The 57,671-nt window shown below is 40.4% G+C and carries 52 protein-coding genes and 3 tRNA genes (1 of these 55 running past the window's edge); 14 read left to right on the top strand and 41 right to left on the bottom strand.

What is annotated here, in order from left to right; genetic code table 11:
• From KO534_RS04945 to KO534_RS04930, 4 genes are all read left to right on the top strand, one after another.
• Positions 1 to 687, top strand: partial view of an ABC transporter permease gene (locus tag KO534_RS04945; RefSeq protein WP_215927949.1) — the 3' portion only. It extends 630 nt beyond the left edge of the window; only the last 687 of its 1,317 coding nucleotides appear in the window; its start codon lies beyond the left edge, outside the window; the stop codon is at positions 685 to 687.
• A gap of 11 nt (positions 688 to 698) precedes the next feature.
• Positions 699 to 1,946: an ABC transporter permease gene (locus KO534_RS04940; RefSeq protein WP_215927947.1), complete on the top strand. Its 1,248-nt coding sequence runs from the start codon at positions 699 to 701 to the stop codon at positions 1,944 to 1,946.
• 287 nt (positions 1,947 to 2,233) lie between these two features.
• The gene (locus KO534_RS04935; RefSeq protein WP_215927945.1) at positions 2,234 to 2,485 is read left to right on the top strand and encodes a DUF2746 domain-containing protein; all 252 of its coding nucleotides are present in this window, start codon (positions 2,234 to 2,236) and stop codon (positions 2,483 to 2,485) included.
• A gap of 148 nt (positions 2,486 to 2,633) precedes the next feature.
• Positions 2,634 to 4,436 carry a cation:proton antiporter gene (locus KO534_RS04930; protein ID WP_215927943.1) on the top strand — a complete coding sequence of 601 codons (1,803 nt, stop codon included), beginning with the start codon at positions 2,634 to 2,636 and terminating at the stop codon, positions 4,434 to 4,436.
• 97 nt (positions 4,437 to 4,533) lie between these two features.
• On the opposite strand, the gene KO534_RS04925 is transcribed toward KO534_RS04930, so the two are convergent.
• From KO534_RS04925 to topA, 4 genes are all read right to left on the bottom strand, one after another.
• Positions 4,534 to 4,839 (bottom strand): hypothetical protein, encoded by a 306-nt coding sequence (locus KO534_RS04925; protein WP_215927941.1) that lies wholly within the window; start codon positions 4,837 to 4,839, stop codon positions 4,534 to 4,536.
• 108 nt (positions 4,840 to 4,947) lie between these two features.
• Entirely contained in the window at positions 4,948 to 6,024 is a 1,077-nt protein-coding gene (locus tag KO534_RS04920) for a helix-turn-helix transcriptional regulator (RefSeq protein ID WP_215927939.1), read from the bottom strand.
• Between the two features lie 313 nt (positions 6,025 to 6,337).
• A complete protein-coding gene (locus KO534_RS04915) occupies positions 6,338 to 6,907 on the bottom strand; it encodes a DUF2058 domain-containing protein (RefSeq protein ID WP_215927936.1) in 570 nt (189 codons plus the stop codon).
• Between the two features lie 75 nt (positions 6,908 to 6,982).
• Complete coding sequence (gene topA / locus KO534_RS04910; protein WP_215927934.1) at positions 6,983 to 9,625, bottom strand: type I DNA topoisomerase; 2,643 nt, start codon at positions 9,623 to 9,625, stop codon at positions 6,983 to 6,985.
• 311 nt (positions 9,626 to 9,936) lie between these two features.
• Here topA and astB point away from each other — a divergent pair, with 311 nt between their 5' ends.
• Positions 9,937 to 11,277: an N-succinylarginine dihydrolase gene (gene astB, locus KO534_RS04905; RefSeq protein ID WP_215927932.1), complete on the top strand. Its 1,341-nt coding sequence runs from the start codon at positions 9,937 to 9,939 to the stop codon at positions 11,275 to 11,277.
• A gap of 57 nt (positions 11,278 to 11,334) precedes the next feature.
• On the opposite strand, the gene KO534_RS04900 is transcribed toward astB, so the two are convergent.
• Positions 11,335 to 13,638 carry an Ig-like domain-containing protein gene (locus KO534_RS04900; protein ID WP_215927930.1) on the bottom strand — a complete coding sequence of 768 codons (2,304 nt, stop codon included), beginning with the start codon at positions 13,636 to 13,638 and terminating at the stop codon, positions 11,335 to 11,337.
• A 163-nt stretch (positions 13,639 to 13,801) separates the two neighbouring features.
• Here KO534_RS04900 and KO534_RS04895 point away from each other — a divergent pair, with 163 nt between their 5' ends.
• Complete coding sequence (locus KO534_RS04895; protein WP_215927928.1) at positions 13,802 to 15,175, top strand: dicarboxylate/amino acid:cation symporter; 1,374 nt, start codon at positions 13,802 to 13,804, stop codon at positions 15,173 to 15,175.
• Between the two features lie 7 nt (positions 15,176 to 15,182).
• Here KO534_RS04895 and KO534_RS04890 read toward each other — a convergent pair whose 3' ends face one another.
• From KO534_RS04890 to KO534_RS04830, 13 genes are all read right to left on the bottom strand, one after another.
• Positions 15,183 to 15,674 (bottom strand): YcgN family cysteine cluster protein, encoded by a 492-nt coding sequence (locus tag KO534_RS04890; RefSeq protein WP_215927918.1) that lies wholly within the window; start codon positions 15,672 to 15,674, stop codon positions 15,183 to 15,185.
• A 30-nt stretch (positions 15,675 to 15,704) separates the two neighbouring features.
• A complete protein-coding gene (locus tag KO534_RS23370; protein ID WP_252731961.1) occupies positions 15,705 to 16,091 on the bottom strand; it encodes a hypothetical protein in 387 nt (128 codons plus the stop codon).
• A 3-nt stretch (positions 16,092 to 16,094) separates the two neighbouring features.
• The gene (locus KO534_RS04880) at positions 16,095 to 16,760 is read right to left on the bottom strand and encodes a fumarylacetoacetate hydrolase family protein (protein WP_215927915.1); all 666 of its coding nucleotides are present in this window, start codon (positions 16,758 to 16,760) and stop codon (positions 16,095 to 16,097) included.
• 4 nt (positions 16,761 to 16,764) lie between these two features.
• Positions 16,765 to 17,742, bottom strand: a complete 978-nt coding sequence (locus tag KO534_RS04875; RefSeq protein ID WP_215927913.1) for a lytic murein transglycosylase — start codon at positions 17,740 to 17,742, stop codon at positions 16,765 to 16,767.
• A gap of 1 nt (position 17,743) precedes the next feature.
• Positions 17,744 to 18,019, bottom strand: a complete 276-nt coding sequence (locus KO534_RS04870; protein ID WP_215927910.1) for a YcgL domain-containing protein — start codon at positions 18,017 to 18,019, stop codon at positions 17,744 to 17,746.
• On the bottom strand, positions 18,019 to 19,185 hold the full coding sequence (rnd, locus tag KO534_RS04865) for a ribonuclease D (RefSeq protein WP_215927908.1): 1,167 nt from the start codon (positions 19,183 to 19,185) through the stop codon (positions 18,019 to 18,021). The genes KO534_RS04870 and rnd overlap by 1 nt, the downstream gene beginning before the upstream one ends.
• Before the next feature lie 85 nt (positions 19,186 to 19,270).
• Positions 19,271 to 20,926, bottom strand: coding sequence for a long-chain-fatty-acid--CoA ligase FadD (gene fadD, locus KO534_RS04860; protein WP_215927906.1), 1,656 nt, complete (start codon positions 20,924 to 20,926; stop codon positions 19,271 to 19,273).
• A 140-nt stretch (positions 20,927 to 21,066) separates the two neighbouring features.
• Positions 21,067 to 21,912: an alpha/beta fold hydrolase gene (locus KO534_RS04855; RefSeq protein ID WP_215927904.1), complete on the bottom strand. Its 846-nt coding sequence runs from the start codon at positions 21,910 to 21,912 to the stop codon at positions 21,067 to 21,069.
• Between the two features lie 130 nt (positions 21,913 to 22,042).
• Complete coding sequence (locus tag KO534_RS04850) at positions 22,043 to 22,588, bottom strand: Slp family lipoprotein (RefSeq protein WP_215927902.1); 546 nt, start codon at positions 22,586 to 22,588, stop codon at positions 22,043 to 22,045.
• Between the two features lie 42 nt (positions 22,589 to 22,630).
• Positions 22,631 to 23,257 (bottom strand): Slp family lipoprotein, encoded by a 627-nt coding sequence (locus KO534_RS04845; RefSeq protein WP_215927899.1) that lies wholly within the window; start codon positions 23,255 to 23,257, stop codon positions 22,631 to 22,633.
• Between the two features lie 98 nt (positions 23,258 to 23,355).
• Positions 23,356 to 23,658: a hypothetical protein gene (locus tag KO534_RS04840; protein WP_215927897.1), complete on the bottom strand. Its 303-nt coding sequence runs from the start codon at positions 23,656 to 23,658 to the stop codon at positions 23,356 to 23,358.
• A gap of 119 nt (positions 23,659 to 23,777) precedes the next feature.
• Positions 23,778 to 24,470 (bottom strand): tRNA (adenosine(37)-N6)-threonylcarbamoyltransferase complex dimerization subunit type 1 TsaB, encoded by a 693-nt coding sequence (gene tsaB, locus KO534_RS04835; RefSeq protein ID WP_215927895.1) that lies wholly within the window; start codon positions 24,468 to 24,470, stop codon positions 23,778 to 23,780.
• Positions 24,467 to 26,410 carry an ATP-dependent DNA helicase gene (locus KO534_RS04830; protein WP_215927892.1) on the bottom strand — a complete coding sequence of 648 codons (1,944 nt, stop codon included), beginning with the start codon at positions 26,408 to 26,410 and terminating at the stop codon, positions 24,467 to 24,469. Before KO534_RS04830 ends, tsaB begins: the two co-directional genes overlap by 4 nt.
• A gap of 159 nt (positions 26,411 to 26,569) precedes the next feature.
• On the opposite strand from KO534_RS04830, the gene efpL reads away from it, so the two are divergent.
• The gene (gene efpL, locus KO534_RS04825) at positions 26,570 to 27,142 is read left to right on the top strand and encodes an elongation factor P-like protein EfpL (protein ID WP_215927890.1); all 573 of its coding nucleotides are present in this window, start codon (positions 26,570 to 26,572) and stop codon (positions 27,140 to 27,142) included.
• Between the two features lie 102 nt (positions 27,143 to 27,244).
• Here efpL and KO534_RS04820 read toward each other — a convergent pair whose 3' ends face one another.
• From KO534_RS04820 to KO534_RS04805, 4 genes are read right to left on the bottom strand one after another with little or no spacing between them, the layout of a single operon-like run.
• Entirely contained in the window at positions 27,245 to 29,524 is a 2,280-nt protein-coding gene (locus KO534_RS04820; protein ID WP_215927888.1) for an FdhF/YdeP family oxidoreductase, read from the bottom strand.
• A gap of 6 nt (positions 29,525 to 29,530) precedes the next feature.
• On the bottom strand, positions 29,531 to 30,766 hold the full coding sequence (locus tag KO534_RS04815; RefSeq protein WP_215927876.1) for a lipoprotein-releasing ABC transporter permease subunit: 1,236 nt from the start codon (positions 30,764 to 30,766) through the stop codon (positions 29,531 to 29,533).
• Complete coding sequence (gene lolD / locus KO534_RS04810; RefSeq protein WP_215927874.1) at positions 30,766 to 31,470, bottom strand: lipoprotein-releasing ABC transporter ATP-binding protein LolD; 705 nt, start codon at positions 31,468 to 31,470, stop codon at positions 30,766 to 30,768. The genes KO534_RS04815 and lolD overlap by 1 nt, the downstream gene beginning before the upstream one ends.
• A gap of 15 nt (positions 31,471 to 31,485) precedes the next feature.
• A complete protein-coding gene (locus KO534_RS04805) occupies positions 31,486 to 32,559 on the bottom strand; it encodes a CNNM domain-containing protein (RefSeq protein WP_215927871.1) in 1,074 nt (357 codons plus the stop codon).
• Between the two features lie 415 nt (positions 32,560 to 32,974).
• Between KO534_RS04805 and KO534_RS04800 the strand changes: the two genes are divergently transcribed.
• Together KO534_RS04800 and KO534_RS04795 are read left to right on the top strand one after the other, a co-directional pair.
• Entirely contained in the window at positions 32,975 to 33,625 is a 651-nt protein-coding gene (locus tag KO534_RS04800) for a hypothetical protein (protein WP_215927862.1), read from the top strand.
• Between the two features lie 120 nt (positions 33,626 to 33,745).
• Entirely contained in the window at positions 33,746 to 34,330 is a 585-nt protein-coding gene (locus KO534_RS04795) for a hypothetical protein (protein ID WP_215927860.1), read from the top strand.
• A 238-nt stretch (positions 34,331 to 34,568) separates the two neighbouring features.
• Here KO534_RS04795 and KO534_RS04790 read toward each other — a convergent pair whose 3' ends face one another.
• The 7 genes from KO534_RS04790 to dnaQ all read right to left on the bottom strand — a co-directional run bounded on the left by KO534_RS04790 (position 34,569) and on the right by dnaQ (position 39,468).
• Positions 34,569 to 35,780 carry a sensor histidine kinase gene (locus tag KO534_RS04790; protein ID WP_215927858.1) on the bottom strand — a complete coding sequence of 404 codons (1,212 nt, stop codon included), beginning with the start codon at positions 35,778 to 35,780 and terminating at the stop codon, positions 34,569 to 34,571.
• On the bottom strand, positions 35,773 to 36,462 hold the full coding sequence (locus tag KO534_RS04785; protein WP_215927855.1) for a response regulator transcription factor: 690 nt from the start codon (positions 36,460 to 36,462) through the stop codon (positions 35,773 to 35,775). The genes KO534_RS04790 and KO534_RS04785 overlap by 8 nt, the downstream gene beginning before the upstream one ends.
• Before the next feature lie 268 nt (positions 36,463 to 36,730).
• A tRNA-Asp gene (locus tag KO534_RS04780) sits at positions 36,731 to 36,807 on the bottom strand.
• A gap of 26 nt (positions 36,808 to 36,833) precedes the next feature.
• Positions 36,834 to 36,910: transfer RNA gene (locus KO534_RS04775), tRNA-Asp, on the bottom strand.
• Between the two features lie 64 nt (positions 36,911 to 36,974).
• Positions 36,975 to 37,051, bottom strand: a tRNA-Asp gene (locus KO534_RS04770).
• A gap of 175 nt (positions 37,052 to 37,226) precedes the next feature.
• Entirely contained in the window at positions 37,227 to 38,723 is a 1,497-nt protein-coding gene (locus KO534_RS04765) for a TIGR03503 family protein (protein WP_215927852.1), read from the bottom strand.
• Positions 38,724 to 38,760: 37 nt separating this feature from the next.
• Positions 38,761 to 39,468, bottom strand: coding sequence for a DNA polymerase III subunit epsilon (gene dnaQ / locus KO534_RS04760; RefSeq protein ID WP_215927850.1), 708 nt, complete (start codon positions 39,466 to 39,468; stop codon positions 38,761 to 38,763).
• A gap of 88 nt (positions 39,469 to 39,556) precedes the next feature.
• Between dnaQ and rnhA the strand changes: the two genes are divergently transcribed.
• Positions 39,557 to 40,018, top strand: a complete 462-nt coding sequence (gene rnhA / locus KO534_RS04755; RefSeq protein WP_215927848.1) for a ribonuclease HI — start codon at positions 39,557 to 39,559, stop codon at positions 40,016 to 40,018.
• 49 nt (positions 40,019 to 40,067) lie between these two features.
• Here rnhA and KO534_RS04750 read toward each other — a convergent pair whose 3' ends face one another.
• Positions 40,068 to 40,421 carry a VOC family protein gene (locus KO534_RS04750; RefSeq protein WP_215927835.1) on the bottom strand — a complete coding sequence of 118 codons (354 nt, stop codon included), beginning with the start codon at positions 40,419 to 40,421 and terminating at the stop codon, positions 40,068 to 40,070.
• Positions 40,422 to 40,506: 85 nt separating this feature from the next.
• Between KO534_RS04750 and KO534_RS04745 the strand changes: the two genes are divergently transcribed.
• Entirely contained in the window at positions 40,507 to 40,926 is a 420-nt protein-coding gene (locus KO534_RS04745) for a DoxX family protein (RefSeq protein ID WP_215927832.1), read from the top strand.
• A 103-nt stretch (positions 40,927 to 41,029) separates the two neighbouring features.
• On the opposite strand, the gene KO534_RS04740 is transcribed toward KO534_RS04745, so the two are convergent.
• The 10 genes from KO534_RS04740 to KO534_RS04695 all read right to left on the bottom strand — a co-directional run bounded on the left by KO534_RS04740 (position 41,030) and on the right by KO534_RS04695 (position 52,543).
• Positions 41,030 to 42,244: an alginate export family protein gene (locus KO534_RS04740; protein WP_215927830.1), complete on the bottom strand. Its 1,215-nt coding sequence runs from the start codon at positions 42,242 to 42,244 to the stop codon at positions 41,030 to 41,032.
• 130 nt (positions 42,245 to 42,374) lie between these two features.
• A complete protein-coding gene (locus tag KO534_RS04735; RefSeq protein ID WP_215927828.1) occupies positions 42,375 to 43,232 on the bottom strand; it encodes an ABC transporter ATP-binding protein in 858 nt (285 codons plus the stop codon).
• 41 nt (positions 43,233 to 43,273) lie between these two features.
• On the bottom strand, positions 43,274 to 44,263 hold the full coding sequence (locus KO534_RS04730) for an ABC transporter permease (protein ID WP_215927826.1): 990 nt from the start codon (positions 44,261 to 44,263) through the stop codon (positions 43,274 to 43,276).
• A gap of 53 nt (positions 44,264 to 44,316) precedes the next feature.
• Entirely contained in the window at positions 44,317 to 45,657 is a 1,341-nt protein-coding gene (locus KO534_RS04725) for a CmpA/NrtA family ABC transporter substrate-binding protein (RefSeq protein ID WP_436836574.1), read from the bottom strand.
• Positions 45,658 to 46,140: 483 nt separating this feature from the next.
• Entirely contained in the window at positions 46,141 to 47,859 is a 1,719-nt protein-coding gene (locus KO534_RS04720) for a bifunctional protein-serine/threonine kinase/phosphatase (RefSeq protein ID WP_215927822.1), read from the bottom strand.
• Between the two features lie 34 nt (positions 47,860 to 47,893).
• Positions 47,894 to 49,360 carry a NarK family nitrate/nitrite MFS transporter gene (locus tag KO534_RS04715; protein WP_215927819.1) on the bottom strand — a complete coding sequence of 489 codons (1,467 nt, stop codon included), beginning with the start codon at positions 49,358 to 49,360 and terminating at the stop codon, positions 47,894 to 47,896.
• Positions 49,361 to 49,661: 301 nt separating this feature from the next.
• Positions 49,662 to 50,771, bottom strand: a complete 1,110-nt coding sequence (locus KO534_RS04710; protein ID WP_215927817.1) for a CmpA/NrtA family ABC transporter substrate-binding protein — start codon at positions 50,769 to 50,771, stop codon at positions 49,662 to 49,664.
• 17 nt (positions 50,772 to 50,788) lie between these two features.
• Positions 50,789 to 51,406: an ANTAR domain-containing response regulator gene (locus KO534_RS04705; RefSeq protein ID WP_252731959.1), complete on the bottom strand. Its 618-nt coding sequence runs from the start codon at positions 51,404 to 51,406 to the stop codon at positions 50,789 to 50,791.
• A gap of 160 nt (positions 51,407 to 51,566) precedes the next feature.
• Positions 51,567 to 52,121 carry a DUF6942 family protein gene (locus KO534_RS04700; protein WP_215927808.1) on the bottom strand — a complete coding sequence of 185 codons (555 nt, stop codon included), beginning with the start codon at positions 52,119 to 52,121 and terminating at the stop codon, positions 51,567 to 51,569.
• Positions 52,122 to 52,135: 14 nt separating this feature from the next.
• Complete coding sequence (locus KO534_RS04695) at positions 52,136 to 52,543, bottom strand: DUF2750 domain-containing protein (RefSeq protein WP_215927806.1); 408 nt, start codon at positions 52,541 to 52,543, stop codon at positions 52,136 to 52,138.
• 362 nt (positions 52,544 to 52,905) lie between these two features.
• Between KO534_RS04695 and KO534_RS04690 the strand changes: the two genes are divergently transcribed.
• A complete protein-coding gene (locus KO534_RS04690) occupies positions 52,906 to 54,603 on the top strand; it encodes a M1 family metallopeptidase (protein WP_215927804.1) in 1,698 nt (565 codons plus the stop codon).
• Positions 54,604 to 54,718: 115 nt separating this feature from the next.
• Here KO534_RS04690 and KO534_RS04685 read toward each other — a convergent pair whose 3' ends face one another.
• Positions 54,719 to 55,258: a GNAT family N-acetyltransferase gene (locus KO534_RS04685; protein ID WP_215927802.1), complete on the bottom strand. Its 540-nt coding sequence runs from the start codon at positions 55,256 to 55,258 to the stop codon at positions 54,719 to 54,721.
• A gap of 71 nt (positions 55,259 to 55,329) precedes the next feature.
• Here KO534_RS04685 and KO534_RS04680 point away from each other — a divergent pair, with 71 nt between their 5' ends.
• On the top strand, positions 55,330 to 56,016 hold the full coding sequence (locus KO534_RS04680; protein ID WP_215927800.1) for a tRNA-uridine aminocarboxypropyltransferase: 687 nt from the start codon (positions 55,330 to 55,332) through the stop codon (positions 56,014 to 56,016).
• Between the two features lie 149 nt (positions 56,017 to 56,165).
• Positions 56,166 to 57,455 (top strand): O-acetylhomoserine aminocarboxypropyltransferase/cysteine synthase family protein, encoded by a 1,290-nt coding sequence (locus KO534_RS04675; RefSeq protein ID WP_215927798.1) that lies wholly within the window; start codon positions 56,166 to 56,168, stop codon positions 57,453 to 57,455.
• The last annotated feature ends 216 nt before the right edge of the window (positions 57,456 to 57,671 follow it).

Below are 57,671 nucleotides of genomic sequence, written 5' to 3'. Positions count from 1 at the left end.
CAGTTATTTATGCCGTTTTCATTAAAGGAAGAATTAGAACTTCCAAACTGGGGCAATAATAATTGTTGGAAAAGTCCTGACGGAGAAGGTTATAAGGCATTTTTGCAGTCTGAATGTATTAATACACAGATGTGGGTTGAATTACCCAACGACTTAGCGAAAGCTGAATATATGGATTATTTAAATAACTATGTGATGGAACAAAAGAAGCTTGGGCGCTTCCCTCGCCCCCTTAACAATCGTCTATCCAATGTGATGGAGTGGATGGCGAGTCAAGAAGTGGTTGAAGAAGACGCCAAGATGATGATGTGGCTTTCTTTTATGTTTTTGTTGGTGTGTTTGCTCAATACCATTGGATTGTTACTGGCTAAGTTTACCGGTAAATCATCTGAAATTGGTTTGCGTTTAGCCGTGGGTGCATCAAAAGCCGATTTATTCAAACAGCATTTATTGGAAACCGCGTTAATAGGTGTCATGGGTGGTATCGCTGGGATCCTACTGGCTCTTGTAGGGTTACAAGGAATCAAAAGCCTCTACGGGGACTTTGTTGACGATTTAGCGTCACTGGACCTAAGCATGATTTTAGTGGCACTGAGCATCGCCTTGTTATCCAGTATTTTAGCGGGTTTATACCCTACTTGGCGGGCTTGCAATATCGCACCAGCCAGTCAACTAAAAAGTCAATGAGGGGCCAAACCATGTCAAATATTCAAACTAACACATCAGTTAATTGGGAAATCGGTCCTATCTTTAGAGCAATGTTGCGCAACAAAGTAGGCGCGATATTGATAGCTCTGCAAATTGCGATCACCATGACCATAATTGTGAATTCTGTATACATTATCGTAGAACGTAGCAAGGAAATGCAGCGTGACAGTGGTATCGACAATAAAAACAGCTTTTCCTTAACTAGTGTAGGGTTTGCCGAAAACTTTAATGCGGCTGTTACGGTAGAAGAAGACTTAAATACCTTGCGTAATCTACCCGGTATTGTTGATGCCATCCAAATAAACGCGATACCCAATAGCGGAAGTGGTTGGTCAATGGGACTAAAAACCCAGTCAGGTGTAGAACATGATGCGGTAGGCACAGCGGTATACATGGTTGATGAACACGGTATTAACGCCCTAGATGTTGAAATTATCGCAGGTGAAAATTTTGCACCTACAGACATCGGATTAAGAGAGGTTGGTCAAGTTAAATGGCCTAACAAAACTATATTGACCAAAGCTATGGCGGAAAACTTGTTTCCTGAGATACCGTACTCATCGGTTGTGGGTAAAACAGTATATATCAACGATATCGACCCGATGATCGTCATCGGCATCATTGATAAATTGCAAGCACCTTGGGTTGGCTGGAACAATTTGGAAAATGTCATGTTGTCACCTGAACGAATGGACTATAAAGGCAGTCGTTATTTTATTCGCACTGAACCGAGTCAAAGAGACAGTGTAATGAAACAGGTTGAGGAGTTACTTGCAAATAGTAATAAGGGTCGTCTAATTCAAGGCATGCGTAGCATTGAAGAAACCCGTGAACGCAGCTATCGAGGGCATACCGCTATGATAAAGATCCTTACAACAGTAATGGTCATATTAACTATAGTGACAGCCTTAGGAATTGTTGGCTTAGCCAGTTTTAGTGTTAATCAACGCAAAAAACAAATTGGAACACGACGCGCATTAGGTGCAAGCCAGTCAGCGATTGTACGTTATTTTATGTTAGAGAACTTCCTAATTAGTACCATAGGTGTTGTGTTTGGGGCAGCATTAACAATCGCACTAAACATCTTATTAGTGAATACCTTTGGTCTAGATAGAATTGATTGGTTCTACATCCCTATTGGCATGGTAGTTTTATGGTTAGTTGGTCAAGGGGCGGTTTTTGGTCCAGCTAAAAAAGCCGCCAATATCCCACCTGCATTAGCCACACGAACAGTTTAATCTAATAGTGAAAATGGCAACAGTTAGTCCGCAATTGCTAACTGTTGTCCCCGTTTCCAAACGAGTCAAGTCCTCAGGCAAGCAGTTACAAACTGTGCGTTTTTTGGTACGTTTTAGGTATGATGTTTGTTAGTTTGACCAATTATTAGTTTAATTGACTAATATCTCTTACTAACCGGAGTTTCCTTTTATTGTAACTAACTGTTTATTAACAGGTATTTATATATTGGCCTAAACCCTGCTTAATGACTCGATAAATTTCACTTTAATCAAACTGGGAGAAAATAATGGACGATGGAATGGTATTTGTATTAATCATCTTATTTGCGTTTGTGTTACCTATTGTACTAATTGGAACTTGGACATCTCATAAAAAAGAAATGGCAAAAGCTAATCTCAACTTAAATGATTCAGAGAAGAAAAATCTGCAAAACGAGTTAGAGTCAGTCAAAGCCAGACTGGAAGTATTGGAAGCGATTGTAACCGATAAAAAATACCAATTAAATCAGGAAATCACTGCATTAAAAGCAGTTGACTAAAGTACTAAACCCAAGCGCCCCACAGCACAACATAGGCTTTTGTGCTGTGGAGTCGTCAATTTCCAGTTAGTTGCCTTTAATATTTGATTTTCATGACTTATCTATGCTGTCATAGGACATCTTAGCAAACATTCATATTGGACTTAACTTGAACGAACCTATTATTGCCCTTGTTACTGTGGGGCTTGTTTCGATTGCCTGCCAATTTTTAGCCTATAAAATAAAACTTCCTGCCATTTTACCTTTATTAATCGCTGGTATTGTTGTTGGTCCTGTTACCGGTATTATTGACGCCGACTTATTGTTTGGAGACTTACTCTTTCCAATCGTATCTTTGTCAGTGGCGATTATTTTGTTCGAGGGCTCATTAACCCTTAAATTCAAAGATATCAGTGGTCATGGCTCTATGGTTAGAAACCTATGTACTTTCGGAGCGCTCATTACATGGGTAATTGCGGCACCTATTGCACATTATGCGTTAGGAATGACCTGGCAAATGGCTTTCTTATTTGGTGCCATTGTGACCGTAACAGGACCAACAGTGATAGTCCCTATGTTACGCACAGTCAGGCCGAGTACTAAAATTGCCAACATTCTTCGCTGGGAAGGTATCATTATTGACCCCATTGGTGCCTTGTTAGCTGTGTTGGTGTTCGAATATATCATTTCTACCCAAGATGCCCTCAGTCACACACTTTATGCGTTTGCAAAGACCATTTCGGTAGGTGTAGTTTTTGGTGCACTTTCGGGCTATCTAATGGGAATTGTGCTGCGTAATAACTGGATACCACACTATTTAGTTAATACTGCAGTTTTAACCCTAATGTTAGGTGCTTTTGAAGGCTCCAATGTTATCGCACACGAATCAGGTCTATTAACAGTGACTATCATGGGGATCTGGTTAGCTAATATGAAACGAGTAGAAGTAGAAGACATATTAGAGTTTAAAGAAACCCTCAGTGTTTTGTTAATTTCTGGTTTGTTTATTCTACTTGCTTCACGAATAGAATGGAGTTCGATGCTTAATTTGGGCTGGGGCTCTGTGGTGGTGTTATTTGTGATCATGTTTATCGCCAGACCAATTTCGGTTTTTGTTTCTTCTCTAGGTACTAATTTAGATTGGAGAGAATTAGCACTGTTAAGTTGGATCGCCCCCAGAGGTATAGTTGCCGCGGCAGTTTCAGCATTATTTGCGTTAAAGTTAGAAGTGCTAAATTATGCACAAGTAGAATTATTAGTGCCCATGGTATTTCTTGTCATCATTACTACTGTGGTGATTCAAAGTCTTACTTCAGTTGGTGTTGCAAAGTTTCTTGGTCAAAGAGCCCCTGCTCCATACGGTTTTTTAATTTTTGGCGGAGGACTATTTTCTAGACTCTTTGCAAAAGAATTAATGGCACAAGACATAGTAGTGCGCATTGCGGACACTAACTGGGAGTCGATAAAATTGGCGCGTATGGATAATGTACCCACTTACTACGGTAACCCCATGTCAGAACACGCAGATCGCACTGTAGATTTGTCACTTTATGGGACGGTATTAGTGATGTCACCCTACAAACAGCTTAATCCCCTAGTGACCTACCACTTTGAACATGAACTGGGTAAAGGAGCGGTACTCGGACTCAGTGTCAACGAACCGCAAAAACGCGCTAGCCACCAAGTGTCTGAATCCTATGCAGCAAAACTATGTCTATTTAACGAAGATGTGACTTACGCGAAGCTAGCTGGATATGTCACTAAAGGCGGCACTATAAAAACCACTAGATTGTCAGACGAATTTACTTTTGAAGATTATGAAAAAGAGTACCAAAAGCGATCAATTCGACTCTGTGCCATTGATCCAAACGGCAAAGTCAAAATGTATACCAGTCTAAAAAATATTCAGCCTAAATCGGACTGGCGCATTGTTAGTTTAATAACAGAACATAAAACAACAGAAGTTAGTTGATCCCACTTCACCGCTTATTTTAGCACTTAACTGCAATCTCATTACCATGACAACAACCATAGACGAGATTGCAGTTAAACAAAATTGATACGCTAAATTACACCTTGTAAAATTTTACCAACTGATCTTGCTGTAAAACACAAGAATACTTAGTAATACGTTTACCTTGAGGTTTTATTTTCATTTTCACCGCAGCACCACCCATGGCTTTCATCCATTTAACCTTGCTACTAACGTATTCAACAGACTCTTCACCGTAACGTGCTTTAGCTTCACTTTGACAAACTTCGCTAGCTTTAGCTTTGGTGTCTTCCTTGGATAACTCAACTTCTGCAAATACAAGTGACGAACCTAGAACATACACTGAACAGGCTATTAAAAATGGTTTGATAAATTTAGTCATTAGATTTCCTAATTAATTGAGTTGACTCATGCATTTAAATATAAACGAGTCAATTTGTCTTACCGATTGCGAAATCCTGTATACTTTTTCGAAATCGGTAAGGAAAAATTAGAAATCGGTCAGTTGTGTTGCCTCCGCCATACCACTTATTCGACGAAACTCACTCGGTGTCATAGTTTGCAGACTTTTAAATGCTTTGTTAAAAGTAGTTAGAGAGGCATAACCTGATTCAATCGCGATAGTAAGAATAGGAATTCTGACTAATTTAGGATCTGACAAACGTTGCGCTGCATCTCGCACTCTGTATCGATTTAGATAGTCATTAAAATTTCTATAGCCAAGGTGCTGATTAATCAATCGCCTAAGTTGATGTTCAGGGATATCTAAGTGTTCTGAAAGCCCCTTAATGGTCAAGTCAACTTGCCGATAATAAAACTCCTCTTCCATCGCTCTAGTTAATTTATCTAACCAATGTATATCTGCTGATGATGGTTTCGGGGCTTCTTGCTTCACTAACTCAGGTGGCAAATCATCAATCGATTCAACCAGAATGTTTGAGTTGGAAACCAAAATAATATAACCGTAGGACATAGAAAAAATACTAATGACAATAATATTCAGGTAATTTAAGAACTCAGGGAATTCGCCGTGCCCATAAATAAATTCGTTCGCCACAATAAACAACAAAAACGCGCCACAAGTCACAGATAAACTTAAACGTAAAAAGCGACGACATTCAACTAAGTCTGATTGCCAGTTTCGAAATACATCCAACAGACCTAAAATCGTAATTGCACCCGTTACAACAAGTGATACCAAATGAATAATTGAGTCGTCTAATTCAGCGGGAGATTGCAAGCATTGATAGATACCCAAAGAAAAACACACCGCTAGTCCAATATAATGGCCTGAGTGCAATTTTTGATTACCTTCATTCATTTGAAATAATGTAGAAGCGAACATCCAAAATAAAGCGGGGCTCATCATGGCTACCATTCCCAGTACAAATCTAAATACAAATATGTCTTGCACAAGCGGCTGTATCAAGTAACAAGCGGCACTGAGTAACAATAAGCTTAACACTCTGGCGCTTAATACTTGTCGGTAATCAAACATGAGTTTACATACAACAAGCAATATTGCCCCGAACGCTATGCCCGTTAAGATGAGAAAAAAACTTTGCATAATAAAATGTTAAAACGTCTAAAACTGTGGCGGCAGAATACCGCATTCTTAGGTTTGAAACTGATATAAATTTGTAACTTTTATTTATATCACAGCTATTCAAAAGCATAATAGTTTGAAAAGCCTCAGTTTTTTGTAACTAATTTTGAGTTATATTTTTGTTTACTATTTAAAAGCAAGGCGAGTGGTGGAAATAACTTCAGTGATAGTTTTGGCGTTGCTTAGTTACAATTGATGGCAGTTACGAGTGCAGGCAATAATTTTCCCAAAGCTGCTTTGTTCAATACAGCTTTAGGTTTAGGGTATAAATCATTTACCAATTTAGATCGTCTGGAATATCATAATCTGCGTACCAATCGTCTTCTTCACTGCTTTTCAGATCCGCTTCACTGATGTTATCTGCCCTATACACCACTATGGATTCATCTCTTTCTGATATTTTATTGGCAACAGGCATGGGAACTAGCTCGTAACCATCATCCAACTTCACTATGGCTAATTTGCCTTGGCTAATTTGTTTTTGCGTGGATTGGCTGACATACATACGTTTAATAATGGTACCGTCAGTAAAATTACACACCACTTCATCTTCTCGTTTTGAGCCTGCAAACTTGGGTTGTTTGTTGGCTTCAATCAACTGTTTTATTTGTGCGACTAAGGCCTTTTTATCCGCCTCTTGTTTGGCTTTTTGATTGAGTTCACGATCTTTAGCTTTTTTCGCTTCAATCAGCTTTTCAGCGGCTAATTTTGCTTCATTGGTTTGAACCAAGTTGTGATTCTTTTGAGCCTTAGCTTGTTTACTTTTTTGCTGTCGAACTTGTTTCGCTTTTTTCTTATCCGTTAATCCGGCTTTGAGTAATTGTTCTTGTAAAGAGAGGGCCATAATTGAATGCCATTTTATAAAGTTTAAAACAATACGGCAGCCATAAGCTGCCGTAATAGAGGCTATACCACTAAATTACTTTTTGGGTTTCTTGCGTTTATCTTCAGCTTTCCATTTTCCATCAGTACACCATGCAGACCAACCTGTCGCTTTGCCTTCTTCGTTTTCTGACATCACGTACTGTTGTTTAGTTTTACGACTATAACGCACAATAGTTGGGTTGCCGTCTGGATCTTTAGCTGGGGCATCGGCCAGGTAATGAAATTTAGGTGATATTCGGTCTCTAAATCTAGCCAATTCGGCTACCTGTGGAGCTCTTGTTTCCCTTGATTTTGGAAAATTATGAGCCGCCAGGAAAATACCGGAAGCGCCATCCCTAAGCACAAAATGCGCATCAGATTTAACACATTCTAATTCTGGCAAGTCGGTAGGATCTTCTTTAGGAGGTGCAGCTTCACCATTTCGAAGTAACTTACGAGTGTTTTTACATTCTTCGTTAGTACAGCCAAAATATTTACCAAAACGGCCATTTTTCAGCTCCATATTTGAGCCACATTTATCACACTCAAGAATAGGGCCTTCGTAACCTTTAATTTTAAAGGTACCTTTTTCTACGTAAACACCTTCACACGCAGGGGAGTTTCCGCATACGTGTAGCTTACGAGACTCGTCAACCAAATAACTATCCATCGCTGTACCACATTCATTACAACGGCGTTTTGAACGTAATACTTCGGTTTCTAATTCTTCTTCATCATCAACTTTGATGACTTCATCACCAGAGGTTAAATTCATGGTGCCTGTACAGCGCTCTTTAGGTGGCAAACTGTATCCAGAGCAACCTAAGAATACACCAGTACTAGCGGTTCGAACATTCATTGGACGCCCACATTTAGGACACTCAATATCAGTGGGAATAGCCTGATTTAAACGCATACCGCCTTCTTCAGGCGTTTTTTCAGCAACATGTAATTTCTGCTCAAAATCCACATAAAAATCGTCTAACACCCCTTTCCATGAGGCTCTTCCTTCAGCAATTTCATCGAGTTGCTGCTCCATATTGGCGGTAAAATCATAACCAATAAGGTCGTCAAAATTTTCCATCAAACGGTCGTTTACAATCTCTCCCATTTTTTCGGCATAGAATCGTTTACTATCAATTCGAGCATATCCGCGATCTTGGATCGTAGAGATGATACTGGCGTAGGTAGACGGTCGCCCGATACCACGTTTTTCCAACTCTTTAACCAAAGAAGCTTCATTAAATCGAGCCACAGGTTTAGTGAAGTGCTGTTTAGGATCTAACTGTTTAAGTGCAAGACTCTCACCTTCTTTCACATCAGGTAGTAATAAATCCTCATCACCTTTTTTGCGTTGTGGGTTTTGAACTTTAGTCCAACCATCAAACTTCAACACACGGCCTTTTGCAGTTAACTCAAATTCACCCGCTTTCACTCTAATGGTACTTGCATCGTATTTAGCAGGTGTCATCTGACAGGCTACAAATTGTCGCCAAATCAGCTCATATAAGCGTTGCGCATCACGTTCTACATCAGCAATGGCTTCTGACTTAAGTAACACATTCGAAGGACGAATTGCTTCGTGAGCCTCTTGTGCTCCCTCTTTGCTTCCGTACTTAATTGGATTTTCTGGCAAATAATTATTGCCAAAATTATCGCTTATATAATCACGACAACTGTCTACCGCTTCTTTTCCCAAATGGGTTGAATCAGTACGCATGTAGGTAATATGACCCGCTTCATACAATCGCTGCGCCATCATCATGGTTTTTTTCACACCAAAACCTAAACGGGTACTGGCTGATTGTTGCAAAGTAGACGTGATGAACGGTGCCGAAGGTTTACTTTGGGTCGGTCGCGATTCGCGGCTTACGACTTGAAAATTTGCACCTTCAAGTTGGTTAACCACTTTATCGGTCTGGGCTTTGCTTTTAGGCTTAAAAGCGGCGCCACTTTCTTTAACTACTTGCATCCGCAAATTGGTATTTTTTGCAGTGGTTAGGTCTGCGTGTAAGTCCCAAAATTCCTCGGGTACAAAGGCTTTAATTTCTCTTTCACGCTCAACTACCAGTCGCACTGCTACCGATTGTACACGTCCGGCCGACAAGCCTCTTGCTACCTTTTTCCATAGTAGCGGTGACACCATGAAACCCACGACTCTATCTAGAAAACGTCTAGCTTGTTGTGCGTTTGCCATCTCGATATTTAATTCTCCGGGATGGGCAAATGCTTCTTGAATGGCGTTTTTGGTAATTTCATTAAAAACCACACGCTGAAATTCTTTTCCTGGTTCATCGATTAGCTCGCGTAAATGCCAAGCAATCGCTTCCCCTTCCCTATCCAAATCCGTTGCGAGATAAACAGTGTCAGCATTTTTTGCCAACTTTTTGAGTTCGTTAACAACTTTTTCTTTGCCTTCGAGTACATCGTAATGAGCTTGCCAATCATTTTTAGGATCGATCCCCATGCGATCAACTAACTTTTTATATTCATAATCACGCAAATAGTTTTCGCGCTTTTTTTCTGAGAGAAGTTTGAGTTCTTTTGCTGGTTTTTTAGGCGCAACTTTGCCCACAGCCTTATGCGGAAGATCCCGAACGTGCCCGACACTAGATTTTACAATAAAATCTTTACCGAGATATTTATTAATCGTTTTTGCCTTTGCCGGTGATTCGACAATGACTAGATGCTTTGCCATATATTGGTTTTAACCTTTGATTTTTATAGGTTTTTAATAACAAGGTGGACATAACCTCAGGTTCACCTCTTTAAATTGCTTTTTAACATATATCGACAAAATGAATATAAAACAAGTTCTTCTTCATACTTATCCAATATTCTTTTTTTTAGAGTCACTTTCACTGTTTACTTTTTATACAGCTGCATTGGCACGGCAAACAAAAACAGTATAATGCTCAGCAATTCGTAATTTGAAGGTTATTTCAAGTCAAAAAAGTGGAGCAGATAGGGCTCAAAAGCTGACGAGAAATATCTAACTGTGAGGTAAAAATGAAACAATTTGAAGCCAATTTTGATGGTTTAGTTGGACCAACCCATAATTATGCGGGGTTATCCTATGGAAACGTTGCTTCGTTAAATAATGCGAGTGCCTCAAGCAGCCCTAAACAGGCCGCTAAGCAGGGCTTAAAGAAAATGAAGGCCCTAACTGACCTCGGTATGGTTCAAGGTGTTCTAGCGCCACAGGAGCGTCCTGACATCGCATCATTACGTAGATTGGGGTTTAGCGGAACCGACGCTAATGTTTTATCCCTAGCAGCAAAACAAGCACCGGCTATTTTTCAAGCGTGTTGCTCAGCCTCTAGCATGTGGACTGCTAACGCTGCAACTGTTTCGCCTAGCGCCGATACTAGCGATACCAAAATTCATTTCACTCCTGCAAATTTAACGAATAAGTATCATCGTTCTTTAGAGCCTGAAGTCACCGGGAAAATCCTCAAGGCGACCTTTGCGAATCGCGAACATTTTGTTCATCATGAACATTTGCCAGACAATGAACATTTTGGTGATGAAGGAGCAGCCAATCATACTCGTCTTTGTAGTGAATATGGCAAAGCTGGTTTAGAACTCTTTGTGTATGGACGCCACGCATTCGATACCAGTAAACCAGCACCAAAGAAGTTTCCCGCTCGGCAGACCCTTGAAGCAAGTCAAGCTGTGGCCAGGTTACATGGACTAAATGATGATAATGTAGTTTACGTGCAGCAGAATCCTGACCTCATTGACCAAGGCGTATTTCACAATGACGTGATAGCAGTGGGCAACCGAAATGTGTTGTTTTTCCACGAACAGGCTTTTTATCAATCAGAACAAGCGTTAGCCAACATTAAACAAAAATTTGGCAAAGATGAGTTACATTTTATTTGTGTAAAAACCTCTGAAGTGAGTGTCCAAGATGCGATTAAGAGCTATCTATTTAATACTCAAATTATTAGTTTAGCTAACGGCGACATGGCAATAATAGCGCCAACCGACTGCAAAGAGAATCCAGCAGTAGCCAATTATTTAGATAAATTAGTGCAACAAAACACACCAATCAAACATGTTTATTATCACGATGTAAAACAGAGTATGCGCAATGGTGGCGGGCCCGCATGTTTGCGTCTTCGCGTGGCTATGACAGAAAAAGAGCATGCTGCTGTCAATCAACATACCTTAATTAACGATGCACAGTTTGAACGTTTAAATAATTGGGTAGATACACATTATCGTGAAACATTACACGTTAATGATTTAAGTGATCCACAATTATTAATTGAATCAAGAACGGCGCTAGATGAGTTAACTCAAATTTTGCACTTAGGCTCGGTATATCCGTTTCAACAAATCTAAAATAAAACACCCAGTCAATTTAGCCAGCTCAACAAACTGAGCTGGCTACTTAATTAACTATAAGGTATTTTCACAAGTCAGGTTTGCACCATCATCGATGAAGGTACCTGGGTTGTTAGGATCTTCAACTGAATTTAAGCCATTACCAAAAGGATTGGTGTTTGGAGGCGTGGCTTCTTCTCGTAAGTCGGTAGATGATGCCGACAAGATGAAAAACTGGCTGGCTTGAGATTCGCTTCCTGATACAGGTGTACTCGCCGTTATTTTGACCTGTCCCCAAGCAGCAAATGTTTTTGCATAACGTAACTCAATAATCGCTTGGCCATTTTCATCTGTGACAATATTACCGTCAATCGACAAGATATTACCTGGTGTCAACTCACCATCACCATTGATATCTTCATTTTGATCTTCAATTGCATCGTCATCAACGTCTTCATTAGCACAACCAATGGTTCGGACTGCTGTCCAGAATTCGAAATCTTCTTGATTCGGATAAGGAACCCAATAACCTTTGTAAAATGCGGGGCGAATAGCTTGATAGTTGGCTTCTCCAGGCTCAGCATTAGGCTCAAGAATTTCTGAATATTTTACAGGTGTTCCGGTTACAGTGAGTTCAACACCTTCAACGGGGTTAGAATTAGCGTCTGTGACAAATACTGTGAACTTTTTCAAATAACTGGTTTCATCCGGTGATGAAATCGTATTACCAGTACCGATTGAAATAAACTGGGATCTGTCGGCAACCGTTAAATTTACGCTAGCTACAATATTGGAGTCAGGCTCTGTCGCAGAAATAGTAATGCCATTTTCTGTTGTTACACTTGAAGATGTGTAAACAGTTGACGCCACACCATTACTGTCAGTCACTGAAGACGCAGGGAAAATCTCACCACCACTGACATCATCATTATTAAAGTTAACCGTTTTGCCTTTAACTAAATTTCCTGCTGCATCACGCAATACCGCAGTTATGGTACTTTTCTGCCCAGCTGGACCAATAGAATTAGGACTGGCCGACAAGATAATGTTATTGACTTGGGTCGCAACAAATTCCACTTCGGTACTGACATTGACATAGACCGGAGTCTCACCACTAGAATCAACGCCCTGTGCAGAAACAATTGCCCTACCCGCGTTATTTGATTGAATTTGAAAGTTGACTTTACCTTCGGAATTGGTGGTTGCACTACTAGTCGAAAGTGTTCCTCTTGTGGTGGTTAGTGTTATTGCGCCATTTGCAAATGGGATAGTATCTTTTAGCCAGGTTAGTTCTATATTGCTTGCTGAACCCAGAGGAATATCTGTTGTAGACACTTCGGTAAAACTAAATTGGTCCTGCTGAACACTGACATTTAAATTAGCACTGGTATTTAACGCAGATGCGATAATCTCATCCAAACCAGAATTAGTGGCAGTATAATTAACAATCACTTGGCCTTCTCCATCAGTAACCAATGTTGGAGCATCTATTGTATTGCCTTGTGTTGAACTTACTTGAACACTTTGATTAGCGATACCTATACCGTCAAAGTCAGAAAGAAAAATTGTAAATGTTGCTGTCTCTCCCACAATCACGGTAGGTGGTCCATTTACTGACACTGAGGTACCTACTACGTGAACATCTAGTGATTTTGGTTCAGCTAAACCTGATACGGACGCGGTTACTGTTATGACACGGTTTTCCGACTTATTTTGTGTACCGAGCAAAGCTCTCGCAGTGCCGTCTTCTCCGGTGGTACCTTGCGTTATTTGTAAGCTAGCAGAAGAATTGGCTGAAAAAGTTACAGCTACGCCTTCAAGCAGGACGTTATTCGCATTCTTGACTTGTGCAATTAACTCAATTTCATCCGACCCGCTTGACGCTAATTGTGTGGAGCTACCATACAATTCGATTGATGCTGGAACTCCATTTTGTGATGAGCCTGATGATTTGAAGGTAGTCTCATCTGTTTCACCAGAGCTTAAAGTAGCAACTATGACACCGTCACCTGAGTTCTCTCCCACAAGAATATCAATAGTAGCAACGCCGTCACTACCGGTCGAAGCTGTGCCAGAGTCATTGCCAAATACAGCTAGACCTTCAGGCTGAAAAGTAAAGGTAATCAAGGTATCAGCGACAGGATCGCCATTTGAATCGATAGCAGTGGCTGTCAAAGTTAAAGGATTTGACTCGTTTAAATCTTTCGAAGGCTGACCATTGGCGTCAGCGAACTCCAACTCTACATTTCTGGTAACGTTAACGGTGCCTCCCCCAGTACTCGTTCCACTATCATCACGTGAAATCTCTCCCCCGCCTCCACAAGAAAATAGGCTCAGTAAAGCCAAAAATCCTAACAGCGTTCTAAAACGTAAAATCATATACCTTTCCTATACACATTAGCCATATTGTGATGGCAAATTCACTTTAATAGTTCAGCTTGAACGACAATCTTGCTAACCTAGGCGTAGGTTAGATTAGATAGCCCAATTCAATAGCACTAAATAATTGCGACTTTAAACAAAAATAAAGCTTAGGATTTTCATGACCACTTCAATCAATTTGTCATCACAAAAACCCACACCACAAAAACTCGGACTTACCGCTCGTATCTTTATCGGCATGATCGCCGGAATAATTATCGGAGCTTTATTACAATGGTTGTTTGATGATAGCGGAGATTTTTCCTTTAGTGTATTCGGCTTGCATGTTTCAACGTATACACTTTTAGTCGAAGGTATATTTAATGTAGTGGGAAGTATATTTATCGCCAGTTTGAAAATGCTGGTTGTACCATTAGTCTTTGTTTCTTTAGTGTGCGGCACTTCGAGCTTATCTGATCCCTCTAAATTAGGGCGATTGGGAGGAAAATCGATATTGCTCTACATCTTTACCACTGCGTTGGCGATCAGTCTAGCTGTTACCTTTGCTTTGTTAATCAAACCAGGTGAAGGGTTAAACTTAGTTTCTGAGTCTAATTACATTGCTAAAGAAGCTCCTTCGCTAGGACAAGTGATCATAAACATGATGCCTACCAACCCTATTAATGCAATGGCCGAAGGCAACATGTTGCAAATCATAGTCTTTGCGGTACTTTTCGGCATATCTATGGCCATGACTGGGGATGCAGGTAAAAGGCTAACGTCAGTGTTCGAAGATTTAAGTGCCGTCATAATGAAACTAGTGACTATTTTGATGAACCTTGCCCCTTATGGTGTGTTTGTATTAATGGCTAAACTCTTTGCCACTATAGGCTTTGACACTATAGCGAGCTTACTCAAGTATTTTCTTTTGGTTCTTTTTGCCCTGTTTGTTCATGCATTTGTTACTTATCCCATTGTTCTAAAAACTCTAAGTGGTTTGAGCCCATTAAATCTAATTAGAAAAATGCGAGATGCGGCATTGTTCGCTTTTAGTACGTCAAGCAGTAGCGCGACGTTACCGGTTACTATGGAAACCGCAATAAGTAAGCTTGGAGTTAAACGCTCAGTCGCCTCTTTTACGGTTCCCCTCGGTTCAACCATCAATATGGACGGCACCGCAATTATGCAAGGCGTAGCGACAGTGTTTATTGCTCAAGTATATGGCGTAGATTTAAGTCTAGGTGATTATATGATGGTGATCCTCACAGCCACTCTTGCGTCGGTAGGCACCGCAGGTGTACCTGGCGTGGGCCTGATAATGCTTGCAATGGTGCTACAGCAGGTAAATTTACCCGTTGAAGGCATCGCGCTTATCATTGGTGTAGATCGTTTACTTGATATGACCCGAACCGCCGTTAACGTTACGGGTGACTGTATGGTGGCTTGTATAGTGGCTAAAAGTGAAAGCGAACTCGATATTGAAGTGTATAACGATCCAGACGCAGGCATATCAGCAGAAAAAGTGGATTTTAAACACCTAGACAACAATAGCTAACTAATCGTTAGTCTAAGTCTTCAACCGGCCATAACGCGATGAAATCTTCGAATTCTTCAAGATCTACATCCTTGTCCGATACGGTTTTGCCACGAACTGACATACCTGCTTTATGCATAGCTGACTTTTTGTTTTTATTTAATAGAGGATGCCAACTAGGTAATCCTCTGCCTTCGTAAAGTCGTCTGTAACTGCAGCTCGGAGGCATAAAGAATATGTCTTGGAGGTTGCTTTTGGTTAATTTGACACACTCAGGTACAAGTTTGGTCCTTTGTGTATACTGAGTACAAGAGCAAGTTTTAGTATTTAATAAGTTGCAGGCAATATTGGTGTAGTGAATTTTTTCACCTAAGTTTATTTCATTGGTAGTAGCTGGCTGGGTCGCATTTTCATCATCGATGAATTTATGTAAACAGCATTTTGCACAACCATCACAAATATCTTCCCACTCTTTGTCTGACATCTGTTCTAATGACGTGGTTTCCCAGTACTTATGCATAGTTTTTCCAGTGTTTAACGCCCATGTTTACTAATCGCTCAGTTTATCAAACAATAACCAAAGCATTGCTTCACTTCTTGTTTCAAAGTTTTTGACCGACAAGGACAGGCTTTCAGCCAAAACTTCAACAACGTTTTCAATATTGATTTCAGTATTCACTATCCGCGCCACCTTTAACCCGCCTAACCAGCCGTTTTCCTGAACCGTTATTAATAATTTAGCCATTTGTGCAGTAGAAAACAGTAATTTGAACTGTGTGCTATCAAGCACAACATTCTTTACCTGATTTTTGCCCGCCATTTTCACTACTGTTTTCAACATATGCTCAAGATCGACTATTTCCTGTGTCTCTCCGAAAACTTCACAAATGAGTATTTTATTCGCAGGGTCTACTATGAATTCGTATGTAAATGCCATTATCTATATAACATCCGTCTCAATAGAAAAGTGTCCTTTTAATTCTATTTCTAATTCATCACCCACAGACAATGGTGCCACACCTTTTGGCGTACCAGTCATCACTATATCCCCAGGCAACAGAGTGAAAGTGTTAGAAATATTAGCCACTAATTCTAAAATAGAAAACAACATGTCTTGACTGTTGCCAAGCTGTCTCAATTCGTTATTCACATGTAAACTAAAGTCTAAAGCGGTTAATTTTTCAACCTCATTTATATTCACAAATTGCGACATTGGACAACTCGAATCAAACGCTTTTGCACGTTCCCATGGATGTCCTTGATTTTTTAATGCAGTTTGCACGTCTCTTAGAGTGAGGTCTAAACCTAAGCCGACGCCCCAAATCGCCGCTGTAATTTCTTGTGTTGTCGCTTTCGACAGTGGTTTTTTTATTAACACGGCTATTTCTAGCTCATTGTGACAAGGGCCTAAATTTTTAGGAATAACGACCGATTGAGTTAATTCACATAACGCGGTGGTGGGTTTAATAAACAACAATGGCATACTTGGAACGGCATTGTTCAGTTCATTTATATGCTGAAGATAGTTTCTTCCAACACAGACAATTTTACCAACTGGTAAGTCAATACTCTTACCTTCACTATCAATATGTTGATATTCAAACATCCCTTTACGATCCTTTTTTAATACGGTCTGACAAATAACTCACTGAAATGCCAAAATAACTCGAACGGTTCCATTTCATTAAAGTATGAAAATTATCATAAACCAGATACAGTCGGCCATTCTTTCCGTCTGGGTTGATCAATGATGCCTTTAGGCCTACTTGGGGTAAGTCTTGACCATCATAACGCCTTACCCCAAGTTTTTGCCAATGCGCTAAAAGGCGTTTTTTAGATGATTGTAATCCAGCTACATTAAAGTCAAAATTGTCTGGCACACTCACTTGACGTCCCCAAGTGATATCTTCACTCCACCCTTCTGATTTTAGAAAATTAGCTATTGAAGCAAAAACGTCAGCTGTATTGTTCCATATATCTTTGCGACCATCGTTATCAAAATCGATTGCATAGTCTAAAAATGAGGTAGGCATAAATTGACTCTGCCCCATAGCACCGGCCCATGAGCCTAGAAAATCCTCCTTTTTTACATGCCCTTGTTTGAGTATAGTTAATGCTGCAAACAATTGTTTTTTAAACAAAGCTTCTCGCCTTCCCTCATAGGCCAAGGTTACCAGAGAGTTAATCACTGAGTGTGTCCCCGTAATTTTACCAAAATTACTCTCGTTCCCCCAAAGAGCCACAATAAAACGCTTTTGCACGCCAAACTGCTGCTCCACACGATTTAATATCACTTGGTGTTTTTCCATCAAATCAACAGCTTTCTTAACTTTCCAGTCTGGAACCCGCGTGGCCAGGTACCTATCCAAAGTCAATTTAGTTTCTGGTTGATTTTTATCTGCTACGACTGTTTTCTCTCGGTAACTGACATTTGTAAACACTTCTTCGATAAATTCATTGGTATAACCCTGTCCTACTGCTTCTAGCTTTAAATTAGCTAAATATACTTCAAAGCTAGGTTTAGCATTCAAGCTTTGGCTAATTAAAACTAATGTAATAATCAATGGCTTATATATAAATTTCATCATACTACTGTGCTTTATTTTGTTGCAGGTGGGCTTTAAGTAAATTGTCTACGGGAGGAGCAAGCTGCAAATAATATCCTTTCGTTTGAAGCTCTAAGCGTAATTTATTTATATCCACTCGGGCGAGTTCACGCTCCTTCTTTAAGGGCATAATCATCAAAAAAACAGGCGTACCAAATGTTTTTAACAACGCCTCTGGTACTCTTGAAAAATCGTCTCTTCCTTGAACATACAAATAGGTTTCTTGTTTCTTACTACTTTTGTATACCGCACACAACATTAAGCATTTTCCTGAAGCAGAGTATTGGGTAAATTAAGAGAGGGAATATTTATCAGTTCCTTAGCAAAAAGCGTAAAACGCCAACTACTCAACAGGTCCGGCTTTAACCCCATCTCCCTAGTTTCGTCCTGTTCAAACCAGCACCATTTGAGTAATTGATTAATTTGTTTCTTAGAGCCCACTAACTCTGGGGGAAGCGCGTATTTTTCAGCAATAGTAAGACAAACCTTTTTAACACTAGCGGCCGTATTTTTATAGCCTTCAATATCGTTCAATCGTTTCACTCTGGGTGGATAGATTTTCTCCGGAAGGTTTTGACATTCGGCGACAATAGTTAGCAAAGCATCGCCGTGTATCCGCACTTCATGAGGATTAACACCTTGAATAGCTCGTAGTTCATTTTTACTAGTTGGTTGTTGGATTGCAATTGCAACTAAGTTTTCCTCTCTCACTACAAAATTTAGAGCCATATCACGCTGCCTAGCGATTTGGGTTCGCCAAGCCGCCAATTTTTTTAAAATTAACAAGGCTTTATTTGATAACTTCCAGTTATTCTTCACTGTTAAATAAACGGAATCGAGTGGTAACGGAGTTTGCTTTTTGGTCGCTAGGTGCGCTATTTCAGCATACACCCAAGGAAGTTTATTCTGCGCTTCTACACGAGACTTAAGCTCAGGGTACAGTTGTAGCAAATATAATACGTCTTTAGCCGCATAATCACATTGTTCTTCACGTAACGGGCGTGCTAACCAGTCTGTGCGCGACTCCCCTTTATCTACTGTTATATTCAGCATGTTTTCTACTAATTTGGCATAGCCTAAAGCCGGCCCCATCCCTACTATACTTGCTGCAAATTGACTATCAAAAACGGGACTAGGCATGACCTTAAATGCATGCCAAAAAGTTTCTAAATCCTCTGAACAAGAGTGTAATATTTTCACTACATTTGGATTAGTTAACAATTCTTCTAAACTTGAAAAATCATCTATGGTTAATGGGTCAACCAAAACCAATTGTTTACCGTCATACATCTGAATTAAGCCCAACTGCGGATATAAAGTCCGAGTTCGAACAAATTCCGTATCCACTGCAATAGCCTCTGCTTGACTCGCTTGCTGACAAAAATCTGCGAGTGCCTGATTATTGGTAATAAAATTGTATTCCATGGATTCCCAAATTATTAATCTCGTTACCCGTAAAAAAGCCGACTACAGCCGGCCTTTTACACTTACAGGTAAAAATTAGTTAGCGTTATTTATCTCTTAGTTCTCTACGGAGTATCTTACCAACATTACTTTTAGGAAGCTCGTCTATGAACTCAACTTTTTTAGGTACTTTATAACCAGTTAAGTGTTGACGGCAATGGTCGATTAAGTCTTTTTCTGATAACTCATCGTTTCTGCGTACCGCGACTAATTTAACAATTTCCCCAGACACATCGTGTGACTCACCGATAGCGGCGGCTTCTATCACATCACTATGCAAGGCTGCTACCTCTTCAATTTCATTAGGAAAGACGTTAAATCCTGAGACCAAAATCATATCTTTCTTACGGTCAACAATGTAAAAATATCCTTGAGGATCGCAGGTAGCAATATCCCCCGTGGCTAACCAACCATCGACAATCATTTCTTCGGTCGCTTCAGGGCGATTCAGATATCCTTTCATTACCTGAGGCCCTTTTACCAGCATTTCGCCGGCTTCCCCCATAGCCACTTCTTTACCTTCTTCGTCAACCAGTTTGATATCAGTAGACGGAACCGGCATGCCTATTGACCCTTTATAGGCCTCTAGATGAGGCGGATTAACGGTTACCACAGGTGAACACTCGGTTAAACCATAACCTTCAAGTAAGACTTTTCCAGTCGTCTGATGCCAACGCTCTGCGACCGACTTTTGCACCGCCGCTCCACCACCTAAAGACACCTTTAGTCGACTAAAATCAAGATCCGCGAAGCCAGGTGTATTCAGTAGCCCGTTAAATAGCGTATTCACTCCAGTAATCACAGTAAACGGGTACTTAGCTAACTCAGCAACAAACCCTGGCATGTCTTTAGGGTTAGTGATTAACAAATTAGGACAGCCAAATTTTACAAAGGTTAAACAGTTACTCTGCAAAGCGAATATATGATAAAGAGGTAATGCAGTGACCGCGAACTCTTGCCCAAGATCAATGACATTCTCTAAAATATTTGATGTTTGTTCCAAATTCGCAACGATATTTCTATGGGTCAACATCGCCCCTTTAGATACACCAGTTGTACCACCGGTATATTGTAAAAATGCGAGATCATCACCATTTATGTTGGGTCTCTGATAGGTTTGTTTATGGCCTTGCTTAAGCGCTTCATTAAACTTTTCTGCTCCCGGCAAATCAAAGGACGGCACCATCTTTTTAACATGTTTTATGACAAAGTTGGTCGCGACTCTTTTAAGGGGCGATAACATATCTCCTATAGACGTTAGTAGCACCTTTTCGACTGCAGTATTTTTAATAACTTCACTTAAGGTACTGGCAAAGTTTTCGACAATCACTATGGCTTTAGTGTTTGAATCAGATAACTGGTGCTGTAACTCTCTGGCGGTGTATAAAGGATTAACATTCACCACCGTCATTCCAGCGCGTAAAACACCAAATAGCGCTACAGGATATTGAATGAGATTAGGCATCATAATGGCCACTGAATCGCCTTTCTTCAATCCAGAGTGTTGTAGATATGCCGCAAAGTCACGAGACAGCCGATCTAATTGTGCAAAAGTAATGCTCTTTCCCATGTTGATATAGCTAACGTTATCTGAATATTTTTCGATTGATTGTTCAAAAATGTCAACTATAGAAGAATAACGATCAGGATCGATTTCGACAGGAACCTTAGGGTCATAATGCTTCAACCAGATTTTTTCCACTGTGCCTCCAGGCAATTGCTCTTTAAGCATCTATCTAAAAATGCAAAAGACAAATTATTGTAAATACGTAAAACAGCGCGCAATTCTAACTAAAGCCTAGCCAAAGATAAATCAACAAGTGTTTAACAACTAAGACCAGTTCAATTATCGTTCAAAAAACGCGCTATTTCATCTGCAACTGGTTGAGGATTGTCCATATGTAAATGATGAAATCCTTCACATTCGACCATGCTTAAGTTTTTAACCCAATCCAACCGGTTGTTTAATGCCGTTCGCATTGATTGGTATCCGTTTGTTCCTGTTATTACTAGAGTTGGGCATTGAATATTACGCATAAATGCTTCAGCTTGTGACTCTGTCATTCTAAGTGAACTAAAGGTTCGAAGTCGTCTGTCTGTGGTAAAAAACAATTCGTGATTTTCTTCACGGATATTCCGTGTAATCAACAATTTAGCCGACTCCAAATTAATATCTCCCACCATTGCTCTGGCTTCTATTGTACGCTCGATACTTTTTGGGTGTTTAGCTGCACTTCTCTGAGCCTTTAAGCGACTAAGAATAGACTCCCTTAGTTGTGTTGGACTACTTTGTGTATCTTTAGTCATAGGTCCAAAAGACTCGATAGAGATGAGTTGGCTCACATACTCAGGAAAACAACTGGCATAAATCGTAGCTATGATCCCCCCCATTGAATGTCCCATCAAAATAAATGATTGCCAACCTTGGGATTCCACCAATTCATGCAAATCATAAGGAAAGTCAATAAGGTGATAATGTGCCCCATCACTTCTATGGGAAGATAAGCCGTGACCGACTAAGTCTAAAGCCACTATATAAAAATCATTCAGATACTCAGAAAGTGGGTTAAAACTTGCGGCATTATCTAACCATCCATGTAAGGCTAAAATCATTGGTTTGTTTGGATCGCCATAACCTATCCCTCTAAGCACAATATTGGAGAGGGAGAATTCAAGATTGTGTTGCACCGTGCTTCCTTTTTAAACATAAAAAAACGGCAAATATCTGCCGCTTTTAGGTAGAAAACTTGCCGTTTATGGCAAATATCTACCATTCAATGGTAATACTAATTTTTTGATAACAAGAAAAAGCGATAAATTATTTCTGTTGTTTTCGTTCTAACCTTTCTCTTTCATCGCGGTTCTGACTTTGCAATGACCATCCCCACGCATCTCGTTCTATAAAAGCAGGATCGTCACCATCTGCAATTTTACTGTCAGTCCTAGAAAAGCTATCCCAGACGTAAAAATCATCTGCTTTTACGGTAACCACCTGAGTCACTCTTAAACCTGGATGGGGATTGCTGACTTCTTCTACTTTGCCAACAAGGGTAAGTATGGTTCCTGATTGTAAGCTATTTACGTCTTCAAAATTAGCAATAAAACTTCCACCACTTCCAAGTGAAAACGTGGGCTGCCCTGATTCAACGAGCGGGTATTGTGTGACTGTTCCTTTAACCACACCGTTTTGCCTGCTTAACTCGGTAATAACCCCGCCCCACCTCACAGTTTCACCCACGGACTCATCCGACACATTGGTAAAACTGATTAGTTGTGCGTGATTGCCTATTTGTAATTCATCAGGAATACTTGTGCACCCAATAAGTACCACAGAACTGATTACTGCTGCCTTAAAAGTTTTCATTTCCGCTCCTTGATTGAGTCACACTATACCTACACACTATAACTACTTTGTGTCGCCCTGAGTTTTGATAGGTTTTGGATAGGTAGTGGCACCACTAGGACGGTTCACCTTCACACCGTGATTACTGTTTCCACTTCTACCGCGAATATATAAACCTCTTGTGTAAGGGCGTGGATAATGGCCGTACCAATATTGATAAGGCCAAACGTGTACACTACTTACATCAATACGCTGCACGTTTTTCCACAAATAATAACTCTTAACCTTAGCCGTAGGGAATACATATTCATGCTCTCCTACTAAGCCTTTTTCCAAACCATTTAGTTCGGCCGTAAAGGTCATTAATCGTCCTACTTTATAAACCATGGGATCCATAAAACCGTTAACATGGATACGATATCGCCCCATACTTTCTTCCCCTGAAATAGGACGTCCATAACCATTTAACGGATAATAAACCATTTCAAAAACTGTGCTATCTTGTTTGTTTTCGACTTTAGCAATCGCTCCGCCCCAACGTATCATCTTACCTTTAGATTCCTCAGCCTTTGAGGCCGCATCTTCATAAATAACTAACTGCGTTGTATCTTCGAGCTGAAGTTTCTCTGGAAATGTTGAGCAACCAGCCAGAAAAATAGCGCCTAATAGTGCACAAATACGAGTATTCATAATGATCCTTAGAAAGTTCAAATATTATGGTATCCATAGTAACTGAACAGTGACTGAATTTTAATGTTATTTTGATATCTATTAAATAAACGAATACATCAAACGAATGTGTCAACACCTAACAGCAATTGGATGCCTTGACGTTGCTGCTCTTTAGCTACGCTTTCATAAGCGGCAATCGCAGACTTTTCATTTAAGCTATTGCCAGAAATTGTATTGCTTTGTTGTTTAAACGACGCCGCTTTTTCGAAACTGTCATTATCGCCGGCACGAATAATCGAAGCTTTCGGACTAGATTGCTCTTCATTGTGATTACTATCTGATTTAGCGACACGGGGTTTATCCCGTGAAGAACGGGGTATATCAGATGTTTTTAATGTTGATACCGACTCTAAACTCAACCACTTTTCCTAATCTTAAACCACAATGAAAACCAATATTTTAGGGCTATTTTGAATTCGACCCCAGAACACACCTGAAAGCCGATACAAGAATCGTTCCAAGATTATTGAGTTAATAGCTACTCTTTTCCTGGCAATTTTTTCCATGTAACTTTGTCACGTAAATAGACCGGCTCGATTTCTTCTACATCGCTTGAATAACCGTTTTTAATTAGATGCTTAGCCAACACAAGCATATACTTTGCATCTGGATACAGAATACTGGCTTGTTGCTGTATTCCCTCAAACATATTTAAATCAGAATAGGCTTGCCAACCCGTACCTACCGCGGATCCACATGAACTAGGATTTTGCCCAAGTATTTCCAAAGCTTGTAAAGGTGAAATAACCTGTTCAATTCCTGTAAGTGTCATGACGTCTTGTTCTAGTTTAAACTGTGCAAAATACACTTCAGACATTCGAGCATCGATAGCAGCCGTGACATGTTCACACTGATGTTGCATGTAGGCTTGCTGAGCCATTGCCGCCAAAGTCGATATACCAACCACTTTATGACCTGTACCTAGTGCTAATCCCTGTAGCACACCGGTTGCGATACGCACGCCAGTAAAACTGCCTGGACCGCGTCCAAATCCTAGGTAATCAACATCCTGTATACCTAAATTTGCTTCCTTTAACACCTCATCAATCATCGGCAAGATACGTTGACTTTGTTGTTGTGGACAAATTTCAAAACGACTATATACCTGTCCATTAACCTCGAGCGCTACGGAACACGCTTCAGTTGCGGTATCGATAACTAAAATTTTCATGATTGAATCTCTACTTCATCTGTATCGCTGTTTATTTGTTGTAAAAAATCTAATGCTTTTGGTAAGTCTCGAGTACGATGCATATCAGGTAAACTACCCATAAAAATTTTCCCATAGTCTTTTGTCACCAATCTGTTATCACATATTACCAACACCCCCTTATCAGTTTCGTCACGTATCAAACGCCCAGCCCCTTGTTTTAAAGCGATGGCAGCTTGAGGAATTTGTAATTGAGCAAATGGGTTTCCACCATTTTTGCGACAATCTTCAATTCTAGCTTGTAACAATGGGTCATCTGGGGATGCAAAAGGTAACTTATCGATTAAAACACAAGTTAAATCATCGCCTCGCACATCCACACCTTCCCAAAAAGCCCCCGTACCTAACAACACCGCGTCTTTGTTTTCAATGTAACTTTCTAACAATGCCCGTTTGGTTGTCGAGCCTTGTACCAAAATAGGATTATCGATTCTATCTTTGAGTTGTTCAGCAATGGCATTTAACGTTGCATGACTAGTGAACAATAGAAAACAGCGACCACGACTCGCTTTAACAAGTTGGATAGAAATATCTAATAAAGTCGCGCGCATTTCACGCGCATTGGGTTCTGGTAAAAATCGCGGCACACACAACATGGCTTGATTAGGATAATCAAATGGGCTATCCAAAGACAAAGTCGTGGCATTATTTAGACCCATTTGTTTCTGAAAATGTTTAAAGCCACCGTCAACCATCAAGGTCGCCGACGTAAAAACCCAACTTCGTTTTGGCTCCGCAATAAAATCAGCAAATTTTTGGGATATGCTTAGTGGAGTTAGATGCAAAACTATATGCCGCATTGTGGTTTCGTACCACAGGCTGACACCCAATTGAGTTACATCAGTTAAACACGCCAACTTTCCTTTTATTTCTGACACTCTCTCAAAAATACTGTCTAAATCTTTGTCGCGACCCAGGTGTAATTTAAGCACTTCATAAAATACTTCTAGACTATCGGTCAATTTAAAGACTTGTGTTTGTACATCTTCACGGGACAACATTTGACGCCAATTACCCTTGGTGGGATTTTCAGGGAATAGAATACGTAAATCCGCAGCAATCATTTTGCATTTTTCAGCAGCACTTTGAAGTTGTTTCGCGTCTTTGAGTACGGTGCGGTAAACCACTTCAACATCACGACTAATATCCTGCATTTGCCTACTCGAAAACGTCTCCCCAAAATACTCGCTGGCAATATCAGGTATTTGATGAGCTTCATCAAATATTACCACATCAGCTTCAGGTATCAGCTCTCCAAACCCCGTATCCTTTAATGCCATATCTGCAAAAAACAGATGATGATTAACCACAACGACGTCTGCATCTAGCGCTTTACGACGCGCCTTAACCATATAACAATCTTCGTAATCAGAACATTCCTTACCTAAACAGTTATCAGCAGTAGAGGTAACAAAAGGCAACACTTTAGCGTCCTCTGCCAAGGTCTTCATATCCCCCATATCACCGGTTTTGGTAGTTGATGCCCACTCTCGTACTTGCGTAAGTTCGGTTAAAGTTTGTCTGTCAATTAGGTTGGTGTTGCCACTATGCTGTCGCAATCGATGTAAACATAAATAATTAGCACGGCCTTTTAACAAAGCTGTTTTACCATTGGACCCTAACGCCTTTTTGATTAATGGCAAGTCACGATGAAACAACTGTTCCTGTAAATTTTTTGTCCCTGTCGAAACAATGGTTTTTCTTTGAGACAACAACGCTGGTGCTAAATAAGCAAAGGTTTTACCTGTTCCTGTTCCAGCTTCAACAATAAGGGGCGCTTTGTTCTTAATAGTGCTTTCCACGGCAACTGCCATGTCAGTTTGCGCTTGGCGCGGCACAAAACCATCTATGGCTTCAGATAATTTGCCATCGGCTGCAAACAAGTGAGATGTTTTCGACATATTGCCTTAAGGAATAATTAGGATTCAAAAAATAGCCATGGATTATGCCAAAAAGCATAGCAACTAACGAGCGGAAATTGCTTATCATCAACAACAACGACCTTTGCCTCGCTTAGATTTCATGTTATTTTTGCCGCAAAATTATTAAGGGTCAATACGATGCCAAAAGCTAGTGAAATCAAAAAGAATGCCGCCGTTGAACATAATGGAAAAACCTATTTAGTCAAAGACATTAATAAGTTGACTCCTAGTGGCAGAGCGGGTGCCAGCTTGTATAGAATGCGCTTATATGAAGTAGGCACTGGAGCTAAAGCAGATGAGAGTTTTAAAGCCGATGAAGTGCTCAATCTAGTCGACTTTCACCGCAATAAAGTCAGTTTTTCTTACGTTGATGGCGATGAATATGTATTTATGGATGACGAAGATTACTCCTCTTATCCTTTAAACTCGGCAACCATCAGTGATGAACTACCATTTATCACTGAAGATACTAAAGGTTTACAAATTTTATTGGTTGAGGGAAAACCAGTGGGCGTTGAACTACCCGCTTCGGTAGATTTGTTAATCACAGAAACTGATCCCTCAATTAAAGGTGCATCAGCCAGTGCCCGCACTAAACCCGCTACACTATCCACAGGATTAGTTGTTCAGGTGCCTGAGTACATCGCTTCAGGGGAAAAAATCAAAGTGAATACAACTGAAAGCAAATTTATGGGGCGCGCCGATTCCTAAACAGTTAACGGAATAAAAACATATAGCGATCGCAGAAAAACATTCCAATGCCGAGATTTTCTGCAGTCGCTATTTTGTGAATCAATAACGTTTATTTAATATCTATATCGCTTCTAAACTGATCACAACTGATTTGTATGCGGGTGTATTACTTTTATCTGCCACACTACTTAACGGGATCAAGTCATTAGTTTCAGGATAATAGCTAGCAGCGCAACCTCTGGGAATATGGTACTTCACCACAGTAAACTGTTTTACCGTTCTGATTTTTGAGTCTTCATTTGGCCAATGGCTATGAATGTTGACTTGCTGCCCATCCTTTAAACCCAAATCATTTAAATCATCAACATTGACAAAAACAACTCTGCGACTACCGTGTATTCCACGATACCTATCATTGTTAGTATAAATTGTGGTATTAAATTGATCATGACTACGGATTGTCATCATTAATAAGCAACCTCTCGGTACCTTAACCGACTCGATATCATGTACAATAAAATTCGCTTTACCATTTAACGTTGAAAATTTACGTTCATCTCTAACGGCATTTGGCAATTCAAACTCACCCAATTGTTGGATGCGTTGCTCGAAATTTTCAAATCCTGGGATCACCTGCTCAATGCCTTCGCGAATATATTTATAATCGTCTCGCATTTGCTGCCAATTAATTTTACTGTTGGGTAAAGTTAACAATGCTAACTCAGCTAAAATGGCTATTTCACTTTTTAAGTAGTCTGAGGCTGGCGGTATTTTACCGTGGGATGTTTGTACTACTCCCATAGAATTTTCTACGGTGACGGTTTGAATACCCGAAGATTGCCGATCGATTTCGGTGCGACCCAAGGCCGGTAAAATCAAGGCATTTTTACCGGTATATAGGTGTGATTGATTTAATTTAGTCGAAACTTGCACCGTTAATTCACAGTGGCTTAGTGCTTGTTTTGTTAACTGGTGATCAGGCATGGCACGATAAAAATTACCACCCAAGGCGAACAACACCTTAACTTTACCTTGGGCCATCGCCTCAACAGTTTCGACAGCGTCATAACCATATTCTCTTGGCACCTTAAAGTTATATGTATGCTGCAAGGCATCTAAAAAAGAATCACTGGGTTTTTCCCAAATACCCATAGTGCGATCGCCCTGCACATTACTATGTCCGCGCACGGGGCATACACCGGCACCTGGTTTCCCTAAATTGCCTTGCAACATTAAGAAGTTGGTCATCAACTGGATGTTAGCCACCGCATTTTTATGCTGAGTCATTCCCATTGCCCAACAACATATGGTTTTTTGGGAGGCACAAGCAATATCTGCAGCTTGATTGATTTGAATTTGAGTCAAACCACTATGCAACTCAATATCGTCCCAAGATGCGGCTAAGAGATCCTCTTTAAACTTGTCAAAACCGCTACAATAAATTGTGATGAAGTCTTTATCTAACACTTCTTGGCCAGCGTCATCTCTTTCAATTAACACTTTGCACAAACCTTTTAAGAAAGCCACATCACCATTTATCTTAACCGGTAGATATAGATCTCTTAATGCGGTACCTGAACCTATGACCCCTTCTATTTCTTGTGGATTCTTGAAACGTTGTAAACCTGTTTCGTCCATTGGGTTGATCGCAACTATCTTTGCGCCTTGACGTTTAGCGGCTTGCAATGAACTCAACATTCGCGGATGGTTTGAACCAGGATTTTGACCAAATATGAATATTGCTTGGCTATTTTCTAAATCATCGAGAGAAACACTGCCTTTGCCTATACCTATAGTTTCAGTTAAGCCTACCCCACTAGATTCATGACACATATTGGAACAATCTGGAAGATTATTCGTACCAAATTGCCGAACAAATAATTGGTATAAAAACGCCGCTTCATTGCTGGTTCGCCCAGAAGTATAAAAAGCAGCATGGTCAGGTGATTCGAGTTCTTTTAACTCGTTGGCAACTAAATTCAAAGCCTTTTCCCAACTGATAGGCTGATAAAACTTAGCCCCCTCAGCCAAATATAAAGGTTCGACTAAACGTCCTTGATCGTTTAACCAACGATCAGACTTGGTTTTTAAATCGTCAATACTGTAGTTACCAAAAAATGCCGCTGTTGCCCGCTTTAGGGTTGCTTCGTCTGCGACGGCTTTTGCACCATTTTCACAAAATTCAAAGGTTGCTCGTTTTAATAATGGATCTGGCCAAGCACAACCTGGACAATCAAATCCTTCAATTTGATTTAGTTTGGTTAACAGTTTAGTCCCTTTAAAAGGCCCGACTTTGCTAGTCACATTTTTATAGGCAGACAATACTGCTGGTACCCCAGCAGCCCAACTCTTTTGTTCGGTCACTTCTAAGTTTTTTACTTTTATTGTCAATTTAGTCATGTTATTTCAATGTCCTAGCACTGTAGCAGGATTAATTTTAGCGGCCTTAATGGCAGGATATAAAGTTGCCAAAACACTTAAAAGTATCGCTATGAAAGCCGTAAGTAACACTTCATTCCAATTTAATTCAGAGGGTAAAAAATCGATAAAATAGACATCACCGGACAAAAACTGCACTTGGAATATATCTTCTAAAAAACGTGCTACTTCAGGCAGATTACTTGCCATCAAAACCCCTAACAGTACCCCAATCACCGTACCAATTAGACCGTTAAAGGTTCCTTGCAACATAAACACACCTATAATGAGGCGATTTTTTGCCCCCATACTTTTTAGCATCGCGATTTCACTTTGTTTTTCATTTACTGCCATGACTAACGTAGACACTATATTGAAACACGCCACAGCAATAACGAGTATTAATGCGATATACACTACTGCTCGCACTAATTGAATATCTTGATATAGATTTCCGTTTTTAATTGTCCAATCTGACATATAGACTTCCGGTGATAACTGGTATCCAATTTGTCGAGTCAAATCTCTGGCCATAAATGCATCTTTGTATCTTAAGCGTATCCCCTGTGCTCCATGCTCAATATTCTGAGCCTGCGCAGCAAGCGACATATGCATAAAACCGATATGATTACTCAATTCACCGCCCATATCTAAACTAGCAATAATATTGAGTCTCAGTGTTTTCGGGGCACTTAAGCTTAAATCAGTAGACAACTGTGGCAGTAAAATCTGAACTTTATCACCGATACTTAAATCCAGTTTATTCATCAACCCTATGCCTAACAAAGTGGCGTTTTCGTCGGTTTGAAATTGCTGCCATTGATCAATGGTGAGCAAACTCGGTACAACCCCCTGAGCAGCATAAAGTGGATCTATGGCAGTCATCTCGATAGCCTTCATCTTATTGCCTTTTTGCAACATGCCAGTAGCGTTTACATAGGGCTCAACAAATGTCACTTCAGGGTGCTGTTGCAAAGCAGTGATTTCTGCTGGCCAATTATAGATACCACTTGCAGACACTGACTTAAACTCGGCATGAGGGATAACGGACAATAAGCGGTCCTTCAATTCTTTTTCAAATCCATTCATCACTGATAATAATAATATCAGCACAAAACAGCCTAAACCGATCCCGAAAGTTGATGAAGCGGAAATGAACGAAATAAAACCATTTTGACGTTTATTGGTGCGAAAACGCCATGCCAACAACCAAACTAAATGCACTAGTGACTACTCGCCAAGGGTTGACTGTCTGCGTCAGTTAATTGCCCATCTATTAAGTTAAGCGAACGGTCTAACCTTTTTGCCAATTGTGTATCATGAGTTACAACCACAAAACTGGTTTGCATTTGCTCTCGCAAATCACTGAGCAATTGATAAATACTCTCACCTGTTTTTTGATCTAGATTTCCTGTCGGTTCGTCTGCCAGTATTAACTTAGGTTGAGTAACCAATGCCCTAGCAATCGCTACGCGTTGTCGTTCACCACCTGATAGTTCAGCAGGCTTATGGCTGTATCTATGTGATAAACCGACCTTATCTAACATCGAAAGTGCCATTTCATTTGCTAGTTTCAGTGGTTTATTGGCAATCATCAAAGGCATAGCGACATTTTCTAAAGCACTAAACTCAGGTAACAAATGATGAAACTGATACACAAAACCAAGGGATTGATTACGAAAATTGGCTTGTTGGTTACTGTTAAAAGAGAATATATCTTGTTGTTGAAACGATACTTCCCCCGATGTAGGTTTATCTAACGCCCCTAGTAAATGCAATAACGTACTTTTACCTGAACCAGAACTTCCCACAATAGCCACTTGTTCAGCGGTATTTATTACAAAGTTCACATTTTTGAGGACCTTAACTGTATTCTCTGCGTCACTGTATTCTTTGCTTAGATTAGTACATCTGAGTAACTCACCCATATTCAGCACATTTCCCTACTTTGTATTTGAACTGTTTGTCTTTTCATACTTTCGTAGGCGTTTCTTTTCGCGCCTTTTAGCCAATATTCGTGCTAACTTTCGCATGCTAACAACCTGATCACTTTCATCAATAATGTCAATTCCAAATAAGCTTTCCACCAAGTCTTCAACGGTTAATACTCCTTCTAAGCCGCCATATTCATCGACTATAAGTAACATATTTCCTCGTTGCGAATGCAGAGGTAAAAACGCATTAGCCAGAGACATACTACTTAGAATGGTGACCATATCCTTTTGATAGTTTTTAAGTGTCTTGTCTGAATTACCACGGGCAAAGGCCAGCAACAAATCTGATTTTAAAACGTAACCACAAATTTTTTCAGGTTCACCATCTTCATAGATAGGGATACGTGAAAACGAAACGTCAGCGTGCTTATCTAAAAATTGTGCAACTGTCATTGTATCAGGTAAAGAAAAGACCACCGTTCTGTGAGTCATCGCTTGGCGCACTTTAAGCTGCTTTAAGTTCAGGAGATTCTGCATCACAGTAGCCTCACGGGCTGCTATTTGGCCTTCTTCCATTGATAACGCCGCCATTGCAGACAACTCATCCCTGTTTAAACCAACTAGAGGTGACTCGTCTTGCATTTTTGAGGTCATTTTTTGTGCCAGTTGCACCAATGGCCACAATACGATGATTAGATATTTAAGAAAATATGCAGTAGCAGGCGCCAGTTTTCGCCAGTACGTTGCCCCAAGCGTCTTAGGAATAATTTCTGAAAACACTAAAATTAATAAAGTCAAAACAGCCGAAGCAATACCCAAATAAGCATCACCAAACACTACCGCGGCCTGAGCACCAGCACCGGCGGCCCCCATAGTATGTGCAATAGTATTTAAGCTTAGAATAGCCGCCAGAGGCCGGTTAATATCACTGACTTGTTTTTTTAATAACGATCCTGAAGGATTGCCATTTTTTTCCAGTACAGAAATATATGCTGAGGAAATGCTAAGAATAACGGCTTCCGCTATAGAGCAAATAAACGAAAAACCTAACGCAATAAAGATATACAGCAGCAACAAAAACATAGGGATTAAATCTCAAAGGATGGCGTAAAAAACATCAGATTAATAAGGCCAATTAACATAACCTAAGCTTATCAAACCATTCCTGGATTACGTAGCATTAATAGTTGAAAAGTACTTAAAATCAGACAACTGTTATCAGAGATTGAACGCTGCAGCAGGTATGACCCAAAATCATATTTCGACGTTTTACACTCCCGGTTACTTATGTAAAAGTTAAAAGGTAAACGAGCTGATTCAAACCCTTGATATGTGATTCGGTTTTGTGACGCGCATATATAGGACAGTAAGTGGCATAAGCTTTTGGCTATAAATACTTACATTTCTTTAATTACTAACGTACACAAAGCCGAATAGAATACTTATCCCAATATTCGATTGTTTACTTAAACAACAAATTGCTTAACCTGGAATACCGATGAGAACAAGACAACGCCGAGGTGCTCTGTCAGCCTTTATTTGTGCAACAAGTTTTATTTTAGGCTTATCACTAATACTCATCATTGCCCCAGATTTTAACAATGGTCCTGATGAACGTCTGCAAACACTGACAAAGTTCAGCGGATTAATGCAGCTCTGGTATTTTTTCGTTTATGTAATATTTGGCGCATTTTTACTTGTGCTAAGCATCGCTTTACTTGAACCAAACAAAAGAGAACATACGCCACTTGAACAAGTGACTACGTTAGCGAGTTACCTTTGGGCTTGCTACATATTTACCAGTGGATTTATAGCAATTTTTTCAATTGAATTTTTGTTTGCAAAGCGTTTCGAATTCACTGGAGATGTCACCACCTTATGGCGAGATATATACGCAGTGCAAATGGGGCTTGGTGAAGGAATCGAATGGGTTGGCGCTATTTGGGTCATTTTAGTGAATACCTGTTTATATATTGAAAACAGATTTGCACCTAAAATAGTGTATTTTGGCTATTTAATCAGTGTATTTGGACTCATGACATTAGTTGAAAATTGGCAACAAGTAGGCGCAATTTTTGGCTTATTACAAATAGTCTGGTTTGTATGGGTCGGCCTGTTATTGCTAAAAGAGAAAAGCCAATCTCAGTAAACAAAAATGTCTAACCTCCCCGCTTCATCCCCCTTCACAAATAAAGAAATTTCTTCACCTTAGTTTCACCTTTACGCCTTTACTGTGTCGTTCGTTTTTACTAATGCAAAAAGGACAACTATGTGTAAACTCACAATATCCGCACTATTGCTAACACTTATAAGTGCAACAAGTATCGCTGCAACACCCTCGTATTCTTTCTTTCAAGCATCCGCGGTGAAAACAGAACTCGCGGAACTGGAGCAGTTTAATCCAAGGGGGTTGTCCATAAAAGTCAGTTCAGAGTGGGGATATAACTTATTTACTGAATTTAAATACATTGATGCTGACGATACAAAATCAAATTTGTCCCTCGAGACTGTACAACGGCAATTTTCCCTTGGTTATTTTCATCAAATTTCAACAAAAACAACCCTTGATTATCGAATAGGCTATGGCAACTTTAAAACAACAGGGCGCAGCGCTTCTGAGTCGAATAGCGCAAATACAGATTATTATAGCTTAGCGACAAACGTACGCTTTCAGGTCAGTTCTGACCTAGAAATATATGGCGGGTTTGAGGCCCAAAATTGGGAAGGCGACGCAGACCAAAAAGCCTATAGACTAGGCGCATTATACGATCTTTGGGGTTTTCTCGCGGGCATTGAATATACAGAATTTTCTGACCAAGAAGTTTTAGAGGTCAGCGCTCGTTATGCATTTTAATTCAGTTACTGGCTCACTGAAGCAACACTCTTAAAAGACTTAGGAAAACTTCTATAGTTAATCGTTTTAAAAAACCATGCCAATGAATGATTCGATACCTAACAGCATCAATGATTATTGGCATTCTTACTTTAAAGAATTCAAGTTGTCAGTTTACGCTTAACCTTGAAAATTAAGGCCATAATCCGTTAATCCTTTCGCAAACCCATAGATCAACATTTCACGTTGATGACTCTATTTATCTTGTTTTCACTACGACAACGTAACTGTCTTGGGTTTGGTCTATTGAGAGTTGCCAACCCATTTCCTCTGCAATGCGGTTAACTAGATATTGACCGTGCCCCAGTCCTTGATAATAAGGACGGTGCTTTGAACCCGTTATTTTGTTTTCAAAAATAAGGCTTTCGGAATTCGAATACACCCGCATTCCACCGCTATTACTGTGATAAAAACCATTATTGACCAAGTTTTGACATAACAAACTGATTAGGTATTGGTTACCTGTTACCAGTAGTCTGGGATCAACATTAATCTTGACGTCAAAATCAAGTTCAGGGTAGATGTTATAAATATTCAGTACTGTTTTTTCAATAATGGGTAACACTGCTTGTTTAACGAATTGCAAATTTTCTTGGCGCGCTAAAGCAAGCAACACCTCTACAGTTTGTTCTAGCTCTTTAGAAGCTTGAGATACCACTTTAGTCGCATCTAAATCCAGGGTACTTGAGGGGCTCAACGCAATGGTATTTTTAATAAGAGTAATGGGGGTTCTAAGCTCGTGGCTAACATCTCGAGTAAAGTTCTGTTCCCTTTTTAACAATGCTTGAATTTTTTCATAGGATTGTTCGAGCGCATTAGCCAAGGTACCAATTTCATCCTCTCGGTTAAGACCAAACAACGACTCCTGACTTCCTTGAGTTCGCAGTTCAATATCCCGTGTCAGTTTTCTAATGGGTGTTGAAAGCCATTTAGCCAAATACCACGAACTCAATAAACAAAGTACAATAACACTTGCAGAAATACTGAGTAAGAACAGGGTTTTAAAGTCGCTTAGATGTTTATTGGCTTGAATTGACGAAATATTTAGAAGTAATACAAGCTCACCACCACTAGCGCTCATCACTTTTTGAAACAAATAGCGGTCACCTTGCTCATCAATAAACTGTCCTGTCTTTTTATCTCGAATCTTTACTTTTATCCAATTTGGAATAGCTGAACCTTTATCGTAAACATCAAAATAAGAGGTATCTGTTGATATGGGGAGCAGATTTACACCGCTTTGATTATTTTTCAGACTTTGTGATTGTGCAACTAACAACGATTCATACACATTCAATTCAGCCGTTTCAATTATTAACGCTGTGAATCGAATAAAAAACAAACATACAATAATAGACAAGGCAGAAAAAGCAAAAAGCAGTCGCCCATTTAGGCTTTTAAACTTAAGCATTTAGATCCTTTAGTTGATACCCAATATTACTAATAGTATGTAAGATTTGTCGATTAGTTGTACCTTCCAAAGACTTACGCAATGTGTATATATGTGATTTGAGTGCATTACTCTCTGGTGGTTCGTCACCCCATATATGTTGCAGTAACTCTGAACGGCTAACTGGATAGGGATAGGCTTGCATCAGTTTGTGTAATATAGAGAAGCCCACTTTTGTTGTTTTAAAATGTTGCCCCGCCCACTTAGCTTGGTGAGCTCTAACATCAACTGATAACTCCCCTTCGCTCAAGACTGTGCTTTGATGAAGCTTAGGTCGTCTAGCCAAGGCTTCGCAACGTAAAATAAGCTCTCTTAAGTCGAAGGGCTTGGTCAAGTAGTCATCAGCGCCCTTACCAAATCCTTTTACCTTATCCTCAAAAGCATCTCGCGCCGTGAGCATTAAAATGGGAATATTGACGTTGGCATGTTTTCTTATTTCGGCACATACATGCAAACCATCGGTATCGGGTAAATTAAGATCGAGGATCACCACGTCAAAATGATGGGAAAGCGCCAGTTGTAATCCTAATTTCCCATTTGCAGCATAATCAACTGAGCACCCCTGTACCTCTAAGAAACTAATGATTTGTGTTGCAATAGCCTGATTATCTTCAACCAATAAAATATTCATGTTTTGCTGCATTTTTATTTCTCACAAATTAAACTCATTGAAACGATGTCAATGAATGCCAATTGAGTTAATTAGTTTAAGCAAGTAAAAGTGATTTTAGGGTGAATTAAAATATTAATTTATCGAAAGATGACTCGGGCTGCGAGGAATTTTTTATATCACAAAACGAATTTAACAGAGAAAAGTAGATTGATATTAAAGGTTTGGTGGCAGTAAGATTGCCAATATAAAACACAAGGGGAAAAATTTAGAAATACCAGACATGACTAATATAATTTAATGGCGGAACGGACGAGACTCGAACTCGCGACCCCCGGCGTGACAGGCCGGTATTCTAACCAACTGAACTACCGCTCCCCAATTAAATTATGGTGCTTTGATAATGGCGGAACGGACGAGACTCGAACTCGCGACCCCCGGCGTGACAGGCCGGTATTCTAACCAACTGAACTACCGCTCCGTACTTTTATTATTACTAACATCAATACTTTGCTGCATTATCAAAACAAAAACTAGACAGAAAATGGCGGAACGGACGAGACTCGAACTCGCGACCCCCGGCGTGACAGGCCGGTATTCTAACCAACTGAACTACCGCTCCAGTTTTCTTTCTAATTTCAACGACTTAGAAGAAGTTCTTGTGAACCACCTCCTCAACCGCGGCGCAGATAATACGGGTTCACCCAATACTAGTCAATAGCTTTTTCACACGAAATTCAGTTAATAGTATCGTTTGCTGTAGTAATGAACAATTTGTTGAATAAGCAGGCAAACAATCAATCTTTTGGGATGCCTAACTCCATAATACCTGGGTCAGGCTGTTCTTTGGCCTGAGATTTTTTCTCTGGTGGTAATTGTTTAGCCTTTCGTTTAAATATTTTCGCAAAAAATCCAGGCTTTTCCTCAGTTTCATTTGAATCGATCGGCGCTTTTGATCTTTTGAATAGTTTAAAATTTGGTTTTTTATCAAGGGTTAACCACCATATTAAACTCCCCCCTACAATCAATAGAATGAGGTTAATACTGACAATCACCGACACTAACATGGTGGTAGACATGTTTTCATTCTCAACGGGTGTCACTTTTTCTGATAAGAGATTGTCTTCGCTGACACCATTTACGTTAGTCGTAGCATCCATCCCCTCTGTTGTTGTCTCCACAACAGTGGGTTTTGGCTCTTCAGTCAGAAAACTATACTCAGGCACGTCTAATATAAATTCTCTTCCATCAATAGTATTGCCATACGCGGTGAGTTTTACTCGGTATACCCCATATTCATAATTAACTATTAAGTATTCTCGAATATCAGATGACATATCCGTAATCGAAAAGTTTTGAATATCGCCGTTTGGAAATCTAACTTTACCGTCTAACAACAAAGTAGACATATCCACATATTCTCGCTGTGCATCCACTTTTAGTTTGTGATAACCATCCCCTCCTCCGTCAAGTTCAATGTCGACCTTTATCGGATTAGCTAAAAGCATGATATTCGGATCTATTTGCTCGCGGGTAAACATAGGGGTTGAAACAGAAAAGCTTGGGATCCATTCGCCGTCGGCAATGGCCAAATTAAATTGGCCTGTAAACTCCCCATCTAAGGGAATTTCGTCCATACCTTTACCATTGTCTTCCAACGTAGCGACAATTTCGGTATCTGCACCAAAATTATTGTAATTAGGATTATTGGTACTCGCCAAAGAAATAGTCAGTTCTACTACATCTCTAAACGCAGTGTAATCAATCGGGATACCATTATTGGTTAGGTACGCTGTTTGTTTAAGAATTTCACCGGAAAAGATCATGTTAGGTAATGGATCGGCATGTAATGCTAAATCACTGATTACCATGACTCGGCTTTCTGGTGTAATTTGACCTACAGCCTGCCAAGGTCCTGGCGTGGGATTTTTGATGCTGATCATGTCATAGGTGCTGGAATCAAACCAAAACACATTTTCACCATCAGCATCAGATTGAAAAATTTTAGAGCCGTCAGGTTTCACTAAAACTATGGGAGCAGAGCCGAATTGACGGAAAAAGACCATGGTAATTTCGTCCACTTCAAAATCAATTCTAAAGCGATTTTGAAGTAGCTCAATACCATTATGATATTGTGTTCCCAATTGAGTTAAAGGAGAATCACTATCTTGTTTGTTATCTGGATCATTCGCAATTTGAGAGTCGCCTTGCGTACTTTGCGCATTAGCTTGTAGCGACAAGCTCGTATATGCAAACAGCCATAAAATAAGCGCAGTTACGACCGATTTCAACATCTTTACTCAACTCTCTATTTTGTCACTCTTTTAGTCTTTACTGACGCCATATGCAGGCTCCACTTTTTTCAGCCACTATATCTAATCGACTTTCATGCTGTTCCAATTCATCGGCCGTAGCCATAACAACCTTTAACGGTTTTCTATCAGAAGACAATCGGCGTATGGTTTCAACTTGTATGCCACCTTCTGTATTCGCTTTACCACTTAAGTTGAGATCCGTTTGTCCCCCAGTCATCATCAGATAAACGTCGGCTAGAATCTCCGCATCTAACAATGCTCCGTGTTTTTCTCGATGGGAGTTATCTATACCGTAACGACGACACAAAGCGTCAAGATTATTCTTTTGCCCTGGATGTATCTGCCTGGCCAAATCTAGTGTATCGAGCACTGTACACATCTTCGCAGACTCTTTGACAGCTAAGCCTGTAAGTCGATTAAACTCATGATCCATAAAGCCAATATCAAAGGGCGCATTATGAATAACCAATTGAGCTCCGCTAATAAACTCAATAAAATCCTTAGCAATAGCACTAAAAGTAGGTTTATCAGCTAAATATTCATTAGTGATCCCATGTACTTCAATTGCTTCTTGCTCCACTAAGCGCTGCGGATTAATATAAACGTGGAAAGTATTTCCTGTGAGACGACGATTAACCATTTCAACACACCCAATCTCAATAATTCGATGTCCTTCTTTAGGGTCTAATCCGGTGGTCTCGGTATCTAATACAATTTGGCGCATTTCTCACTCTTTTTAAAATTTAGTGGTATTAACAATCTTGGTCATTATACTGCGCAAAATTGAACATGAAAGATAAACAGGCTTGCAAATGAAACAAGTAGAAATTTTTACCGACGGTTCCTGTTTGGGCAATCCAGGTCCAGGCGGTTACGGTGCCGTGCTGATTTTTGATAAACATCGAAAAGAAATCAGCCAAGGGTTTAAACATACCACTAATAATAGAATGGAACTGTTAGCAACTATCGAGGCACTGGCCACACTTAACGAAGTATGTAACGTTAACCTTACCACCGACAGCCAATACGTTAAAAATGGAATAAATCAGTGGATTAAAAATTGGCGTAAAAATGGCTGGCGTACGGCAGATAAAAAACCTGTGAAAAACGTTGATTTGTGGAAACGTTTAGACCAAGAAGTAAATAAACATCAAGTCAGTTGGTTTTGGGTAAAAGGTCACTCAGGTCATCCTGAAAATGAAGCCTGTGACCAACTCGCTCGCCAAGCTGCCGAAGGTAAAAATTTACCAGAAGACAGTGGTTTTTCTGGCTAAACTTTTTAAGGAGCACCAGCCCCTGACTTAAGCGATAAGTAAAGCGTAATTACTTATCGCTCCACATTGCATATTCGTTTTCATTACCATCACAAAAGTGAAACCTTTGGCCACCAGGAAATTCAAAGGTAGGGATCTTAATTGTGCCACCGGCGGCCTTAATGTCTGCTTGGCTTTGGACTAAATCATCGCTGTAGAGTACCACTAGCACGCTGCCTTTTTCGGTAGACACATTTTGCTCAGAGACATAGAGCCCGCCGTCTATTCCCGCCCCAGAAATTGCAGCATAATCATCACCATAATCGATAAACTTCCAACCAAATACTTGATTAAAGAAAGCTTTGCTTGACGCTAATGCTTTCACTGGGATTTCAATATAGTTAATTTTATTGTGTTGGCTCATTGTGTTTACCTAATGCTTAAACCATGATGTTAGCAATATGTAGACGTAAATTTTCACTAAAAATAATTAAAATTGAGGACAATCAATGCGTGTAATTGAAAATATCTGTTTGTTATTAGGCCGATTGTTAATGGGCGGCTATTTTATCTTGCCAGGAATACAGAAAATAACCCACTACCAAACAATGACTGACTATATGTTGGCTCACAGTGTACCTGTTTCAGCGGTACTACTTCCTGTGACTATTATCATTCAAATTACAGCGGGCTTGGCGATAATTATTGGCTTCAAAGGCAAAATAGCCGCATTTCTGTTAGCCGGTTTAACCTTAGTGATTAGCCTTTACATGCATGATTTTTGGACGCTAGCTGAAGGAATAGAACGTTCTCACGAAACCCAAAACTTCTTCAAAAACATGGGACTTATGGCGGGGTTATTAATAGTTGCCAATTTTGGAACAGGCAAATTTAGTCTAGACAATAGAGAACCTAAAATTAACCCATAGCGCTTCTTTCATCCATTCAACTACTTTGGTCTAGTTCAGGTCTTTATAGAAACTGAGGCCAACATTTTCTCGAATGTTGGCCGTTGCTAACCTATCAATGTAGTTAGAACTTAGCGCCTACCCAAACCCATAGTTTATCAGCGTCCACTTTAATATCACCGGCCGCATATGTAGCATATTTAACACCAGCCACATAGTTTTTACCGAACTTCTTAACATAGGAGACATTAAGCTCACTTCCCAAATCATCAACATCTACTGTAGATTCGTCGGCCTCATAACCATGGTAAGCAACCGCCCAACCTCCGCCAGCTAACTTTCCGGCCAAACTAATATAGGTATCCACTAAACCTTGGGCTGGAGTGGACAAAAATTGATCTGACCAACCGTTAAATTTATGTAGAGTCGCTAAAGGAGTAGAAAAACCAAATACTCCCTCATCAGAGCCCAATACTTCATAACCCAACTTAGTAGTGATGCCACTTAGAACGGCTCCTGCTTCTAACTTTAAATAATCCACATCATAGTCAGTAGTCGCGGTTTCACTGCTTTGTTTAGCATACTCAAACGCATAAACTAGGGTTGTTTCTGCAGCTTTAGTGTTTCCAGAAAAGCTAAATCCAAAGGTGTCTAGTGCATTTTCGGTTTCGTTATCCATTTCAAGCAAATAGCTGTATCCCACCAACTTACCATAGGCAGTGTTGTAAGATACGTTTAGCAAATGATCTTTTGAGTCTATATCCGCTGCTTCAGCAAAAATACGATTGCGCTGAGTGACATAAGCATATTTAATTGATAAATCTTTAACTGGTGCGTAACTCACACTCATTGCATCGAAGGTTTGCCGGTCTTGACGCCAGCCAACGTGTCCGACAAAACGATGGCCATCCATGGTGATAACTTGACGCCCCAATTTAGCCGTTAGTTTATCGTTTTTATACTGGATAAAACCTTGATCTAGTTCTGTGGATTCAGGATCAGCGATAACCGAGTAAATTCCGCTATTATAACCCGCAGGCCCAACGGTAAAATCGCCTTGTCCCATCACGATGCGCGAGTCTTCCATTTCGACAGTTGCAGAAAAACCGTTTACAGTGCCTGAGCGATAACCAAGACGTGTACGTAACGTCAAAGCACTGGCATCTTTGGCAGTATTATCTTGCTCAACACTTTCATATCGCAAGTTAAAGTCACCATAAACATTACCAGTGGTTAAGGCTTCAGTTACCGACTCTGCAAATAGATTTTGACTCACTGTTACACCTAACAACCCCACTGTTAAGGCAAGTTTTAATTTAGATAGTTGTGGTATTCTCATAGTGTTCTCTCTTATTTTTAGGCAATATTTTAGGCACTAGACAGCCAAACGCTTTAGCTAAGCTAAAATCGCGCTGAATAGATCAATTCAGTTAAAAGCGTTTTATAGGTCAATCAGAAACCAGGCTGACTTACGCGGCGTTGCTTCCTTTTGAAGTCAAAGAGAGTGCTGCGTCTTTATCCTTTTTCGTTGATACCACAGATTCTACTTTGCGCTGTTTTTCATACAAAAACTTCAATACTTCATGGCGATAATGGTTATATTGTGGGTTATCTGCTAATTGAATACGGTTTCTGGGCCTAGATAATTCAATAGGTAAAATTTCGCCAATAGTCGCTGCGGGGCCATTGGTCATCATCACTATTCTGTCCGAAAGTAGCACCGCCTCATCTACATCATGAGTGATCATAATCACCGTATTACCCAGTTGCGCATGAATTTCCATAACCGAGTCCTGTAGATGAGCGCGAGTTAACGCATCAAGGGCACCAAAAGGTTCATCCATTAATAATACTTTGGGCTCCATTGCCAACGCCCTAGCAATGCCTACTCGTTGCTTCATGCCACCAGAGATTTCAGCTGGTAGCTTGTCAATTGCATGACTCATGTGCACGAGCTCTAAGTTATGTTCAACCCACTCTTTGATTTCCTGCTTTGAACGACCATTGGGTGTTTGTTTAACCGCAAGTTCAACGTTTTTGTACGCCGATAGCCAAGGTAACAAAGAGTGATTTTGAAATACCACAGCACGTTCAGGTCCTGGTTCATTGACTTCTTCATTATCCAATATCACCCCACCAGTTGTTGACTGGTATAGTCCCGCCACTATATTTAACACTGTGGATTTGCCGCAACCCGAGTGACCGATTAACGAGATAAATTCTCCCTTGTTAATCTTTAGGTTGACGTCTTTTAGAGCGGTAAATGGGCCTCTTGCAGTGGGAAAATCAATTCCAACTTGGGTTAATTCTAAATGATGGCTACTCATAATAATTTCCTCACAATAATTGCTAATAGCTAACCGCTTGTTTAGCGCAACACAGCGCTTTTATCCCAGCTGACTTTCCGCTGTAGCATTAACATTAACCGGTCTAATGCAAAACCAATCACGCCAATAGTCAAGACAGCCACCATAATTCTGGCTAAAGATTCTGAACTACCGTTTTGAAATTCATCCCATACGAATTTTCCTAAACCTGGGTTTTGCGCAAGCATTTCTGCCGCAATCAATACCATCCAACCAATGCCAAGTGATAAACGTAGCCCGGTGAATATTGCAGGTATTGAGGAAGGTAAAACAATCTTGATAACATGTGAAAGCGCATTCAAACGAAGTACTTTACTGACGTTAAGTAGGTCTTGGTCGATGCTCGACACTCCTACGGCAGTGTTAATCAAAGTTGGCCATAAACAACATAATGAAACAGTGACCGCCGATGTAATAAATGACTTAGAAAACATTGGATCATCACTGACGTAAACGGCGCTCACCACCATAGTCACTAGTGGTAACCATGCCAAAGGGGATACGGGCTTAAACAATTGAATTAGCGGGTTGATAGCGGTGTAAGAATTTTTGCTTAGACCACATACTATCCCTAAGGGGATCGCCAAAAATGACGCCACTATAAACCCCACCATTACCGTATATAAACTCGTCCAAATTTGTTGTAGAAAAGTGGGCGCACCAGTAAAGGCTCTAATCTTGGGCTGATAACTCGGATCTTTTGCCAATCGCGCAGCGTTTCGCTCCTCCTGACGTAAGTAAAACTTTTCGGCTTTCTCCATCTGTGCGTTGTGCTCATCTACTAATACCTTTGTCTGCTGCCAAACAGCAGCTGGACCTGGGAAGTTTCCTAAAGAGGTATCAATGTTTTTCGCCATCAAGCTCCACAACCCAAGAAAAATAACAATTCCAACGATAGGTAGTGCAGTAGCACTTAAAAATTGATTCAAAGTAGGCCAATTGACTTGTTTTACTTGACTAAAAATCATAGGGATCGCTTGTTGTTTACTCATGTTCAACGCTCCAGGCTAGATGGGGCGACTCCCCCATCCGCTCACATAACTAATTAAATTTGACTGTCATTTTTAAGACCAATCGCAAACTTTTCTAAGTAAGCGTTTGGTTGACTGCCCTCATAAACGATGTTGTCGATAAAGTGTGTTTGAGGTGGTTTGAATCCGGACTCAGTAGCAAATTCCGGAAAATCAGCGCTTTTAGCTTTGCCTTCAGCGATTAACGCTTTGGCGGCTTGAGCGTATATATCAGGACGATAAACCTGCTTTGCGATATCTTTGTACCAAGAGTCAGGTTTAGGTTCAGCAATCTGCCCCCAGCGACGCATTTGTGTTAAATACCAAATCGCATCGCTGTAGAAGGGGTAAGTTGCGTTATAACGGAAAAATACATTGAAATCAGGTACGTCGCGTTTATCACCTTTTTCGTATTCGAATGTCCCCGTCATACTATTTGCAATCACATCGTAATCAGCACCAACGTACTGGCTTTTAGCTAAAATTTTCACAGCCTCAGGCCGGTTTGCATTGTTATTTTCATCTAACCACATGGCCGCTCTGATCATAGCTTTGACCACACGGATATGGGTGTTAGGGTATTTGTCAGCCCATCCCTTACTAACACCAAATACTTTTTCTGGGTTGTCTTTCCAAATTTCATAATCTGTTACGACCGGTACACCTATCCCTTTGAATACAGCCTGTTGATTCCAAGGCTCACCTACACAATAACCATAGATAGTGCCGGCCTCCATAGTGGAAGGCATTTGCGGTGGCGGAGTGACAGATAACAATGCATCAGCGTCAATTTGGCCACTGGTATCCCCTTTGTGCGGTGCGTAAAATCCAGGGTGAATGCCACCTGCCGCTAGCCAGTAACGTAGTTCATAATTGTGGGTAGACACTGGAAACACCATACCCATTTTGAATGGTTTACCTTTGCTTTTGAAATCATCAACCACTGGTTTAAGGGAGTCGGCTGATATCGGATGAACAGGTTTGCCACTTTCATGAGGGACATGTTTTTTCATTTCCTTCCAAATATCGTTGGAAACCGTAATAGCATTACCATTTAGGTCCATGCTGAACGCAGTGATGATATCTGCTTTAGTACCATAACCAATAGTAGCCCCTAAAGGTTGGCCCGCTAACATATGCGCCCCATCCAACTGGCCGTCAATCACTCTATCGAGTAATACTTTCCAGTTTGCTTGCGCTTCTAGGGTCACATATAACCCTTCATCCTCGAAATAGCCTTTTTCATATGCCACAGCTAGTGGTGCCATATCAGTTAATTTAATGAAACCGAATTTTAACTCTTCCTTTTCAGGCCAACCTAAGTCCTCAGCTGATACTGCTGTCGCAATGACTGCACCTGAGAGTACAGTCGACATCACACCTATTCGGAGTGATTGAATAACTAGTTTTAATGCACTTACTACTTTTAGCTTAGCCATTTGCTACTCCGATTTTTAGCCAAAAAAAAACCCGCAAAGACTCCAGGACACGGAAAGTCTTTGCGGGCTACACTGCCTATTTGTAATTATGCTGCATCGCATAATCACAACTATTTTTTAACGCATGAGGACGTTGAACGCCTCTAATTATTATTTCACAACAATGTGATTGCACACACATAGTCGCTATTACAAAACATTGTTAGCAGCAATGATGCCAACTTTAAAAACACTTTAATATCAATAACTTAAAAATAACTAGAAAATTTATTAAACCACTATTGAGGCAATAAAAGTGCATATTTGCACCGCTGTAGTGCCACTGTCTCAATTAAACAGGATTAATTGCTTAAACATTGACTCTATAGAGGCTGAACGTTGACGTAAATTTTTACCCCTAGCGCCCAGACATTGAACGGCTTAATTGAGAGTAAATATCGCCAACGCAATGAGCAATAGAAACTGCAACACACACAAACCTTGATAAAATAACAAAGGGTTTCTGTGCAATAATGGTTTATTTTGCATACCTTTCAAGATGGCATTACTCGGCCGAGATAGATTTGTTTGCAGTTCTGACAAGGCTGCATATCGCCTTTCAGGGTCGGCTTGTAAGGCTTTGCTTAAAGTTAAGTCAAGCCACTGTGGCAAATCGGCTCGCCATTTGTGTAGCGGTTGATAATGCCATTCTTCATAATGGCTAGGCACATAGTCTTTAAATTTAAAAGCCTTAAAGGGTAAGTGCCCAGTTAACATTTCGTAAATCACCACGGCAACAGAATACATATCACTTCTATGGTTGCAGCCCTGTCCTAATAGATATTCAGGAGCGATATAGTGAGTCGCCCCCAGAGGAACTTGCTCTTCTGGCAACATTTGAGTTTCTGATAATGCTTTTGCTAATACACTGCCAAAATCAATTAGTTTGACCTCGCCTTGACGATCGATCATTACATTTTCTGGTTTCACATCTCTGTGCACCATATCTTTACGCTGTAAAACCCGCAATGCAGTTAATAATTGATTAATGATACTGCGTACTTGGTCCAAAGAAGGTTTAGGGTTATCAAGGATCCATTGGCGCAATGTTTGGCCATCTATATATTCACAAATGTGGTACATAAATTTAGCGTCTTCACTTCGCTTAAAAATGGTCATGACATTATGATGCTTAATGTGTTGACCAACCCATTCTTCGCGCAAAAAACCGCTTAGGTATACAGGATCATCTACAAAGTACTGCGAAGGGGTTTTAAGTCCGTAGATTTTGCCATCTTGTTCGTTTACGACCTTATATAAGCTACTGCGCGTGCCGTTAAACAGCGTTTGCAATACTCTATACCCATCGAGTTTCATCCCCGACTCCAAAGCCGGCGGCATCGCTAGCCTCGTAATTTGCCGGAAATGTTCATCTAAACTCAAATCAGGCAGACAATTTACTGATACCAACAAACAGCTCAGGTTATCATCACTTCCCTCTAGTATTGCTGCGTCAACAATGCTTTTAGCCTTTTGTTCCAAGGAAAGATTCGGCTTTTGAAGAAGTGTAATAATAGATTTTTGGGATATGAATTCATGCACGCCATCAGATGTGAAAATAAACAAATCATCACGCAGCAACTCTATGGTGCAATAATCTACTTCAAGGTGAGGCTCGAGGCCGATTGCTCGTGTCAAAATATTAGTTTGCCCTTGGCGCGACACGTGATCTGTGGTGAGTTGTTCGAGATCATCATTTTGTAATCGACAAATGCGGCTATCACCACTGTGAAAAATAAAGCCTGTCGCCGATTTAAACACCATACCACTGAAAGTAGTAATCATTTGGCTATGTCCGCCATGTTCATAATCATGCTGACCATGACACCAGCGATTTAGACCTTGTAAGACTTTGCTAACCGAACGCTTAACAGTCCAGGTTTGTGGTGTTTGACGGTAATCTTCAATAAAATTAGTAACACAGGTTATTGCGGCTTCTTGGGCACGTGTACACACGCTGACACCGTCAGCAATGGCCGCAATCGCACCTTTTGAATCAATGTTATGATCTCGAGGCATAAAAGCGGCAAAGGCGTCTTGATTTTCAGCTTTTACCCCTTTGCTGGAAAAACCACCAAATTCTACTTCTAGTTTTTCCAATAGTGAATCACCCTAATGTGTTTTGATACAGCAATTAAGTAACGTGAATAAGCTCTACCGTGCCGTCTTCTTTAACTTCAGTAATTGTTCCACTTGGCTCCTGCATAAACAACAAAGTCACAAACCCCAGCACCGCGGTGCTGGCAATAACTAAAAAGAAAGTCGAAGTATCAACTAAAGAATACACGGTCAAATATACTACTGCACCAACATTACCATATGCTCCAGTCATACCAGCGATTTGTCCTGTCAGCCGACGCTTTATCAAAGGTACAGCTGCAAATACTGCTCCCTCCCCAGACTGTACAAAAAACGAACACGACATCACAGCTAATACTGCTAACCAAATCGGCCAATTTGCATCTATAAAACTCAAACACAAATAACCCAGCGCTAACCCAGCAGTTAAGATCAATAACGTTTTTTTGCGACCAAATTTGTCTGACAACAACCCACCTCCGGGACGCGACATCAAATTCATAAAAGCGTACATCCCCGCTAATAAACCAGCAGTGGACATACTCAGTTCAAAGGTTTCGGCAAAAAATGCTGGCAACATTGAGATAACTGCCAGTTCAGATCCAAAAGTGGCAAAGTACAGAATATTAAGCACTGCTACTTGTTTAAACTGGTATTGATGAATTTTTGCTACTGGCGTCACAAATATGTCTTTATTTACTTTGTATGTTGCATAGGCGTCATATAAATACAGCGCCGCTAAACCAAGATAGATGAGCAGCGTAACGGTTTCACTTAGCAAAGAGACGCCTCCTGGAGATAACTTCCAACTCAGCAAGGCCAACGCCAAATACATGGGTGTTTTCATCAATAATAATAGATAAAAATCTTTAACACTGGTGACCTCCATGCCCCCCAAGTTTTTCGGGCGAAAATAGGTGGACCCTTTTGGTGTGTCTGTGGTGTTTTTAAAATAAACCATACTAAAGGCGAGACTCATTAAACCGGTCAGCCCCACGGCGTAACGCCAGCCATTTTCACCACCAAATAACAACGCTATGGTAGGCAAACTAAAAGCGGCTGCCGCAGACCCAAAGTTACCCCAACCGCCATACACTCCTTCTGCCGTTCCTAGTTCTTTAGGCGGAAACCATTCACTTACCATACGAATTCCCACTACAAAACCAGCCCCAATACTGCCTAGGGCAAAACGAGCGATGAGCAACTGCGTAAAATTATCCGCTAACGCAAACATAAAACATGGAATGGAACAGATCGCTAACAAAGTTGAGTAAACTATTCTTGGGCCAAATTTGTCGGTTAAGGCGCCAATAACAACGCGAGCCGGTATGGTCAAAGCCACATTAATAATTAATAGGGTTTTCCACTCACTAAGTGTTAAGCCAACACCATTTACAATAGCTCCCTTAAGTGGAGCCATATTAAACCACACCATAAAGGTTATAAAAAAAGCTATCCAAGAAAGGTGTAGGGTCTTCATTTTGCCTGTAAAAGACAACAAGCTAAATTTATCAACACTCATTCGAATTACTCACTAACAAAAAAATTGTAAAAAAAAACCCATAGTGACTAAGAAAACAAAGTCATTATGGGCTACGTTGCCATGCTGCTAAAATTAATCGCAGCGCTAGATTCAAAGCTTATTATCTAAGCCGATCCAAAATTTATTTTTGGTTAATACTCGCAATCGCGCTGCAAATTATACGCCAAAACATAATCATGTTTATATTCAACACCTTAGATAATTCACCCATAAAATATTGCTATGATTATCCCCCATTGAAGTGCAGCACGCACCACGCTAGTGCCAATACAATAGTCTATTAACCTGAACGTCTGAAAAACTGCACGGCTTGGTCCTCGAGTTTCAAGCGCATTTGTTGATAAATATCAGGCCTAAACACTTGCCTGACAATATCATTAGGTACATCGATATCTTTTAACTGCCCTGCACTTCTCATTTGGCTCATCAACCACTCGCCGCGAATATACTCTGGTACGTTAATTGAGCCATTATTGGTTTTGGAAAACTGATTATATGAAGGGATCGCCCTTGGTGGCATGCTAATATGAGTCAAGCAACTACCAATCAAAGACGGTGCGATAACGTCTACCGTGGCATCTAGATATTGATCCGCACTTAATAAACGAGCAGCCTCAAAACGATTAGGAATGTTTTCTAACCAATTACATGCTTGCTTTAAGGCCGCAGTTAACGCCAAAACCGTATTGGGTTTGGTTTTTTGAAAACTGCCCAACACGCCTAATACTTTTTCGGGACTGTCTTGCCAGATATCAAACGAAGTCAAAGCAGTCAGTCCAATCCCCGCTCTAACGGCCTTAGCGTTCCACGGACCACCAACACAACAGCCATCAATTTCACCGCTTTCTAAAAAGGCCACCATATTCACTGGAGGCACCACCACAATATCCAAGTCGGCTTCAGTGATGTCAGCCGAAGCTAACCAATCTTTAAGTTGATAAAAATGACAACTATAGGGAAAAACGGTCGCAAATTTTAATTTCGGACGGTTCTGTTTTTTTCGAACACTGATTACTTTTTGCAATAAATATGCAGCCAAAGGTAAAGTAACGTGCGCTAGTTGATTTTCTTTCAGAATTTCTTGGTGTAATTTTTCTGACAACGTGATGGCATTGCCATTTAAACTCAACACAAGTGGCGTAATCACGTTGACTTTGGCGCACCCCATTCCCAGAGAACTGGCTAGTGGCATAGGAGCTAACATTTGCGAGGCGTCTAACAAGCCGGCATGTAACTTATCTCTAAGTGTCGCCCAGGAGTTTTGTTTCTGCAATTTGACATTCAAACCCCACTGGCTAAAGAACCCCATTTCTTTGGCCACAATTAATGGCGCTGAGTCTGTTAGAGGAATAAACCCTAAGGTTAAATCTGTTTTTTCAGGTTCGATCATGCTTTTAACCTAATTTATTAAATAGTATTGAGTAATGAGATAAGTGTTTTTGCCACATCTTCTAGTTTTTGCCCGGTGTCCATGGCTGTTTTGCGCATTGCTTTAAACGCATCGTCTTCTGATAAGTTTTTCTTTTTCATTAATAAACGTTTCGCCTGATCAATGAGATTACGTGAAGCCAATTGCTGTTTCGTATCACTTAACTCGTCTTTTAACTTTTGAAATTCACGGAAACGCGCTAAAGCTGCGTCTAAAATGGGTTTAACTCGCTCGGCCTGCAAATCACCAACAACATAAGCGCTGACTCCTGATTCGATATATTGATTAATCGTATCGGTATCTTGTTCACCAGAAAACATCACCACAGGCTTGGGGCTAAAGTGCGAAATCGTTCCTAGGCTTTCTAAGATGTCGCGACTTGGGGACTCAATATCAATCACAATAATATCTGGTTCAAGTTCATCGACTTGTTTTAACAACGAAGAGTCTGGGCTTGCCAAATGACTTATTTTGTATCGCGAATTATCCAAGGCTGAAGTCAGAGATTCAGCTCTTTGGCGATTTTCGTCAATCAACAAAATACGTAACTCTGGTGTCGGGTTACTTTGTTTTTTTGATAAGGCGGTGTGTTGCAAGCTGTCTACCTGAGCGATAAAAAGATTCTTTAATAAAGGTCAGGTAGCAAACCACGCGCCAAATTAAATGCTCATAGTTATCAAGAAGTTAAACTTTAATATGTAAATAAAAAGTACTTCAACAAACCAATCAGGTGCAAATGCACTGCGGTGGTGCTGCTCAGGTAGGGATTTTCCCGCTGTGTAATTGGGTAATTAATTCAACAAGTCGTATTATTTTGATATTAGACAATTGTCGATAGTCAAAGTACGGGCATACCAAGAGTTTGTTGCTTACATCAACAGCGAACTCGCTATCTAACCAATGCAAGGTAGGGGGTAAACCAAGGGATTTCCCGTAGGTTTTACCCATTATGATATGTATGCTTGGGCTATTTTTACCGTTAATTAGGAAGGTTTGTGGCGCTGAAAACACTAAGCTAGTATTTGAAGAGTGTTGCAATAGAAAATTATCGCGAAATACCTGCCAAGTATCAGCGCCATTTAGTGGCACTAAACTTTCAGTATTCAACGCAAATACCAGCTTGGCATATACGTTAAACACTTTACGCCAACCATTACCACAAGCCTGGCCGATCTGCTGTATATCCCCTTTCACGAGAGGTTTAACAGTCGTCACATTAGAATAATCAGCGAAGTCAGGTCGATTAGCGATATACAGTTTTAACTGAGCAGAAGGGTCACCCAGCCCGAACACGCTTGTATTTGATGGCATTTATTTAGATAGGCCTATTTAGGGGCATTGCTCCCAAGCTTTTTTAAATCGTCTTCAATACAATCAATCATTTCTTGGGCCTCAAGCATAATGCCCTCTTCATCGTCTCCCAGAGGAAAAACTAGGATTAACGTTTTGTTTTTTTTCAATCCAGGTAACCAAATATCTAACCACTCTACAAAATCAATGGGTTTTGGCTCACAGTCCGGATATTCATCTTTTACCCAAGATTCGGCGAATTCTTTATGTGGCCAAATAGGAATACAGGCATCTTCATCGGCTTTGAGCATTACCCAGCCACTTTCACCATATAATCCCCATAAGTTTTGTTTTTCAATCATTTGAGTCAATGCATATTCAAAACGTAGCTCAGGCAACATTTTGCTGAGCTCGAGAAAATTCTTTGATGAAATTTCATTCATATCAATATCCTAATTTACATAATAATCGCTATCGGCATAACATTTATGCCTAATGATTCGTGATTTTTTCAACACTACCTACGCGAATTAAACGCGTCAAACAAAGGCAGCTAAAATTTGCCGCACACCATACAGCAACTCACTCACAAGTACCAAAGAGAAAACAGAGATTTATTAACCTAGGTCAAGTTTAATAAATCTCTGACTAGCCAACTCTGGCCCGACTGTCTGTTTGGATTTGGTGCACACTCCTTGGGCTAAAGCATTTCACTAATGTTGTAACACCATAAAAGTTGACGCTGGTGCTTATCATTGAGTCGTGTAAAAATGTCTAGAATTACAAAGATTGGCAGGACTATTTTATGACCCCCAAGAACCACCTTATAAAGACGTTAATATCCACTAGTTTAATTGCTTTAACAGCCTGTAGCAGCATTGCACCACTTGATCCTATTATCGGTGATACGGGTAAACCTTTTTCAGATGTCGCTAATAGCACTGACGTAATTAGTTATGGCTTAGACTTAGAAATATTTCCAAACAACCAAAGTATCGCCGGAATAGGTTACAGCGAGTTTTTAATTACGCAAAACACTACACAAGTAGAATTAAAACTAGACAGCCGATTTGATATTAGTGAAGTGTTAGTTGACGGCACGTCAGCTAGATTTCAGCGCAGCGGCGGGGTTATCACTATTAACTTGGAAAATCCCAAAACGATAGGTGATGTGGTCAATGTTGCGGTGCATTATTCTGGCAAACCCCATGTTGCTTTAAATGCGCCTTGGTCAGGTGGTTTTGTGTGGAGCCAAACAGAGGATGGCACACCTTGGATAGCCACGGCGGTGCAAGGTGAAGGATGCGATTTAATATGGCCTTGCAAAGATCATTTTGGTGATAAAGCTCAAAGCATGGCGATATCTCTAACCGTTCCCAAACCGTTAAGTGCCGTCACTAATGGTGTTTTGCAATCAATCGATTCAGTTGGGACTGATAAACAAAAGTTTAATTGGTTATTATCAGTACCCGCCAGCGACTACAATATTGCATTAAATATTGGTCCATTTACGCGTATTCAGCAATCCTATACTAGCGTCAACGGTCAGGACGTACCTATCGAGTTTTGGGCGTTAAACCAAAACGTTACTAAAGCTGAAACCTTAATCAATGATGATTTAATGCAACAAATTAGCTTTTATGAAGAGTTGCTTGGCCCATACCCATGGGGCGACCAAAAGTTAGGTTTTGTAGAAACTCCCCATCTAGGTATGGAACATCAAACTATAAACGCCTACGGTAAAAACTACGTCAGAGACAAAAATGGATTTGACTGGCTATTACATCATGAACTTGCTCATGAATGGTTTGGTAATCTGATCACCCATGAAGAATTAAATGATGCCTGGTTACATGAAGGTTTTGGTCTATATATGCAACCAGTATACAGCCTATATAAATTTGGGAATGCGGCCTATACCCATACTATGTATCAATCGTATTTAGGCTTAGTGAATTGTCACCCGGTGGTAATGGAAGGAGTCATTACATCCGACCAAGCTTTCAATTCTGATATTTATGGAAAAGGCGGTTGGACCCTACATACACTCAGATGGCTAATTGGAGATGAACTATTTTGGAAAGCCACACGTGAGTTATTATATGGAACAACTGAAACGGCTTCTCTTACCTATCCAATTGCACCTCGATATCGAAATACTCAAGATTTCATTGATATCGTTAACAAAATGACTGGCGAAGATTTTAGCTGGATGTTTGAGGTGTATTTAAAACAGGCGGCATTACCAGAACTCATACAAAGCCGCACAGATACTGAACTAACGCTAACATGGCAAACACCGGACAACTTGGCATTCCCTATGCCTATTACGATATCAATTAATGGAAAAACTGCGATTTACACGACAAATGATGACCAAATAACCGTTTCGGTTAGTCCTAAAGACCACGTCATTATCGATCCAGAAATGAAAGTACTTCGTTATATCCCTATCATTGGATTATGTGAAGAAAACCAGGCAAAACGTAAACAAAAACGTTAAAAATCAACCTTTACACTTTAATTTGGCTCGATATGACTATCAGGTTGTATCAAGTTGTATCAAGCCAATTTTCGTAGGTGTTAACATTCGTAGGGGTTAACAATACTAACGCTTATTAACGTTTATACTCGCTCACCAATAACGAATAAACTGCGTGATCGACATATTTATCATACAGCCACTCACATTGCCTCAAGGTCGCCTCATAGGTAAACCCTAAACGTTCAGGAATTGCTCTACTCTTGAGGTTTTGCTGAGCACAACGAATTTCTATTTTATTGAGCCTATTTTCAATAAAACCATATTCTAATAGTTTTTCAACGACTCGTGTCATCACACCTTTTCCGTTACACGAAGCGCAAAGCCAATAACCGATCGCCCCCCAATTGTGCTGGTAATCAAAATGGTTAAATCCGGCTAAACCGACCAATTCATCGTGATACATAATCGCAAAAGTAGTTGCCTGGTTATGGTTATGTTGATGTACTGCTGTTTCAATAAACGTTTCGGTATCTTCAAAGGTTTTCACTAGGTCCAACCAAGCTAACCACTTTTTAAGATAGGCTCGATTTTTATTAGTTAAGGTGTATAAACGTTCCGCAAACGCAGGGACTAGCAACTCGATGTGAATATTACTATCTACTTGAATTTTCATTCTTTGACTATTTTAAATCTCTAAAAAAGGCGATGATATTACAAGAATAGCTATTTACTCACGGATTTTTTTTGCCTCATATCAACTCAGTACATATTTTACGCAAGCAGCAATTAGCCTTATCAACAAAAGAATTTAGAGCAAGAGGTTACAAGGTAAAACGCTGTGACAAATGTTTGATTCCAGAAGCAAAATGTATTTGTGCGCTGCGCCCATCTATTGCTAGCTCTAGCGCCTTTTGTTTAGTGATGTATAAAAATGAATATTACAAACCAACCAATACTGGAAAACTGATTGCCGATGTACTACCCGATAACTACGCATTTAGATGGGATAGAGTTGCGCCCGATCCTGCTCTACTTGAGTTATTAAACAACCCCAAATATGCACCTATTTTAGTGTTTCCTCAACAATACGCGGCAGCAAAAAGGTGTATCGATTCGCCCAAAGATTCAATCGAAATTCAGCGCGGCAAAATCCCTCTATTTTTGATGTTAGACGGCACCTGGAGAGAGGCGAGCAAAATGTTTAAAAGCCCCTGTTTTGCGACACTACCAGTGTTAGGTATTCAACCTGATAAAGCGTCAAGTTATCAACTTCGTGAAGCCGCACATATACATCAACTCTGCACCGCCGAGGTGGCCGTGGAAGTCTTAAAAATGGCTGATGATGATATTGCCGCGGCTGCCCTTGAGGAATATTTTCGGGAATTTAGAAAAGCTTATATTGCTGGCAAAGCCCATTTAACCTTTGTTTAACGATTAATTATCAATTTTAATAAATGATTAGCTGTATACCTTATTCCAAATAAGCACAATAACCAGTGCGCTTATGTTTGAATTGCCGAGATAATACAAGCTATTGTTGGCGTATTAGATGAATCTATCCAACAAGGAATACCCGTCACATGAAATTAGAATCCTTAGCTTTACACCATGGTTACACCTCAGAAGAAACCACTAAAGCAGCAGCTGTACCGATTTACCAAACGACTTCCTATACCTTCGACGATACTCAGCACGGGGCAGATTTATTTGATCTCAAAGTACCTGGAAATATTTACACGCGGATCATGAACCCCACTACTGCAGTATTAGAAGAGCGGATCGCCGCGATGGAGGGCGGAATTGCAGCACTAGCCGTTGCTTCGGGTATGGCGGCAATTACCTATGCAATTCAATGTATTTGTTCAGTGGGTGACAACATTGTTAGTACCAGCCAATTGTACGGTGGCACCTACAATTTATTTGCACATGCCTTACCTAATCAGGGTATTGAAGCACGTATGATAGCCGCTGACGATTATGCCGCATTCGAAGCGGCCATTGACGAAAATACGAAAGCTATTTTCTGTGAATCAATAGGTAACCCTGCTGGTAATGTGGTTGATTTACAGAAACTCGCAGAAATTGGCGCTAAACATGGGGTTCCACTTATAGTGGATAACACTGTTGCTACACCATTTTTATGCCGACCAATTGAACATGGAGCAGCCATAGTCATTCATTCTCTGACTAAGTACATTGGCGGCCATGGTACCTCGATTGGTGGTGTAATTATTGACTCTGGCAAGTTTGATTGGGTAGCCAACAAAACACGCTTTCCAGTGTTGAATCAACCCGATCCCTCCTATCACGGTGTAGTTTATACTGAGGCGTTAGGAGCTGCGGCCTATATCGGTCGTTGCCGCGTGGCACCGCTGCGTAACACTGGTGCAGCTATTTCACCCACCAACTCTTTCAATATCCTAATGGGATTAGAGACACTAGGTTTAAGAATGCAGCGTCATTGCGAAAACGCTGAAAAACTCGCGGCCTACCTAAATAGTCATAACAAAGTCAGTTGGGTCAATTACGCAGCACTACCCGACAGCCCTTATCAAACTACTTGTCAGAAGATAACCCAAGGCAAAGCATCAGGTATCCTAAGTTTCGGCATTAAAGCCAGTGCTGATTCATCTAGTAAAGTGGCAGGAGGTCAATTCATCGATGCACTGCAAATGATTCTCAGACTTGTTAACATAGGTGATGCTAAATCCCTAGCCTGTCATCCCGCTTCAACCACACATAGGCAGCTTAACCCAGACGAATTAGCCAAAGCCGGCGTAAGTGAAGATCTAGTGAGAATTTCAGTTGGTATTGAGAATATTGACGATATCATTGCTGACGTAAGTCAGGCGCTTGATTCGATAAAGTAGCTTACGATTAATCTATGAAAACGGGGCAAATTGCCCCAATGCTCTTCACTTTGGGTGAACAGCAGATTTTTTTGATGAAACGCCTGTCAGTCTATTTAACATTGGATTCCCGATAAAAGCATTCGGGAATGACAAGGTGGGGTTACCATTATTCCGGCAGTCGTGGGGTTACCGCTATTCCGGCAGTCTTTATTGCCATCCCTAACCTTCGTCTTT

Source organism: Paraglaciecola arctica (genome assembly GCF_018861065.1).
GTDB lineage: Bacteria > Pseudomonadota > Gammaproteobacteria > Enterobacterales > Alteromonadaceae > Paraglaciecola > Paraglaciecola arctica_B.
The sequence above is the reverse complement of the archived record's forward strand: the minus strand, read 5'-3'. Positions and strand labels throughout refer to the sequence as shown.

What these genes read in the sequence shown, in the direction of transcription:
- KO534_RS04940 (WP_215927947.1), top strand. Translation starts at nt 699, where the DNA reads ATGTCAAATATTCAAACTAACACATCAGTTAATTGGGAAATCGGTCCT.
- KO534_RS04935 (WP_215927945.1), top strand. Translation starts at nt 2,234, where the DNA reads ATGGACGATGGAATGGTATTTGTATTAATCATCTTATTTGCGTTTGTG.
- KO534_RS04925 (WP_215927941.1), bottom strand. Translation starts at nt 4,839, where the DNA reads ATGACTAAATTTATCAAACCATTTTTAATAGCCTGTTCAGTGTATGTT.
- KO534_RS04920 (WP_215927939.1), bottom strand. Translation starts at nt 6,024, where the DNA reads ATGCAAAGTTTTTTTCTCATCTTAACGGGCATAGCGTTCGGGGCAATA.
- KO534_RS04915 (WP_215927936.1), bottom strand. Translation starts at nt 6,907, where the DNA reads ATGGCCCTCTCTTTACAAGAACAATTACTCAAAGCCGGATTAACGGAT.
- topA (WP_215927934.1), bottom strand. Translation starts at nt 9,625, where the DNA reads ATGGCAAAGCATCTAGTCATTGTCGAATCACCGGCAAAGGCAAAAACG.
- astB (WP_215927932.1), top strand. Translation starts at nt 9,937, where the DNA reads ATGAAACAATTTGAAGCCAATTTTGATGGTTTAGTTGGACCAACCCAT.
- KO534_RS04900 (WP_215927930.1), bottom strand. Translation starts at nt 13,638, where the DNA reads ATGATTTTACGTTTTAGAACGCTGTTAGGATTTTTGGCTTTACTGAGC.
- KO534_RS04895 (WP_215927928.1), top strand. Translation starts at nt 13,802, where the DNA reads ATGACCACTTCAATCAATTTGTCATCACAAAAACCCACACCACAAAAA.
- KO534_RS04890 (WP_215927918.1), bottom strand. Translation starts at nt 15,674, where the DNA reads ATGCATAAGTACTGGGAAACCACGTCATTAGAACAGATGTCAGACAAA.
- KO534_RS23370 (WP_252731961.1), bottom strand. Translation starts at nt 16,091, where the DNA reads ATGGCATTTACATACGAATTCATAGTAGACCCTGCGAATAAAATACTC.
- KO534_RS04880 (WP_215927915.1), bottom strand. Translation starts at nt 16,760, where the DNA reads ATGTTTGAATATCAACATATTGATAGTGAAGGTAAGAGTATTGACTTA.
- KO534_RS04875 (WP_215927913.1), bottom strand. Translation starts at nt 17,742, where the DNA reads ATGATGAAATTTATATATAAGCCATTGATTATTACATTAGTTTTAATT.
- KO534_RS04870 (WP_215927910.1), bottom strand. Translation starts at nt 18,019, where the DNA reads ATGTTGTGTGCGGTATACAAAAGTAGTAAGAAACAAGAAACCTATTTG.
- rnd (WP_215927908.1), bottom strand. Translation starts at nt 19,185, where the DNA reads ATGGAATACAATTTTATTACCAATAATCAGGCACTCGCAGATTTTTGT.
- KO534_RS04850 (WP_215927902.1), bottom strand. Translation starts at nt 22,588, where the DNA reads ATGAAAACTTTTAAGGCAGCAGTAATCAGTTCTGTGGTACTTATTGGG.
- KO534_RS04845 (WP_215927899.1), bottom strand. Translation starts at nt 23,257, where the DNA reads ATGAATACTCGTATTTGTGCACTATTAGGCGCTATTTTTCTGGCTGGT.
- tsaB (WP_215927895.1), bottom strand. Translation starts at nt 24,470, where the DNA reads ATGAAAATTTTAGTTATCGATACCGCAACTGAAGCGTGTTCCGTAGCG.
- KO534_RS04830 (WP_215927892.1), bottom strand. Translation starts at nt 26,410, where the DNA reads ATGTCGAAAACATCTCACTTGTTTGCAGCCGATGGCAAATTATCTGAA.
- efpL (WP_215927890.1), top strand. Translation starts at nt 26,570, where the DNA reads ATGCCAAAAGCTAGTGAAATCAAAAAGAATGCCGCCGTTGAACATAAT.
- KO534_RS04820 (WP_215927888.1), bottom strand. Translation starts at nt 29,524, where the DNA reads ATGACTAAATTGACAATAAAAGTAAAAAACTTAGAAGTGACCGAACAA.
- lolD (WP_215927874.1), bottom strand. Translation starts at nt 31,470, where the DNA reads ATGGGTGAGTTACTCAGATGTACTAATCTAAGCAAAGAATACAGTGAC.
- KO534_RS04805 (WP_215927871.1), bottom strand. Translation starts at nt 32,559, where the DNA reads ATGTTTTTGTTGCTGCTGTATATCTTTATTGCGTTAGGTTTTTCGTTT.
- KO534_RS04800 (WP_215927862.1), top strand. Translation starts at nt 32,975, where the DNA reads ATGAGAACAAGACAACGCCGAGGTGCTCTGTCAGCCTTTATTTGTGCA.
- KO534_RS04795 (WP_215927860.1), top strand. Translation starts at nt 33,746, where the DNA reads ATGTGTAAACTCACAATATCCGCACTATTGCTAACACTTATAAGTGCA.
- KO534_RS04790 (WP_215927858.1), bottom strand. Translation starts at nt 35,780, where the DNA reads ATGCTTAAGTTTAAAAGCCTAAATGGGCGACTGCTTTTTGCTTTTTCT.
- KO534_RS04785 (WP_215927855.1), bottom strand. Translation starts at nt 36,462, where the DNA reads ATGCAGCAAAACATGAATATTTTATTGGTTGAAGATAATCAGGCTATT.
- KO534_RS04765 (WP_215927852.1), bottom strand. Translation starts at nt 38,723, where the DNA reads ATGTTGAAATCGGTCGTAACTGCGCTTATTTTATGGCTGTTTGCATAT.
- dnaQ (WP_215927850.1), bottom strand. Translation starts at nt 39,468, where the DNA reads ATGCGCCAAATTGTATTAGATACCGAGACCACCGGATTAGACCCTAAA.
- rnhA (WP_215927848.1), top strand. Translation starts at nt 39,557, where the DNA reads ATGAAACAAGTAGAAATTTTTACCGACGGTTCCTGTTTGGGCAATCCA.
- KO534_RS04750 (WP_215927835.1), bottom strand. Translation starts at nt 40,421, where the DNA reads ATGAGCCAACACAATAAAATTAACTATATTGAAATCCCAGTGAAAGCA.
- KO534_RS04745 (WP_215927832.1), top strand. Translation starts at nt 40,507, where the DNA reads ATGCGTGTAATTGAAAATATCTGTTTGTTATTAGGCCGATTGTTAATG.
- KO534_RS04740 (WP_215927830.1), bottom strand. Translation starts at nt 42,244, where the DNA reads ATGAGAATACCACAACTATCTAAATTAAAACTTGCCTTAACAGTGGGG.
- KO534_RS04735 (WP_215927828.1), bottom strand. Translation starts at nt 43,232, where the DNA reads ATGAGTAGCCATCATTTAGAATTAACCCAAGTTGGAATTGATTTTCCC.
- KO534_RS04730 (WP_215927826.1), bottom strand. Translation starts at nt 44,263, where the DNA reads ATGAGTAAACAACAAGCGATCCCTATGATTTTTAGTCAAGTAAAACAA.
- KO534_RS04725 (WP_436836574.1), bottom strand. Translation starts at nt 45,657, where the DNA reads ATGTCGACTGTACTCTCAGGTGCAGTCATTGCGACAGCAGTATCAGCT.
- KO534_RS04715 (WP_215927819.1), bottom strand. Translation starts at nt 49,360, where the DNA reads ATGAGTGTTGATAAATTTAGCTTGTTGTCTTTTACAGGCAAAATGAAG.
- KO534_RS04710 (WP_215927817.1), bottom strand. Translation starts at nt 50,771, where the DNA reads ATGATCGAACCTGAAAAAACAGATTTAACCTTAGGGTTTATTCCTCTA.
- KO534_RS04700 (WP_215927808.1), bottom strand. Translation starts at nt 52,121, where the DNA reads ATGCCATCAAATACAAGCGTGTTCGGGCTGGGTGACCCTTCTGCTCAG.
- KO534_RS04695 (WP_215927806.1), bottom strand. Translation starts at nt 52,543, where the DNA reads ATGAATGAAATTTCATCAAAGAATTTTCTCGAGCTCAGCAAAATGTTG.
- KO534_RS04690 (WP_215927804.1), top strand. Translation starts at nt 52,906, where the DNA reads ATGACCCCCAAGAACCACCTTATAAAGACGTTAATATCCACTAGTTTA.
- KO534_RS04685 (WP_215927802.1), bottom strand. Translation starts at nt 55,258, where the DNA reads ATGAAAATTCAAGTAGATAGTAATATTCACATCGAGTTGCTAGTCCCT.
- KO534_RS04675 (WP_215927798.1), top strand. Translation starts at nt 56,166, where the DNA reads ATGAAATTAGAATCCTTAGCTTTACACCATGGTTACACCTCAGAAGAA.